This is a genomic window from Frankia sp. CgMI4, from assembly GCF_001756285.1.
In the GTDB taxonomy this organism is placed as follows: Bacteria; Actinomycetota; Actinomycetes; order Frankiales; family Frankiaceae; genus Frankia; species Frankia casuarinae.
Genome location: NZ_MAQZ01000050.1, coordinates 1 through 43,081 on the forward strand (window position 1 = coordinate 1; position 43,081 = coordinate 43,081).

At 67.9% G+C, this 43,081-nt stretch carries 40 protein-coding genes, 1 tRNA gene and 2 pseudogenes; 16 read left to right on the forward strand and 27 right to left on the reverse strand.

Going from position 1 to position 43,081, the window contains the following annotated elements:
* Positions 1 to 243: 243 nt before the first annotated feature.
* Positions 244 to 1,062, reverse strand: a complete 819-nt coding sequence (locus Manayef4_RS06575) for a hypothetical protein (protein WP_023842291.1) — start codon at positions 1,060 to 1,062, stop codon at positions 244 to 246.
* 870 nt (positions 1,063 to 1,932) lie between these two features.
* Between Manayef4_RS06575 and Manayef4_RS25730 the strand changes: the two are divergent.
* The 3 genes and pseudogenes from Manayef4_RS25730 to Manayef4_RS06585 form a co-directional block, all read left to right on the forward strand.
* Positions 1,933 to 2,357 (forward strand): annotated as a pseudogene (locus Manayef4_RS25730) (Tn3 family transposase); the annotation flags it as partial.
* Positions 2,358 to 2,388: 31 nt separating this feature from the next.
* The gene (locus tag Manayef4_RS23975; protein WP_070130998.1) at positions 2,389 to 3,255 is read left to right on the forward strand and encodes a hypothetical protein; all 867 of its coding nucleotides are present in this window, start codon (positions 2,389 to 2,391) and stop codon (positions 3,253 to 3,255) included.
* A 161-nt stretch (positions 3,256 to 3,416) separates the two neighbouring features.
* Positions 3,417 to 4,244, forward strand: coding sequence for a hypothetical protein (locus Manayef4_RS06585; protein ID WP_139140022.1), 828 nt, complete (start codon positions 3,417 to 3,419; stop codon positions 4,242 to 4,244).
* Between the two features lie 21 nt (positions 4,245 to 4,265).
* Here the strand turns inward: Manayef4_RS06585 and Manayef4_RS06590 are convergent, their stop codons facing one another.
* Positions 4,266 to 4,565, reverse strand: a complete 300-nt coding sequence (locus Manayef4_RS06590; RefSeq protein WP_139140023.1) for a hypothetical protein — start codon at positions 4,563 to 4,565, stop codon at positions 4,266 to 4,268.
* A 238-nt stretch (positions 4,566 to 4,803) separates the two neighbouring features.
* On the opposite strand from Manayef4_RS06590, the gene Manayef4_RS25325 reads away from it, so the two are divergent.
* The 3 genes from Manayef4_RS25325 to Manayef4_RS06605 all read left to right on the forward strand — a co-directional run bounded on the left by Manayef4_RS25325 (position 4,804) and on the right by Manayef4_RS06605 (position 6,454).
* A complete protein-coding gene (locus Manayef4_RS25325) occupies positions 4,804 to 4,986 on the forward strand; it encodes a hypothetical protein (RefSeq protein WP_023841632.1) in 183 nt (60 codons plus the stop codon).
* Positions 4,983 to 5,234 carry a hypothetical protein gene (locus Manayef4_RS06600; RefSeq protein WP_070131001.1) on the forward strand — a complete coding sequence of 84 codons (252 nt, stop codon included), beginning with the start codon at positions 4,983 to 4,985 and terminating at the stop codon, positions 5,232 to 5,234. The genes Manayef4_RS25325 and Manayef4_RS06600 overlap by 4 nt, the downstream gene beginning before the upstream one ends.
* Positions 5,235 to 5,368: 134 nt before the next feature.
* Entirely contained in the window at positions 5,369 to 6,454 is a 1,086-nt protein-coding gene (locus Manayef4_RS06605) for a hypothetical protein (protein WP_070131002.1), read from the forward strand.
* A 398-nt stretch (positions 6,455 to 6,852) separates the two neighbouring features.
* Here Manayef4_RS06605 and Manayef4_RS06610 read toward each other — a convergent pair whose 3' ends face one another.
* The 3 genes from Manayef4_RS06610 to Manayef4_RS06625 all read right to left on the reverse strand — a co-directional run bounded on the left by Manayef4_RS06610 (position 6,853) and on the right by Manayef4_RS06625 (position 10,720).
* The gene (locus Manayef4_RS06610) at positions 6,853 to 8,052 is read right to left on the reverse strand and encodes an ATP/GTP-binding protein (protein ID WP_254665493.1); all 1,200 of its coding nucleotides are present in this window, start codon (positions 8,050 to 8,052) and stop codon (positions 6,853 to 6,855) included.
* Positions 8,043 to 8,654, reverse strand: coding sequence for a hypothetical protein (locus tag Manayef4_RS06615; RefSeq protein ID WP_023841636.1), 612 nt, complete (start codon positions 8,652 to 8,654; stop codon positions 8,043 to 8,045). Before Manayef4_RS06615 ends, Manayef4_RS06610 begins: the two co-directional genes overlap by 10 nt.
* A 1,379-nt stretch (positions 8,655 to 10,033) precedes the next feature.
* Positions 10,034 to 10,720 (reverse strand): ATP-binding protein, encoded by a 687-nt coding sequence (locus Manayef4_RS06625; RefSeq protein WP_023841639.1) that lies wholly within the window; start codon positions 10,718 to 10,720, stop codon positions 10,034 to 10,036.
* A gap of 153 nt (positions 10,721 to 10,873) precedes the next feature.
* On the opposite strand from Manayef4_RS06625, the gene Manayef4_RS06630 reads away from it, so the two are divergent.
* Together Manayef4_RS06630 and Manayef4_RS06635 are read left to right on the forward strand one after the other, a co-directional pair.
* Positions 10,874 to 11,740 (forward strand): helix-turn-helix transcriptional regulator, encoded by an 867-nt coding sequence (locus Manayef4_RS06630; RefSeq protein WP_254665494.1) that lies wholly within the window; start codon positions 10,874 to 10,876, stop codon positions 11,738 to 11,740.
* A complete protein-coding gene (locus Manayef4_RS06635; RefSeq protein ID WP_070131004.1) occupies positions 11,737 to 11,952 on the forward strand; it encodes a DUF397 domain-containing protein in 216 nt (71 codons plus the stop codon). The genes Manayef4_RS06630 and Manayef4_RS06635 overlap by 4 nt, the downstream gene beginning before the upstream one ends.
* Before the next feature lie 1,579 nt (positions 11,953 to 13,531).
* Here the strand turns inward: Manayef4_RS06635 and Manayef4_RS06640 are convergent.
* The 8 genes from Manayef4_RS06640 to rfaE2 form a co-directional block, all read right to left on the reverse strand.
* Positions 13,532 to 14,929, reverse strand: coding sequence for a GDSL-type esterase/lipase family protein (locus tag Manayef4_RS06640; RefSeq protein ID WP_070131005.1), 1,398 nt, complete (start codon positions 14,927 to 14,929; stop codon positions 13,532 to 13,534).
* Between the two features lie 103 nt (positions 14,930 to 15,032).
* Positions 15,033 to 16,763, reverse strand: a complete 1,731-nt coding sequence (locus Manayef4_RS06645) for a carbamoyltransferase C-terminal domain-containing protein (protein ID WP_070131006.1) — start codon at positions 16,761 to 16,763, stop codon at positions 15,033 to 15,035.
* Positions 16,764 to 16,787: 24 nt separating this feature from the next.
* Entirely contained in the window at positions 16,788 to 17,984 is a 1,197-nt protein-coding gene (locus Manayef4_RS06650; protein ID WP_070131007.1) for a glycosyltransferase family 9 protein, read from the reverse strand.
* Positions 17,981 to 19,246 (reverse strand): hypothetical protein, encoded by a 1,266-nt coding sequence (locus Manayef4_RS06655; RefSeq protein ID WP_070131008.1) that lies wholly within the window; start codon positions 19,244 to 19,246, stop codon positions 17,981 to 17,983. Before Manayef4_RS06655 ends, Manayef4_RS06650 begins: the two co-directional genes overlap by 4 nt.
* A gap of 5 nt (positions 19,247 to 19,251) precedes the next feature.
* Entirely contained in the window at positions 19,252 to 20,541 is a 1,290-nt protein-coding gene (locus tag Manayef4_RS06660; protein WP_070131009.1) for a cytochrome P450, read from the reverse strand.
* Complete coding sequence (locus Manayef4_RS06665; protein ID WP_175443333.1) at positions 20,538 to 21,653, reverse strand: hypothetical protein; 1,116 nt, start codon at positions 21,651 to 21,653, stop codon at positions 20,538 to 20,540. The genes Manayef4_RS06660 and Manayef4_RS06665 overlap by 4 nt, the downstream gene beginning before the upstream one ends.
* Positions 21,565 to 22,677, reverse strand: coding sequence for an NAD-dependent epimerase/dehydratase family protein (locus tag Manayef4_RS22540; protein ID WP_083282311.1), 1,113 nt, complete (start codon positions 22,675 to 22,677; stop codon positions 21,565 to 21,567). The genes Manayef4_RS06665 and Manayef4_RS22540 overlap by 89 nt, the downstream gene beginning before the upstream one ends.
* Positions 22,674 to 24,719, reverse strand: coding sequence for a D-glycero-beta-D-manno-heptose 1-phosphate adenylyltransferase (gene rfaE2, locus Manayef4_RS22545; protein WP_254665495.1), 2,046 nt, complete (start codon positions 24,717 to 24,719; stop codon positions 22,674 to 22,676). The genes Manayef4_RS22540 and rfaE2 overlap by 4 nt, the downstream gene beginning before the upstream one ends.
* Positions 24,720 to 25,063: 344 nt before the next feature.
* On the opposite strand from rfaE2, the gene Manayef4_RS24795 reads away from it, so the two are divergent.
* Entirely contained in the window at positions 25,064 to 25,207 is a 144-nt protein-coding gene (locus tag Manayef4_RS24795; protein ID WP_157493462.1) for a hypothetical protein, read from the forward strand.
* 234 nt (positions 25,208 to 25,441) lie between these two features.
* On the opposite strand, the gene Manayef4_RS06670 is transcribed toward Manayef4_RS24795, so the two are convergent.
* From Manayef4_RS06670 to Manayef4_RS06685, 4 genes are all read right to left on the reverse strand, one after another.
* Positions 25,442 to 26,086: an alkaline phosphatase family protein gene (locus Manayef4_RS06670; protein ID WP_070131011.1), complete on the reverse strand. Its 645-nt coding sequence runs from the start codon at positions 26,084 to 26,086 to the stop codon at positions 25,442 to 25,444.
* A 53-nt stretch (positions 26,087 to 26,139) separates the two neighbouring features.
* On the reverse strand, positions 26,140 to 27,597 hold the full coding sequence (locus Manayef4_RS06675) for an NF041680 family putative transposase (protein WP_070131012.1): 1,458 nt from the start codon (positions 27,595 to 27,597) through the stop codon (positions 26,140 to 26,142).
* A 132-nt stretch (positions 27,598 to 27,729) separates the two neighbouring features.
* The gene (locus Manayef4_RS06680) at positions 27,730 to 28,146 is read right to left on the reverse strand and encodes an alkaline phosphatase family protein (RefSeq protein ID WP_254665496.1); all 417 of its coding nucleotides are present in this window, start codon (positions 28,144 to 28,146) and stop codon (positions 27,730 to 27,732) included.
* A gap of 166 nt (positions 28,147 to 28,312) precedes the next feature.
* Complete coding sequence (locus tag Manayef4_RS06685; protein WP_175443335.1) at positions 28,313 to 28,936, reverse strand: hypothetical protein; 624 nt, start codon at positions 28,934 to 28,936, stop codon at positions 28,313 to 28,315.
* Positions 28,937 to 30,613: 1,677 nt separating this feature from the next.
* Here Manayef4_RS06685 and Manayef4_RS06695 point away from each other — a divergent pair.
* The 3 genes and pseudogenes from Manayef4_RS06695 to Manayef4_RS25735 all read left to right on the forward strand — a co-directional run.
* Positions 30,614 to 30,829 (forward strand): hypothetical protein, encoded by a 216-nt coding sequence (locus Manayef4_RS06695; protein ID WP_023841657.1) that lies wholly within the window; start codon positions 30,614 to 30,616, stop codon positions 30,827 to 30,829.
* Between the two features lie 20 nt (positions 30,830 to 30,849).
* Positions 30,850 to 31,095, forward strand: a complete 246-nt coding sequence (locus Manayef4_RS06700) for a hypothetical protein (RefSeq protein ID WP_023841658.1) — start codon at positions 30,850 to 30,852, stop codon at positions 31,093 to 31,095.
* Positions 31,096 to 31,125: 30 nt separating this feature from the next.
* Positions 31,126 to 32,148 (forward strand): annotated as a pseudogene (locus tag Manayef4_RS25735) (recombinase family protein); the annotation flags it as partial.
* 144 nt (positions 32,149 to 32,292) lie between these two features.
* Here the strand turns inward: Manayef4_RS25735 and Manayef4_RS25740 are convergent.
* Positions 32,293 to 32,700 carry a hypothetical protein gene (locus tag Manayef4_RS25740; RefSeq protein ID WP_035941847.1) on the reverse strand — a complete coding sequence of 136 codons (408 nt, stop codon included), beginning with the start codon at positions 32,698 to 32,700 and terminating at the stop codon, positions 32,293 to 32,295.
* A 52-nt stretch (positions 32,701 to 32,752) separates the two neighbouring features.
* Positions 32,753 to 32,833: transfer RNA gene (locus Manayef4_RS06715), tRNA-Leu, on the reverse strand.
* A gap of 437 nt (positions 32,834 to 33,270) precedes the next feature.
* On the opposite strand from Manayef4_RS06715, the gene Manayef4_RS06720 reads away from it, so the two are divergent.
* On the forward strand, positions 33,271 to 33,783 hold the full coding sequence (locus tag Manayef4_RS06720; protein WP_011435363.1) for a hypothetical protein: 513 nt from the start codon (positions 33,271 to 33,273) through the stop codon (positions 33,781 to 33,783).
* A 71-nt stretch (positions 33,784 to 33,854) separates the two neighbouring features.
* On the opposite strand, the gene bcp is transcribed toward Manayef4_RS06720, so the two are convergent.
* The 4 genes from bcp to Manayef4_RS06740 form a co-directional block, all read right to left on the reverse strand.
* On the reverse strand, positions 33,855 to 34,346 hold the full coding sequence (bcp, locus tag Manayef4_RS06725) for a thioredoxin-dependent thiol peroxidase (RefSeq protein WP_023841032.1): 492 nt from the start codon (positions 34,344 to 34,346) through the stop codon (positions 33,855 to 33,857).
* A 154-nt stretch (positions 34,347 to 34,500) separates the two neighbouring features.
* The gene (locus Manayef4_RS06730) at positions 34,501 to 35,313 is read right to left on the reverse strand and encodes a thioredoxin domain-containing protein (RefSeq protein ID WP_070131015.1); all 813 of its coding nucleotides are present in this window, start codon (positions 35,311 to 35,313) and stop codon (positions 34,501 to 34,503) included.
* Positions 35,270 to 35,836, reverse strand: coding sequence for a MauE/DoxX family redox-associated membrane protein (locus Manayef4_RS06735; RefSeq protein WP_070131016.1), 567 nt, complete (start codon positions 35,834 to 35,836; stop codon positions 35,270 to 35,272). Before Manayef4_RS06735 ends, Manayef4_RS06730 begins: the two co-directional genes overlap by 44 nt.
* Positions 35,833 to 36,603, reverse strand: a complete 771-nt coding sequence (locus tag Manayef4_RS06740) for an SCO family protein (protein ID WP_011435367.1) — start codon at positions 36,601 to 36,603, stop codon at positions 35,833 to 35,835. The genes Manayef4_RS06735 and Manayef4_RS06740 overlap by 4 nt, the downstream gene beginning before the upstream one ends.
* Before the next feature lie 453 nt (positions 36,604 to 37,056).
* Here Manayef4_RS06740 and Manayef4_RS06745 point away from each other — a divergent pair, with 453 nt between their 5' ends.
* Positions 37,057 to 37,482, forward strand: coding sequence for a DUF3618 domain-containing protein (locus Manayef4_RS06745; protein ID WP_011435368.1), 426 nt, complete (start codon positions 37,057 to 37,059; stop codon positions 37,480 to 37,482).
* A gap of 60 nt (positions 37,483 to 37,542) precedes the next feature.
* Here the strand turns inward: Manayef4_RS06745 and Manayef4_RS06750 are convergent, their stop codons facing one another.
* The 3 genes from Manayef4_RS06750 to Manayef4_RS26350 all read right to left on the reverse strand — a co-directional run bounded on the left by Manayef4_RS06750 (position 37,543) and on the right by Manayef4_RS26350 (position 39,808).
* Positions 37,543 to 38,886 (reverse strand): lysylphosphatidylglycerol synthase transmembrane domain-containing protein, encoded by a 1,344-nt coding sequence (locus Manayef4_RS06750; RefSeq protein ID WP_070131017.1) that lies wholly within the window; start codon positions 38,884 to 38,886, stop codon positions 37,543 to 37,545.
* 63 nt (positions 38,887 to 38,949) lie between these two features.
* Complete coding sequence (locus tag Manayef4_RS06755; protein WP_011435370.1) at positions 38,950 to 39,378, reverse strand: ATP-binding protein; 429 nt, start codon at positions 39,376 to 39,378, stop codon at positions 38,950 to 38,952.
* A gap of 301 nt (positions 39,379 to 39,679) precedes the next feature.
* A complete protein-coding gene (locus Manayef4_RS26350; protein WP_023841030.1) occupies positions 39,680 to 39,808 on the reverse strand; it encodes a hypothetical protein in 129 nt (42 codons plus the stop codon).
* Positions 39,809 to 40,184: 376 nt separating this feature from the next.
* On the opposite strand from Manayef4_RS26350, the gene Manayef4_RS06760 reads away from it, so the two are divergent.
* Positions 40,185 to 40,442 carry a hypothetical protein gene (locus Manayef4_RS06760; RefSeq protein WP_023841029.1) on the forward strand — a complete coding sequence of 86 codons (258 nt, stop codon included), beginning with the start codon at positions 40,185 to 40,187 and terminating at the stop codon, positions 40,440 to 40,442.
* A gap of 933 nt (positions 40,443 to 41,375) precedes the next feature.
* Here the strand turns inward: Manayef4_RS06760 and Manayef4_RS06765 are convergent.
* Positions 41,376 to 42,041, reverse strand: a complete 666-nt coding sequence (locus Manayef4_RS06765) for a hypothetical protein (protein ID WP_070131018.1) — start codon at positions 42,039 to 42,041, stop codon at positions 41,376 to 41,378.
* A gap of 422 nt (positions 42,042 to 42,463) precedes the next feature.
* Here Manayef4_RS06765 and Manayef4_RS06770 point away from each other — a divergent pair, with 422 nt between their 5' ends.
* The gene (locus Manayef4_RS06770) at positions 42,464 to 42,853 is read left to right on the forward strand and encodes a co-chaperone GroES (RefSeq protein ID WP_035908101.1); all 390 of its coding nucleotides are present in this window, start codon (positions 42,464 to 42,466) and stop codon (positions 42,851 to 42,853) included.
* The last annotated feature ends 228 nt before the right edge of the window (positions 42,854 to 43,081 follow it).

The window sequence follows — 43,081 nt, forward strand, 5'->3', positions numbered from 1 at the left end:
CCGGCTCGACTACCGGCACGACCGGCACCACCCCGACGCGACCGGCGCCACCAGCGCCACCAGCACCACCCCGACGCGACCGGCGCCACCAGCGCCACCAGCACCACCAGCGCGGCCGGCGCGACCGGCACGACCAGCGCGGCCGGTGCGGCCGGCACGACCAGCGCGGCCGGTGCGGCCGGTGCGGCCGGAACGCGGTGGAGCCTCCGAGCTGGGTTGCTCGGAGGCTCCGGGCGGGTGGTCTCAGTCGTCGGTGTGGTGTTCGCGGTGGGGTCGGTCGCGGTGGGTGAGGTTGCGGCGGATGTCGTCGCAGCGGTTGGTGAGTTCGCGTGCTTCCGCGAGTGCGGCGTCACGGGTTTTGATCACGGCGCGGCGTGATCCGTACTTGCCGCCGTAGGTCTGCTGGGCGACGGTGGCGAGTAGTCCGGCGCGTCCAAGATCTTCGGCGTGGCCTGCCAGGTGGAGGAGCTGCCGCAGGGTGGGGAAGTCGCGTCCGTCTTCCCACGCCATCGCGAAGATCACGTTGGAGAGTCCGGCGAGATAGGTCACCGACGCCAGATGCTCGGCCTGCCGTCGGGCCGTGTCGGGGTTGTCGGCGTCGGGGGTGGTGCGATGGGGGCGGTAGCCGTTGCGCTGGGCGGCGTCGTGGACCGCCCAGCGGCGGATGACGGCACGGTTCACGACGGAGGTCTCGCCGTCCTGGGTCTGGTACTGCCACCCGTCGGGTTCCCGGGTGGTGACGTTCAGGGAGGCGACGGCGCAGTTCCGGATGATCGTCCCGAGYCGACGGGCGTAGATCAGTACCGCGTCCTGGGCGATGTCGTCGGACACGTCGTCGCTGCCGTAGGTGCCGAATCCGTCCCGGGCGATGGTGGCGCTGCCGTCGGCGCGCTTGCGGGAGCGGGATGCGTCGACCTTCCGGCAGTGGCGGTGTGCGTGGTCGACGATCGCGGCCCAGTCCGCTTCGGTGACACGCGCCATGTCCTCAGCCGTGGCGGACTGGGCGGGAACGATCGACGGAATGTCCCGGGAAAAGAATGAGGAAAAGAAGTCATGCGACATGGAGGACTCCATGTGAGTGGGGGATTTAGCGCCGCGCGCCGGGCGCAACGCGCCGATAACTAATAATCCCTCCACGCACCCAAGGGATCAATACCGTCGGGCGATTATTTCTAGGATTTTTGGGCAATCCGGCAATMATATTTCCGCAGATCGGAGACCAATCCCCGCAAGTCGACAAACGGCAGGGGTGTAAGTCGCAAAAAGAATGCAAGCACGAAAGAATAGGCCGAGCGAAATGCAAAGGAAGGGTCGCGTGGGGAATTCAGGTATTCGTGGAATTCTAGTTGAATGCGCCTATCTGAACGGCGGCTGTCGGGACCCGTGGGCCTGGAGCGGCCCGACTATCATCCAGGGCTCCTGGTAGCCAGTCGGGCTGTTCTTGGGCGGTGCCAGCGGGCCCCTGACCTGCGCCAGCACGCCGCAGGCGGGTATCCCATCAAGTGGGATACCCGCGTGCGCACCAGAGGGGATACCCCATGGGAAGGGGGTATGCCGATGTCGCGGCCGGCGTCCAGGCGGCGAACTGCCCTCACCGTTGAAGACGTGGCTGGCGGCTCGGCCTGGGTAACACATCCGCTGTTCACGGCCCTGTGGCCTCTCGCTGTGCGTTGCCGTGGCGGTGCCAGCGCCGCTGCTGGCCGGTCCGGTTCCCCGTGGGCGGCGTGGGGCTTGTGGCCGGCGGGGACACCGTTGCTGGCGCTCCGCTGGGTCGCCGCGGCGGTGGCTCACCTCGGCTACTGGGTCGCGCGCGGGGCCGCACGCGGTCGTTATCCCGTACCGGGGGGGCAGATCTAGACCACGGGGTGGCTGGGTTCGCCGATTTGCTCTCTGCCTGCGCGTCCGACGGTTACGTTCTGAGGTGTGCCGCTAGAATTCCTGCGGATGCTCGGCCGCGATGGCCACCCGACCCCGCTGGGGCAGGYCTTCGCCGAGTACGGCCGCATCGCGARGACTCTGGCTCTGCTGGCGATAATGGAACCYCTCGACGACACCCATCGCCGGGTGGTGAGGTGAACACCCAGACCACCGTGCAGGAATCCCGCCACAAACTCGCCCGCGTGATCTTCCACGGCCGCTGCGGGCAGATCTACCGGGAAGRGCAGGAKGACCAGCCCGGCGCCCTCGACCTGACCTCAACGCCGCCGTGCTGTGGAACACCCGCTACCTCGCTGTCCTACGCCAGACCCGACACCGACGTCGCCCGGCTCTCCCTGTCCGGGAATGCCCATCTTAACTTTCTGGGCTGCTACTCCTTTTCCCCCGCCCCAAGGCTTTGGCCTGTGGGCTCTGCGTAGCCCCGAGGACGATCCTGATGAGGAGACCGCTATGAGCCAGCAGGAGGARCCGTCCGGGTTCGCCGCGGTGACCGTGGTTCTGCTGACGGTCGAGGAGTTTCCTGGCGAGCTCGCCGATGACTATCCGGCTGCCTGCGCGGCCCTCGATCTGCCCGTCACATATGACGGGTACGCACTGCTTCTCGGTCAGGACACCACCGGGGCCCGATGGACCCAGGTCGGCACGGACACCGGCGCCGCCCGCAGCGCCTTGGCCCTGTGGGACACCGGCTTGCAGACCGGGATCTCCACCAACCCCAAGCGTCTGCTCGCCTACCGGCCGGGCTRGCCCATCGAATGCCACCTGGCCCTCGCGGATCGGACGGACCCGCATGATCCGACCGGGGTGGAGACACCGCTGCGACCACCRCAGAGGACCGCCTGGCCCGGTGCGGAACGCCRCCRCGCCGCCGACCGTCTCGCCGGCGGTCTGGAAKATCTGATCGTCGACGACGACACCGGCTTCGACGAGCCCCGCCTGCGCCTGCACGACATCCTGCCCAGGCTCGCCGACCTGGACCATCCCGCCGTCACACAGGCCCTCGACGCCGCTTGGCGGCTCGCCGCCGACTCGGCCCCCGCTCCAGGAAGCGTGCGGTCCCGCCGTGCCACGCCCGGCCCGGCGCGGCTTCTGCGCGCCAGCGCGGACGGATGGAGCCTGGTGGGCCGCACCGACAACCCGGTCCTGCTCCTGACAGACCAGCTCCCCGCCGTCGCAGCAGACCTCACCGGTACAGACCGACTCGCCGAACTCCTCGACGCCCTGGAGGCAGCCGCGACCCGGGCCGTCATCCCCTCGCCACCGCCCGCCTCGCCGAGGCGGCGGGGCCAGCCAGGACGCTCCAGATCACAGACGTGACTGTGAAGTGCACACGTCCTCGGCGCGACGGCCAACGCTGCCRGCGAGACGCCGCGGAATGGCCCGGACAACGCCAAGGCCTCGGACAACCGGATCTCGACTGGCCGGACCTACCCCGGTCGGTGGCCTDCTGGACACATCTGACCGACCCCGAACGGGAGATGTGTCTGCAAGCCCGCGCACGACGCGACGAGGCCAGCCGAGAACACCGCGCCCGCGAGGCCGCCGCCCGGGAAGCCGCCGGCATCCCCCCTCCACAACCGGTCACCATGGTGGAACGCGACCCACCGGTGTGTACCGGGGACTGCATCTCCGAAGCCGCCGCCTGGGACAGGGCTCATCCGGGACAGTTCCACGACCACAGCGACGGCGCGATGATGTCCTGCGCCACCTGCTATSGCTATGTGTGCTGTTCCTGCGGTCACGCACCGGTCCCGGGGACGCTGATGATCTGCGACCGGTGCGGTGAGGTGGAAGCGGCCGCACTTGCGGCTGACGCCGACTGGGAACCGCCATCCGACCCGCGCGACGACCTCAACCGGCTCATCGGCCGCATCGTGCACACCGGCAACCTGACCTACGCCACCGTTCACGCCCGGGYCAACAAAGCGATGGGCGTAGCGCGGCGCCGAGAAGCCGACCCTCAGGCAATCCAGGAAGGCATCGCCTTCGCCCACGCCTGGCTGGAGGCGCTGGCCTGCGACGAACCGGACCCGATCATTGCCACCCGGGACGATCCGGCCACCGGCATCGCAGCCCCGACCGGCAGGGCACCACGGCTTCGCATCATCCCCATGCCCGCCTCCGGCCCCAGATGGCAGGCGCAGCTCGACCTCATCCGCGCGAGCGGGGCGATCTACGATGCCCAGAGCCGACTCTGGTGGCTGTCGCTGAGCACAACCGAGCCGGGCTGGGCCGCGCTGCAGACGCTGTTCACCGCCGCCCGCGAACACCAGACTCAGATCATCGTGGAGATGTTCCCGCCCTGACGGAGAGCAGGCGGGCGCGGATCAGCCGGYGCTGGAGGGAACCACAGCCACGAACTCGGCCCCCTTGTGGTTGGCCACGATCAGCGCGAAACGATGYCCGACCGGGCATTGAAGATCGACCTGGACGTATCCGCCCCGTGTACCGATCGGGCTGTCGTAGTCGTCGCGGTCGGGGAACACCGTCACGGCCCTGTGATCTTCGGCGAAATCCGCCCGGTCCACAGTATCGGCTCCGCAGGAGGGACAGCGCAGCTGCCACTGCAGACCGTCCGCGGTGGTCCCGTCAGGGACGAGCACCTGCGGATGAGGGTTCATCAACATCGACAGCTCCCACCATGAGTGCACAACACCCGCATCGACTGGAAGCCGGCGCGAGATCCTGGTGCGTACAGAATCCTCCTGTGCCGCAGGGCCTTCGAAACCACCCCGGCGAACACAGAGTCGGCAAACGGTCGTCAGTCGACGCCCGCCAGCCGCACCCCTCGACCCGCATCACGACGTCGGCAGCCCCCGTCGACGGTCAAAGGTAGGAGACGTCCGTGTCGAGTATTTTGGGGCCGTGTTGATCGGATACGTGCAGGTCGCCACCGCCGACCAGAACCCCGACCACCAGATCGACGCCCTGGAACGCGCCAGCGTCGCCCGCCGCAACATCCACATCGACCTGGCCTCCGGCGTCAGCGGTCACCTCGACAAGGCCAGCGTCGACAAGCGGCCCGCCACCACAGGGAGCTCGGCATGAGCGGCCAGGAGATCTGGYGCACCACGACCAACCTCGACGTGACGACCGTCGTCGAACGCGGCGGGAGGGTCTCTGTCCGCCTCGCCGACCGCGAGGTCTACTGGGCGCAGCTGGTCCCCGGCCGCGACCCCGCAGAGAGCCGCTCCTCGCATGAGCTGGTGCTCGATGCTTTYGCGCAGATGCTCGTCGACCAGCTTCATCCTGGGTCTCACCCCGGCACTTTCCACCCGCGTCGAACTGGACCATGACGCACGGAAGGGGGTAGCCAGCCGCGAGGCTGGTCCAGGGTTGCTCGCTCCCATCAAAGATCACCAGTGCCGCTGCGTGGATCTTTCTCGTCCTCGACTCTCGCCGGCCGCTGACCCGGATTGGAACACGACTCATGTACGACGGAGGYGACTACGAACTCGTCTGGCCACGGCACCTGTTCGTCCACGAAGCGAGCAACCTGCTCAACCACCGCAGGATCCACCGTGACTGGGATGACCGCTGCCTACTACTTCTCGATCACGCGTTCGCAGGCCCTACTCCCCAGGACGACTTCCGTCAGGCAGCCGCGCAGTCCCCGCCTCCACGTGGCCTGAGTAACGGGCAGGCCTTCCTCCGCGACCTGATGTCCARCTCCGAACAGCTCCGCGAGACCACAACACCGCAGTACCGCCCGTACTGGTCCGAACGCCGGGCGGGTACCTCCCCTGACCGTGCCGGTCTGCGTGCCACAGCCCGCCAGTTCATCGACATCGTCAGCCATCTCAACAACCACGGATACTTCGAGCAGGCGTTCGGTAAGGACTGCGTCGACGACCCCAGCGAGATCGACCCCTCGGCCGTCATCGAGCGCGCCATCGGCGCCGCGGACCTGTGGCCRCTGACGCCGGACCGCCTCGCACAGAACATAGACGTGTTCTGCGACGTGGTCGAAGTGCTCCACGACCTGGTAGCGCGCCCCCGATCTCGCGGACTACACGACTACGACGGATGCGGCTGGCACTACCGCGATTTCTCTCCCGCCACAGGCCGCGTCGTCTACCGGTGGCGCGTCAACGGTCTGCTCGAACGAAGCGACCTCGGCATCCACCTCGCGGACGAAGGCGAGGATGTCGGTCGCCTGGTCACCAGCACCGATCCCGCCCGCTCGGACCTCCTGCGCAGCATGGCCCAGCAAGAAAGCCCGGCCGCTGACCGGCTCCGCCACGCCATCAGCCTGTACCGGGCACGGCACGCCGACGAACACACCAAGAGATCCGCGGTCGTCGTCCTCAGCGGCGTTCTCGAAGAACGTCGACAGCTGATCAAAGATGAGCTGCTCAGTAAGGACGAAGGCGACCTCTTCACGATCGCGAACAAGTTCGCGATCCGGCACCAGAACGAACAACAGAAAACCGACTACGGCGTCGACTTTCTCGACTGGATCTTCTGGTGGTACCTCGCGACGATCGAGCTCACCGACCAGCTCCTCGCACGCTAAACAGCGATCATCGCTGGCGCCAACGGCTGTAAGTTCCCTGCTCACAGCCGTCATCGCGACCTTGGCGGAGTCTCCCCGATGGCCAGCGCGCCAGGCTGGAGGCCGCGGGCGGTCTCACCAGCATCTACGAATCGGCGATCAAAGACGTGTGCGCCACGCTGGAGACGCTGCTCCGCGACGTCTTCCACCGCAATGTCCCGACCCCAGAGGCGGTCGGGAAGACTGCCAAGCAGACCGGGAGCGTCTTCCAATGCCTCGATGACGCCGCCGCCCTACCGGGACCACCTCAACCGTGACCTGCCTGCCGCTCTCGGGGACGGTTGGACGGCCCTGACCGAGGGCATGACTGTCCGACACGTCCAGACCCGCAACGCCCGGCCTCGTCGACGCCCGGTACCTCACGCGTGTCCCGCACGCCACCCAGACCGTTGGCCAGCGGGTCCATGTCGGTCTCCGCCAGGTTCTCGATCTCCTCGACGCGGCCACCGCTCTCGGCACTCTGCTCGCGCCGACGAACCCCTGACCACCATCACGTTCGTCGAGCCGGACACCGTGCGACGAATCGAGGCCGCGGGCGGGCAGCCGCCGCCAGTGCTGAGCGCGGGAATGGAGATCACGGCGACCGGGACGGTGGAAACGGTTATGAGCCCGTCGAACACCCCAGCCTGGYCACCACCGGCCCAGGTGACGTTCCAGGTGACCGTCGCGGTCACGGTGAACACACCGCCGGGCTGATCCTCGGAGACCGTCTGGTAGGTGTGCCCGCAGTCAGGCGACGACGCCTTCGGGTCACCGCCATCCGGGTAGGGGGTGCCGGGCCCGGTGCAGTGGACCTGGGCGCCGTCGCCCATCACCCAGTCAACCCCCGTCGGGGTCGCCGTGGCGGTGACCGACACGCCGCCGGCGGCGGCCGTAGCGGAGACCGGCCGCCAGCCGGCGGGGTCCAGCCACATCCAGGTCGGCAAGCGGATCAACTGCCGGCCGATCGGGCTCAACGCGATCGCCGGGCCTTGCAGCCGCAGCTGGCTGCGGGCCTGCTCCGCCAGCCCACCCACATCCGGCCCGCCCGCCGCCGGCCCGCCCTGGCCGTCGGGTATCCATACCGGCGGCCGGTACAACGCGTCCCGCACGCCGTCGGTCTGGCACTGGTAGACGTACCAGGCACCCGGCCGACCGTCCGGCCCCGTCGCGACCGGCCGCGCGAGGAGCGGGCCGGGCCGGTCGACCGCCGCGACCACCCGCAGACCGCCGTCGGGGGCCGGGCGGAACAGCACCGGCCGGATCGCCTCTGTGGTGGGCTGGAAGTCGCTGCGGACGTAGGAGCAGCGCGCGACGTCCGCCGGGTCGAGCGCCACGTCGCCCGGCGGACGGGACGACCCACCGCGACCCGAGCCACCGCTCCCGCCGTCCTGCGGTGGCGGCGCCTGCCCGCCAGGGGCTGCGGGTGTGAGGCCATCACCGCCCGCGACCAGGTCGCAGCCCGGGATCRGATTCTGCGCACAGTCCGTAGTCGCGTAGCTGTCAGCGAACGCCGGCGCGCCTGCGGCGAGGAACCCGAGCAGGCAGGTGCCGGTGAGGACGAGACGTGTCAACTGCATGATCCCACCGGCTCGACAGCGAACCGGGTCACCTTCCACGACCCGTCCTGATGCAGCCGCACCTCGGACGTCACCGCCCGCCGCCCACCCGGCTCGTCGGTGAACGGCGCCCCGTCCGCACGGTGGCGCAGCCAGTTCGTGCTGTCGGAACAGTCGAACACCATCACCGTCGTCGGCGCGTCGGCCGGCTCCACGGAGGTGACCTCCGGATGCAGCACGGGGGCGCCACGCGACACCAGCCCGTTGTAATGATCGGCGTACAGGCCGCCGGAGACTGCCTGCAACGCGTCCCCCGACGCGTACCGCGCCAGCTCGGGTGACTGCCAGTCCGAGGTATGACTCGCCTCGGCCATCGCCTCCCACAGACCGACATAGGCGGCCACCGCCCGCTGCCCGGCAGCATCAGCTGGTGACGTGGGCGACGGCGACACCGTCACCTGCGGCCCCGAGGATCGACCGAGCGACGTCGCCGGCCCAGGAGCCGGTTCGGCGCTGTCATCGGAGCTGCAGGAGACCACGAGCACGCCCGCGGCCAGCAACCCGACGGCCACCCCGCGGACCGGCCAGCGGCGACCGCGAGAGTCCGAACGAGGAGCCACCATGCCCACCTCGCAGACATCCGGCGCCGGTCCGTCACACCAATGCGACGGACTGTCCCCTTCAGCCTGCCTTGCCGGACACGCACCGGCCCGTTCCAACTTCCAAGTCGGAACGACACGCCAGCACAATTTGACACATTCAGGCCATAAAGCGGCTAGTCATTCGGAAGCACTACCTGGCCCGAAAGAACCACAAGATCGCTGGCAAGAACGGGGCGCTGGGGATCTGCACGTGGCCGCTGGCACAGCGCGACCGCAATCCCTCCCGCCCGACCACGTAGTAGCCCGCCTCTGGGTGCACCTGGCACAGGAAGCCGTAGCCGCCCAGGCACAGGTTCCGCCCACTGTGCAGGCCGACGATCATCRCACCCCCGCCGGATCGCCCGCCCCAGGACCGTCACCTTCTCGACCAGCTTCTGGGCGCTGCGTGCACGGCAGCGCGCTCCGCCGATCCGACTCGACGAAGCGGCGTCCGCCCTCACCTTCAAAACCGGCGGCCAGAGAGCCCAACCGTCCGCGACGACCGACAGAATCGACAGGATTCTGGCCTCAAGGTGGCTGAGCACCCGGAGTGGGTCACAGGGTGATGAGGGGTTTATCTGCTCCGGTGGGCCAGCAGACTATCAGAGGGAGCGCAGCCCATTCAGTGCTTCAATGAAGTCCAGCCGGAACTCGGCAACGCTGATCTCGCCGCCCCGTTGGGGACAGGATCGCTGCCCAGCAGATCGCTGGTGGGACCGGTGTCGTCATGAAGACCGTCGGCGGGAGATAACGCGGCTGTGGGTACTGCGGTTAAATAGATCGCGCAAATCGGGTAGATGTCGACACTTCAAGTGATGGTACCGGGACGCTCGGGAATGCGTCTCCGCGTCCCCTGCGGCGGCCACAGACGCAGGCTGTCGTTCCGTCGAAGCATTCCATAGCGTCGATAAGCAGCCGGTCGGCCGGCCGGAGGCGTTCGCGGTCGTAGACATCAAGTAGATTATGAACATCCGTACCGTACACAGTCGCGAGTAGCACGAGGATTTGCGGGGTAATGCGACGCCGCTCGGGAAATGGCCAATGCTCCAGCTCACAAAGGCGCGGAGCGGTCATGCCAGCCTTGCCCTCCGGGTMGATGTCGAGACGGGCAGCATGGTCGTTGATRTGGTCGGCAGCCCGTTGCAGTGTCMAGCCGTGGGCATGGCGAAACGCGGAGCGAGGGCGAAGCCGATAGCGACGGGTGAACTCGACAGCAATCTCGGCATGTGTCATCCCGGAGCCACGCATGCGGTCGCGCAGGGTACTCTGCTCGACCCTCATGCTCATCTTTCTCACCGCTTCCTCCTGTCGAGTTCCGGGACATGCTTCGCTCGCGCAGAAACATCAGATCCGACGGGGCCTCACAGTGCATGAAGGCGGTCGCGGACCCGTCGCAGTACCTCGACATCTGGCAGCGACTGGCCGGGAAGGGAATGGGCGTGGAGAGGGGCAGGAATACGTCGTGGTAGACCGGCGGATGTGACTGGAAGTCGCGCCTCGATTTCAGCCCACACAACTTTCCCGCCGTGGGTGCCGGGCCGATATCCCCACCGCTGGCTCAACGACTCCACGATCAGTAGACCTCGTCCGCTTTCCGCGTCATCCTCCGGCGCCTGGCGGACCGGCGGGCGGCTATCGGCATCCCACACATCGATAAACAGGCGGCCCTCTGCGCAGACCAGACGCGCTTGCACCACTGCCTGCCCATCGGCGATGCCTCTATCGGTAGTCATCACCGCATTGGTGACCATCTCACTGGCCACCAGCTCGACGACCTCGATCAGGGGCAACAGCCCCCACTCGCGCAGCACGGACCGGACGAACCATCGGAGCTGGGGAACCGCTACCGCCACTGCCGGAAGTGTGATCTTGCTTGCCCGCTGGCAGGTCACCACAGCGCACACGAGGTCATCTCCGCCCGTCGTCTCGATCTTCGCGCTGTCCCCGCCGGGCCTCGCCTTGCGGTGGTCATCCGGCGGGGACAGCTGACTGCGAGGAGGACGCCCCGGCACGACAAACCCCAGGCCGACGAGCGGCCCCGTCTGCACCGGAGCGCCCTCGAAGCGTGATGATGGACCTCTGTACCTTTAAATGCAACTGCATCTGTAGCCTTGCTTATGGTGGATGTGAGAGGCCAGCGAACCGGACCCAGACGCTGGCAGACTGCGATCAGATGTCGGGCGTCCGGTGGCGGAGGAAGCGTGGCGAAGTCATCAGCAGGGCCGACGGTGCGCAGCCGTCGGCTCGGGGTAGAGCTGCGCAGGTTGCGGGAGGCGGCCGGCCTGACCGCCGAGGAGGCGGGACAGGCCATCCGTGCGTCTGATGCCAAGATCAGTCGGATCGAGAACGGGCGGGTCGCCGTCCGCGCCGTCGATGTGGCCRATCTCCTGGCCGTCTACGGCGTACAGGACACCGAGCAGCGGGAGGCGATCCTCACGCTTGCCAAGGAGACACGTCGGCAAGGCTGGTGGCGCAGCTTCAGTGACGTCGTCCCGCGCTGGATGGAGGTCTACATCGGCTTGGAAGCCGACGCCTCGTCGATCAACACCTACCAGTCCTCACTCGTGGAAGGACTGCTCCAGACACCGGAGTACGCCGCCGCCGTGATCCGCYCGACGTGGCCGGAGCTGCCCGACGAGGAGGTACACCGCCGCGTGACTCTGCGAACAAGCCGCCAGGAACGCCTTCTCAACGGGCCGCAGCCACCGCGGCTGTGGGTCGTGCTCGACGAAGCCGCGCTCCGCCGGCCGATCGGCGGGCGCGACGTGCTGAACGCCCAGCTCAGGCACCTGGTGGACACCGGAGCCCAACCGAGCGTCACGATCCAGGTGCTACCGTTCGACGTCGGCGGGCATGCCGCACTCGGAACCTCCTTCACGCATCTGGGGTTCCCGGACCCTGATGATCCAGAAGTCGTCTACGTGGAGGTCTTGACGGGCAGCCTGTACGTGGAGAAGCCCGACGAGGTGCGGCAATATAGAGACAAGCTCGACCATCTACGAGCCCTTGCGCTCAACCCCAGCGCATCCGCCGAGATGATCGCGAGCTTGTCGAGGGAGCAGTCATGACCAGCAAGATCGAGTTTGACCGGGACGGCCTCTCCTGGCAGTTGTCCAGTTATACCAACGGTAGTGGCGCGTGCGTCGAGGTCGCTTCCMTGCCCGAGGGCGGACGCGCGGTCCGGGACTCCAAGGACCGCAGTGGCCCGATCCTTGTCTTCACCGCGGCCGAGTGGACCGCGTTCGTCGCGGGAGTGCGCGACGGCGAGTTCGGCTCCTGATGTACGTGTAGGTTCCGCCGTCGATCCTCTACTTCTCAGCGATCTTTGCCRCTGGCCCGCGATGGCAGCGGAGCCGGCAGGCTGTCCACTGTGCTGCCTGTCGCCCAACTTGCGCATCTGGGGCCGCCAGGCCGACGCGCCTCGCGCGGCTCCAGGGCAGGACCTACGGCGGACCCTCAGGAAGTCAGCGCTACGCCTACCGGCATCCGAGCTGCGGAACCCCTGGCAGCATGCATGCGACTGATTAGAAGATTGTGTGGGGCCCCTGTAACACGGCGAGCCGTGGCGCACGGCTCCCCGCCTTCGTTGACTTCCGTCCGACCGTTCTGGCGGACAGCGCCAGCAATGTTGCTGTTGCGTCGAGATCCATCAGTCACGGCGCTACTGTTCACGTATGGATGATCACGGAAGGCTTCTACGGTTGATCTCCTTGGTGGCCTGGACGGAGGAGGGTCCGGACGGCGGTGGATGTGGGCTGAGGTTTGCGGACGCTGAGGAAGAATGGTGGTGGAAGGCGACCCCGATGGCACGGCTCATTGGATCGGTGCAAGGAGCAGAATCTGGCTCGCCAGACGGTGCGACCTGGGTGGCGTTGTGGAACATGTGCACCTGGTATGCGGGTGCGGTCAAGCATCTCCATGATCCGCAAGCGGACGCGACGGACGCCAGACAGTTGCCCGAGTTTGCGTTGGAGGCGGTGAGCCGGCTGCCGGACGAGGTGCTCGCCAGACTGGGTGCGATGATCCGCCGTTCACTGGGGCTGGACGAAAGAGTCGATGAGTCCCAACTGGCCCGAATATGGGTCGACGATATGACGAGTACATGCTGGCGCCTACTTCTGGAATCCCGGCGGGAYCGATTCGGCCGATGAAAAAGCTCGGGTATAGGGTCAATTCTGAACGGAAATAGGATCCCTCAGAGCTGCGGAGCCATGGAGGCTGGATGAACGTCGGCGTACGGTTGCCTGCGGATTTTCGCGTAGAGCTCGTCGTGCTTGACCGAGACGGCGTCCTCAATCGTAATCTTGATCGTGGTGTTCGGCGGAATGCCGACTGGGCGTGGCTGCCGGGCTCCAGGGTGGCGGTSAATTTATTATGCGATCACGGTCTACGTCTCGCGGTGGCGACAAACCAGGCCAATATAGGGCGTGGCATTATCACTACCGAACAGCTTACGGCTATCCACGCGCGCATGGTGGACGAGTTGCGGCCGGCTCAGGTCGGGCTCGCGGACGTTCTGTACTGTCCACACCCGCCCGAGGACGGGTGCTTTTGCCGCAAGCCCGAACCCGGGCTCGTTCATGCTGCCATGCGGATGGGCGGTGTGAGCGCGGAGCAAACGCTCCTGATCGGCGATCAAGAGTCGGACATCGCTGCGGCCGGCGCGGCCGGTTGCTGGTCGCTGCACGTTCAATCCGGCCGGGGGAGCCCTCCGGCCGGTTCATGGCCTCGTTATCTTGGCAGCGTGGCAAGCCTGCTTGTAGCCGCTCGAATACTTATCGCTTCCGGGTGATCTGCCCTTTGACCCTTGCTCCGTATGGACGGGTAGTAGACAAGCTCGCAGGTGGTCGGGTGGGCGTCTACCGGCGTGGCGCTATGACATCCGTGCGCGAATGATCGGCGACCAGGTGGTTGTAGATGGTCCGGGCCTCGTCGCGTTCATACAGGTCATAGCGGGTCAGATCAGTGATCAGATCGGTCTCGTGTAGGTGCTGGTCGACGAGGCGGAGCAGGAGGGCGTCGCCTAGCTCGGACAGGTGGACCCCGTCAGACCAGAGGGTTTGGTCGGGGCGGGTTGCGGRCGACCAGCCTGCGAGGGCGTGCGCTGTGGTGGTGAAGGCTGGCCAGACGTCGAGGAACTGGGCTCCGGCGTCGGTCGCGGCGCGGGCCGCGAGGGTGTTGTAGCGGGCGAGTTCGTTGTTCATAGCGTCGATGTCCAGGCCGGTGTCGTCCCAGCCGAAGGGTGTCTCGCTGATGCAGATCACCCGGCGTGCGCCTGCGGTAAGAAGCCGAAGCATCTCCCGGTAGTTCGCGTCGAACTCGTCGGCGTCGACAGCCTCGTGGGCACGGCCCTGGAAGCCGCGCCAGACGTCATTGATGCCGCACCCGAGGAACGCCAAGTCGAAGACGCGCCCCTCGGGTGGGAGGGTGCCTCTGACGATGCCGAGGATGTCGCGGGAGGTCGCTCCGCCTTCGCCGTGGTTGTCGAAGGCGAACCCGAGGTGGGGCCAGGCGACCTGGAGGGCGAGATGCAGCCGTTGGACGTAGCCACGGTTGCGCCAGGCTTCGACGGTGACCGACGAGCCGACGGCGGGCAGGTTCGCCTGGGTTGCCATCTGGGCGTTGTAGCCCTYCAGGTGTTCCATGATGCTGGTGCCGAACCAGCCGATGCGGAGCGTCTGACGGTCCTCGGTGGTGGCCAGCGGGCCGTCGAAGGTGCGGATCGGCCGCGCGGGCGCGCCCGCGGCGACCGTGTTGGGACCTAGGGACCGGGTGACGGTCGAGTTGGCGCCGACGACGGTGTTCTGGCCGATGCGGACGCCGGCGGTGACGCTGACCTTGTTGGAGAGCACCGCTCCGGTCTCGACGATGACGGGCGCACCCGCGAAGCCGCTGGCCCATGGGGTGGGTTCGCCGTCGGGCACGTGGGGACGGGACCGCTCGCGATGGTTGTGGTCGTGGATGTCGACCATGTTGGAGATGCCCACGCCGTCACCGATGCGGATGCCGACCATGGCGGACAGGAACGTGTTCTCGCCGATGGCGACGTCGTTGCCGATGGCGACAGTTCCGCCGCGGTGGACCTGGATGGTGGCGCCTCGGCGAATGGACACGCGGTCACCGATAGTGAGGAATCCGCCGTCGTCGATCTCGACGCAGAGGTCGGACGCGAGGTCACAGCCCTGGCCGACGCGGAGGGCGGAGCCGAACCGCGATCGCAGTTGTTCGATGATCGGTGGAGTGTCAAGAACCGTCATGGGTCAGTGGCCTCGCGTCGTCGCGGGTGGACAGTCGGTCAGGTGATCTGGAGGCCAAGGCTAGCCGAGGTGGTGGATGACTGACCTTCCGGCGTCACGGCCGCTAGTGGCGATCATCACGCTTGGTGACGAGGAATCCGCCGAGCGCCAAGGCGTCGAGTTCGGTGGAGAAGAAGGTCCGCAGAGCGTCGGTGGGCGTGCAGACCACGGGCTCGGCGTCATGGTTGAACGAGGTGTTGAGGAGCGCCGGAACGCCGCTTTCCGCACCAAAGGCGCGTAGCAGGCGGGCGTAGCGGGGATTCGTCGCCTCATGCACGATCTGTGGTCGCATGCTGCCGTCGACGTGGACGGTGGCGGGGATCGTGGCGCGGGCATCGTCGGTGGCCTGGTAGGAGACGATCATAAAATCGGCTGGTCCGGGCTCGGCGACGAGCTTCTCGGCGGCCTCGGACAGGATGCTCGGGGCCAGGGGACGCCACATCTCCCGGCGTTTGACGTCGCGGTTGATCCGGTCACGGGTAACGGTCGTACGCGGATCGGCGAGGATGCTGCGGTGCCCGAGCGCACGGGGGCCGGCTTCGGCGGGGCCTTGGAACCATCCGACGACCGACCCGGCAACCAGGGCATGGGCGACGGGGTCGACGATGCCGTCGCCGTGGTAGCTGTAGGGAATCTGGACGCGGTCCAGAGTCTCGCGAATCTGGTCGTCGGTGAAGCTGGGGCCCAGCGCGGTGGTGACCATCGGGCTGCGGGGGACGGAGAGCCGCCCGGCGCGGTGGAGGCATTCCAGCGCCGCTCCGATGGCGCAGCCGGCGTCTCCCGGAGTGGGTGGCACGAACAGCTCCTCGGCGCCGCTGTGCCGCCGCAGGACACCATTGGCTGAGCAGTTGAGTCCCACGCCGCCGGCGACGCAGAGACGGGCGCTGCCCGTCTCGATGAGCGCGCTACTGGCCAGCTGGACGAGGCAGCGTTCGAGTGCGTGTTGCGCGGAAGCGGCAAGGTTCGCCTGCTCGGGCGTGAACCCGCTGTCCGCGATCATCCTGYCGGCCGCGGTGTCGTAGCTCACCGGTCGGCGATGAGCGGGGACCCCGAGGTCGGCGAAGGCGGCGGCGTAGGCACGCTTGAGCCGTTGGTAGTAGGCAAGGTTCGCGTAGTGCGCCGTTTCGTCGGCCGCAGGCAGGCCGTACCGGGACAGGTCCAGCAAGTAGCCGTTGTCCTTGCTGGTGCGGAGGAAGCCCAGCTCGTGGACAGGCTGCCCGTACGCGGCCAGGCCCATGAGCTTGCCGGAGCTGGTCCAGTCACCGAGGCCGAGATGCTCGGCGACGGTCTCGTAGAACCAGCCGAGGGACTGGGTGAACGGGTATTGGCGAAGCACATTCAGCCCGGCGGGGGTCCCATGGTAGACGGTCGTGGACATGCCGTCGCCGGACCCGTCGGCGACCAGCACCACCGAATCGGCGAAGCCGGAGAGGTAGAAGGCTGAGGCGCCGTGCGCCAGATGATGGTCAACAATCGTCAGCGATCGAGGGGTGTAGCCGTTGAAATAGCCGGGAGCGAGCAGTTCGCGAATCAGCTCGCCGTCGGTGATGCGGTCGGCCGGCTCGGGCCACTCGGGGTTCCATGCGACGGCGATCTCCTCCACGTCTTCCAGCCGGATACCGGCCTTTGCCAGGCAGTACGCGGCAGATCGGGAGCAGGACCGGGAATCTTTGTTGTGCTTACGGCGGGTGAAGCGTTCCTCCTCGACGAACGCGACGATTGTGCCGGTGTCGTCGGCGAGGCAGGCCGAGCTGTCGTGATAGTAGGGCCCGCCGAGCCCCAGCACATAGCCCATGACATGCCCTTCTCGGTCAGTTACCTACGGATGGCTGCGGTGGACGGCGCCTCGCCTGGCGAGGAGCCCTCCGACCGCGGTGAAAGCGTCATCGGGCTCGATGGTGTCCATGCAGCCTCCAACTCCACCGCAGGCCACCTGGTGGGCGCAGGGCGAGCAGGCCGACGACGAGCGCAGCGCCGTGACCGTGGTGACGTGTTTGGGGATGACCTCGGCTCCGCTACTCGGCCCGAGCAGGAGCACGCAGGGGYGCTCGTGGGCCAGGGCCAGATGGAAGCCGAAGGAGTCTCCCGAGACGATGACGTCGCAGTGGGCGGKAAGCGCCGCGAATTCCTCGATGGAAAGTTGCGCGTAACGGACGGAGCGGCTATGGGCGCCGTCGCCGGAGAGTTCCTGATGAAGACGCTCGCACACCGACCGGTCGGTGGGACCACCGGTGATCACGAGCTGGTATCCCTGTTCCCGCAGGGTGGTACCGAGGCTGAGCCAGTGGCGGACCGGCCAGATCTTGGTGGGCAGGGAGCCTCCGACGTTGAGGCATACCCGAGGCATGTCGGTCCCATCCGCGAGCAGTGCGCGGACACGGCCGTCGGCCGCCGGGGGTACTCGCAGGACGTAGGGCTCGCCGTCGTATCGGTATCCGGCAACCTCGAAGTAGAGTTCCGTCCAGGTCTTGGTGTTGCGGCGGGTGCGGTAGTCGTTCCAGGTGTTCATGAGAAAGAAATGCYGGGCCGCGGCGCCGATGGCATAAAGACTGTTGTGCGGTCCGCCGTAAGCCAGCCCCGCCTTGTGGGTGGCATGGATGCGATCGACGAGCMCTGCGGCCGAAGGCGCACGTTCAAAGCTGTAGACCGCGTCGAAGGTTTCCGAGGGAAGCTGGGCCGCGGCCTGCCAGTCGAATGGCAAGACGCGGTCGATGTATGGATTCATGCGCAGCACCGGAGCRCACGCTTCGTCGACCAGCCAGGTGATATGAGCKGCGGGCTTGTCCCGCTTGATGCGGGCGGGCAGCGGGGACGCTATCAGCATGTCACCGAGCAAACCCAGCATCACGATCAGTATCCGAGTGTCCACCGGGTCGTGATGGTCACAGTTCAGGCAGGGACGCCAGTACTTGCAGGGCAGACCGCCTACGAAGTGCCGGCAGTCAGCGTGCCAGAGGAAGCTTTCTTCGGTGAACTCCGGTCCGAGGAAGCTGGCGGATTCAGCACGCGGAATCAACCGTCCTCCCGTGCGAGGATTGACAGGACGAGGTCCCGCATCATCGGGTCGAATGCCTCGTCGTGTGCCCGGGTGTGGCGCCTGCGGAGGTCGTCGACGCCGGCAGCGACGAGGCTCGGCTCGTCACGCTTGATGAGAAGTCTCGCGAACAGGTGCGCGAGCTCGTACATCGCATCGGTGTCCATGCCGAGCCTCGTTACCTCCTGGACACCGAGCCGGAGCCCGGTACCGGGGGTCAGGTAGGGCACGTCGATCGCGTTGACGACGATCCCGGCCGCCAGCAGCGCCTGGCTGGCCTGGAAGGGGTCCATGAGCGGGGCGATGTCGATCCACAACTGGTGCGAGCGGGTGAAGCCCCGCTCGGCCGCGCACACCGCGAACCCCCGGTCGGCCAGCGCGCCACCCAGGTGCCGGGCATTACGCACCGTGCGTGCGGCGTACTCCCCGCCGCTCTCGCGTAGATCTGCGACGGTGACCGCAAGGGCGGCGACGTCGGCGACGTGATGGTGCGAGACCCAGTGACTGGCGTGCTCGTCGATCTTCTTGGCAAGATCGTCCGAGTTGGTGAGGATGACGCCCTTGTGCGGGCCGGGGAACGACTTGTGCGTGGACCCGCCAAGGCAGTCGGCGCCTTCGGCCAGTGGGTCTTGGAACTGCCCGCCGGCGATGAGTCCCATGACGTGGGAGCCGTCGTAATGGATCAGGGTTTCGGGTCCGACCGCTGCGCGCAGCGCTGGCAGGTCGTGGGGGAACAGACACATGAACTGGTCGAGATAGACCAGTTTCGGGCCCGGTGTCGCCGCGGCGAGCGTGGCCAGCTGGTCGGTGTCGACCTCGTAGCGGCGTCGGTCGTAGGGAAGCGCGACGGCGGCCAGCCCGAGTCGTTGGGCGAGGAAGCGAGTCGAGCCATGGCCGCCGTCGGCCTCGCCGATGCTKAACACGGTGCCGCCGTGGTCGGCCAGGGCGGAGACCGCGACCGCCATGCTGTTGATCCCGGATATCGGCTTGAGGTTGACGTAGTCGGCGCCGAACAGCTCGCGCAACCCCTCCGCCGCCGCCTGCTCGATCGCAGYCAGATCGTTGTTGCCGGGCCAGGCCCAGTTCTCCCCGTCAGCGGTGAAGCAGTAGCGGTGGATCACGTCGGTGAGGAACGGGAGCCGGGCCGCCAGGCTCATGGCGTTCTCGCTGGGCACCAGGTGCAGGCGACGAGCACTGGCCTGGTGGTAGCGGGTGACCAAGGACAGGACTTCGGCGACGTTCATGCTCGCTATCTACCCGCCGTCGTCAGGAGAGCGGGCAGCGGCGTGGTGGGCGCCTTGACCGGCAGGTGCCGCAGCACGGTGGGGACACCGCCAAGCACCGCCAGCCGGTGGTGAGCGTACGTCGCGGTCACCGTGGCCAGCACGACAAGTTCGGCGAACTGCTTTCCGGGACAGGCATGCAGGCCACGMCCGAAGGTCAGTAGGCTGCTCACCGAATGACCCCGCTTGCCAGCAAACCGGTCGGACCGGAATTGGTCCGGACTGTCGTAGAGCTGAGGCATGAGATGGTTTGCCGCTGGTGAGTAGGCCGCCCGCCAGCCCTTCGGGACCTCGTATCCGCCGATGGAGCAGTCGGCCACGACGATGCGCAGGCTGATCGTGTTCGGGGAGTGCAGCCGCTCCGCTTCCAGGACAGCCGCGCGCAGGCTGGGGGCKGCCTCGCGATCAACGAGCAGGTCCGGCTCGGCACACAGGGTTCGGGCCTCCGCCCCGATCGCCTCAGCCAGTGGGCTGTCGTGGGCGAGTTCCACCAGCAGCCAGGTGAGCAGACTCGCGGTGGTCTCACGGGTTGCGATCAGGAGCGCCAACAGGTGGTCCGGCAGACTGGCAGGATCCATACCGTGCTGGTCGACGTACTCGGCCAGGTGCGACAGCACGTCGCCGCGCGACGGGTCAGGGCCGGCACCGAGCCGCCGCTGGAACAGCGCACGCAGCTCGGCGGMGGCGCGGCGACCTCGCCAGTAGGCCGGCGAGGCGTACCGCCGGGCCGACGGCGCGTCCGTGCCGCGTACGAAGACATCGAACAGACGGTTCAGCGCCTGATGGTCACGCTCGTGCGGACGCACGCCGAGGATGACCTGAGCACACACGTCCATGGTCAGATCCCGGGCCGACTGGTAGAGGTCGAAGCCAGGGGCCGCGGACCAGCGCTCGGCGTGACTCTGCGCGAGTCGCAGCGCCCTTGTCGCATAGCGGCGCAGCGGCGGCCCGACCAAACCGGCCAGCAGCATCCTTCGGGCCTGGAGATGTTCCTCACCGCGAAGGTTGAACACTGCCCTCCGAAACAGATCGWGGACCAGACCGGTGTTGTAGATCTCCAAATGTCCGGGCTCGGCCTGGAACAGGGCGGCTGGTCCGCCAGCGCCGCCGCAGAACACAGTGGGCACGCCCGCCATGCGCATGGCGAACATGTCGCCGTGCTCGGTGTGCTGACRGATCAGATAGTCCAGCGGCTGGGCGGCGAAGCCGCGGGCCGAGTCCACCACCGGYAACCCACCCGTCCGCAGCGGCCTCACGCGATGACCCGCTCGTCTGAGCTGCTGCGGGCCAGCAATTCCAGGCTGCGTGCCACGATCGCGGCATGGTCCAGAGCGGTGGCCTCGATCATCGGTCGGCAGCCACAGTCGTCGGGGAGATCAGCCACGTCTCCGGTCTCGCTGTAGCGGATCAGGCTGTCGACGACGTGATCAGCGCACGCAGGGCAGCTGTCGGGGAAGACCGATTCAAAATCGCTGCCCCGCAKGTTGATGCAGGCAACCCGTACCTGCGTTGCGTCGTGGATGCGCCGAACCGTGTCGACGATTGTCCACAGGTTCGGAGGCTGATAGGCCCCGGACTCCCAGAGCCGCCATGCGACGGTGTTAGGGGATACCCGCGTCGGACACAGCGTCACACCCTGGATTCCGAGGGCGCGAACGTACTCCACGGAGGAGACAACATCGGTGATCGCTTCCGCGTCGGTCAGGAACGGCGGTTTGACCATCAGGTAGATCTTCGGATGGACACCAAGTTCGCTCATGGTCAACAGTGCACGCTCGAAGGCCGTCCGGGAGATCCGTGTGTTGACGAGAGTCTCCCGGACGAGATCGTCGGAGGACTGCAAGCCGATACCCACCTCCAGTTCGACCCCGCGAAGAGCATCGACGAACGGAGCCAGYACGGCAGGCGTGACGAACTGCGGCAGCGACTCGACCACGAGCCGGCGAACGCCGGYCTTTGCCACGTATTCAGCGATGACGAGCTGGGYGTCTCGCGGGATCTCACGCGGTGCAAAGAAAGACCCGTCGTTGTACAAGGCCAGGACATCATAGGCCGGTTCATCTGGGGAGCGGGTGAGAACGTGGGAGACCTGATGCAAGAGGCTCTGGGTTTCACTGCCGAGCCCATAGTTGTTCTCGTTGGTAAATGGGCACATGGTGCACGTCGGAACTGAACAGCCACCAGACATGAGGATGACCTTCTTGCGGCCGACGATCGCACCGTCGGGTTGACGCAGCTGGTCGTAGGAGACGAACCGCGGCTCGGCAGGCCGCGGCGCATCAGCCGTCCTTCGCAGCGACATCGACAGTGCCGACAGCGACCGGCGCAGTTGATTCTGGTCCCGGTCTCGGGCATGGCGGCTGTGCATGACAATTATCTCCCGGGAGTCGAGGGGCAGTTCCGCGCGGCAGCTTGCCTGAACGGTTCGGGTTTTCGTCAGATGCGGAGCCAGGCACGAACGATCGGTACAACTCACCAGCAGCATCGCGAATCTGATCCGAGGTGACCTCGGCGGCGCGTGGGAGAACGCYGCGCAGCGCTGTCATGTCGGCGCAGGTCCAGTACTGATACCGATCCGGGATCGGGTTGGGGACCAGCCGCAGATCCACCATGCCGCCGTCCCGTAGGCCGGCGCACCACCCGAGAATAGTGGCAAAGGAGATCGCGTGCCCGGCGCCGAGATTGTACACGCCTGAGGGAATGGATGAGCGTAGGAGGTGCAGCACGGTGTCAACGAGTGAGGCTACCGGCAGAAAATCCCGCTCCGCAAGCAAGGTGTCGCTAAATAGATCGATCCGGCGACCGCACGCTGTGGCATGCAGGAGCTGCCACAGAATCGACGCCATGGCGCCCTTGTGATCCTCGTTCGGGCCGAACACGTTGGTGTAGCGAAGCCCGGTCCACGACATCCGCCCGGTGAACCGCTGCATCCTCTGGTCCAACAGCAGTTTGGACCGGGCATAGAGATTCAGCGGCCCGGAAGTCAGTGCACGATCGTCGACGGCCTGCTCGGGAACGGGAACTCGACGAAAGACAGATCCGTACACGCTGCTCGATGAAGCGTATACGAAACGTGTCGCACTGACTTCGCACGCACCAGCAAGCTGTAACGGTACGTCCACGTTCACGTCTTGGAGGAGATCCCACCGGTCTGCGAGCGTATTACTTACCGCYGCCTGATGGAGCRCGGCGGCGAACTCTCCTGACCTAATCCTGATCAGGAGAGCCGGATCTGCGGCGTCGGCCTGAATGATCGGGACCGCGCCTTCGGCGAGGGGCCCAGCTGCTCTACGGTCGACCGCGGTCACCTCCCAACCGTCAGCATGACAAGCCGCAGCGAGGTGACCTCCTATGAAGCCTGCCGCACCGGTCACAAGTACCGCGCTTGTCATACAGCGCGCTCTGAGTCGTTGCGTCGGCGACCAGCCTGCTCGATCAGGGATGTCGTGGAACGGCCGTCCAGATAGGGCGCCAACACCACCTGTCCACCGGCCTGCTCGACTACCGCACGCTCAACGATGTCAGCGATCGCGTAGTCGCCACCCTTGACAAAGAAATGCGGCCGAAGCTGGCTGAGTATATCGGCGGGCGTGTCCTGATCGAAAAGAACGACCGCATCTACGCACGAAAGCGCCTGTAGAACACCAGCCCGGTCCTCCTCTGAGACCAGAGGGCGACCTTTTCCTTTCAACCGGGTCACGGAGGCATCGCTGTTAAGGCAGACAATAAGACAGTCCCCAAGCTGCCGGGCGTGCTGGAGCAGTGCGATGTGGCCGCGATGCAGTAAGTCAAAACAACCACCAGTCGCCACGACGGTCCCGCCACCAGCTCGTACACGGGCGGCAAGAGACCGAGCATCACCGACGCCGAGCCCTGTCGGCTGCCCCTTTGAGGCTGCACCGAGGTCGATCCCTCCCGTGACATATTCGGYTGCGACGGTAACCGCTCGTGTCGCAGCCGTCGAGGGCAGGACGCCAGCTCCGAGCAGTGCAGCGGTGGTGACCGCGAAACGGTCGCCGGCTCCGCGAGTGTCCCCGCCGGACACGAAGGGAGCAGGGATGACCAACGGCGGCGCGTCGTCGTCGTTGATCAGCACCACGCCGTCGCGACCCCGAGTGATCGCGACCTGGCCGACCCGCCACGTTCTCTGGAGGCGACGCGCTCGCTCGATGTCCCCTTCGATACCGGTCAGTGATACATCGGGATGGAAATGATCAGCTTCCCGGCTGTTCGGCGTCGCCAAAGCGATGCCGGYAACCGGCGCCGGTCCCAGYGGGTGCGGATMCCACACCACCGGAGTCCGACCGACAAGTTCTGACAGGGCCTGACGAACGTCCTCGGCCGCCGCCACGCCGCGCCCGTAGTCRCAGACCAGCACGGCCGCAGCAGAGTGAATCGCCCTACTTCCATCCGCAGGGAGGGGCCCGAGAGAACCGGGCGGATTCGCACGGTCGAGCATCAAGATAGTCTGTTGCCCAGCGCGTACCCGTGTCTTTACTGCCGTCGCGGACGACGTCCCGAGATTGACAATCGACACTCCCGCATTTGTCAGCATTTCCGTGACCACATCGGCCGCATTGTCGGAACCAAGTGCCGTAATCAAAGTGACCCGATGTCCATCCATTGCTGCCAGGAGGGCTGCGAGCCCCGCGCCACCCGGGCGGGCCTCGTCTTTCGGTGAACTGACTACCGGTACGGGAGCTTCTGGAGAGACTCTATTAACTTCACCCGTGATGTCTATGTCGAGCAAGACGTCACCCAGGACAACCAAATCGACCTTCTTGTCTACTGAAGGTCGTCGCGGCGGCACCACCTGCTCTTCCATTGATATCTCTGCAACAGTCGATGAAGGCGCCCCTTTCTCCTCTACTGTCCGGGTCTGGTCGAGTACACCGTCAACGGCGACACATAGCATATGGATCGCGACAAGATGGCACTCCTGCACATGTGCTGCGGATTCGGAGAAGACATCGACGTACTCATGAGAAGCCTCGGCGATCGAATTCGGCGCCGGCCCCGTCAATGCCCATGTCATCATGCCCAGGTCTCGTGCTACTGCTACTGCGCGTAGGAGGTTCGGACTGCGCCCAGACGTCGACATGGTGATCAGTACATCGCCCGGTCGGCCATGCGCTTGCACCTGCCGCGCGAAGACCTCTCCGAAGCCGAAGTCATTTCCTATCGCAGTCAGTGTCGACGCATCGGCGGTGAGGGCAAGTGCGGACAAAGGTATACGGTCGACTTTGAAGCGGCCGACAAGTTCAGCAGCAAGGTGCTGCGCATGCGCTGCCGAACCACCATTGCCCGCTACCAGCAGCCGGCCACCCGACGGAAGGTCCACAGCAATCGCACGCCCCCACGCCGACAGTCGAGCATCATTCATGGTAGCCAGCGCTTTAACCAGACCAGCAGTATAATCGCTGCTCTGCCGCAAAGCTGAACCTCCGTATGCCGCAGTACGTTCCGCTATGCCGTACTCTGAATACTGAAATTCGTGATCTTACGCATCGTCGCGCAGGGCTCCATTGCTGACGACCATTTTCGGCTCGGCCGCCACCTCCACTGCGGATCGCGTTCGGTCACTGACTATCTGTGTATAGCACCTTCGGGCCGTCGCCCGCAGGCGATCCGRCCAATCTCGGGCCCGTTAACGTGGGCTTCTCGCGTACCGGGTCGGGTTGGGCCGGTTGCTCGATCAGGGGAGGCCGCTAGCTTGGGGCCCATTGCAAGCACCCTCGTCATCCTGTCGCACCGGTCATCTGGAACTTCGGAAGCTCTGTGAAGACCGGGCTGGCCCGCGCGGTGATCTGGGCGCACTCGCCACTTGCCGTCATCAAGGTGTCCCTCGTCTCGGTGCTCCCGGCAGGCAAGGAAGCGGGAGAGATCCCTTCCTGCGCCGGATTCAGGATCATGTCGTGGTGAGGAGCCTTGCTTCATGGACGATGCTCCGGCTCCGGGGTACGAGTCATTCCCTTCACTGCGAACATCTGCCCTCACGCTCACATGGACGGCTGAGCTGCGGAAACGGTGACAGCGGCGGGCCCCAGTTCGGCCAGTCCGCCGGGGACGGACGCCGAATCGCTCGCGCAGTATGGCCCCCGGCCCAGGACCYCTCCTTGCGTGTCCGCGAAGGGGGCGGCGCAGGGGGCCAAGGCGCTACTTCGTGTTCGAGGCGTGCAGGAGCGGGATGAGTAGCTCGTCAGAGGTGAGTGAGCCGTGGTGGYCGATGAATCGGCTCGACGTGGGTTCGACTTCCGATCGCACCATGACGAGGTTGTCCAGGGCGGCGACGACGAGATCGCCGATGCGTGGGCGGACGTCGGCGGCGATCTGCGGACCGAACCATCCCCTATCGATGGCCTCATCTCGGTGGGACACCAGGGCTCGCGTGCCGAGAACGTCGTGCCAGGTGMACCAGACATCATCGGTTGCGCCACGTTCGGTGTAGACGTGTCGGACGCGCGCCTCGCCACCGAGCATCCGTACGCCGTCTCGCAGCATCGGCTCGGTGTCGAGGTCGATCTGGTCGCCGTCAGTGACGGAGACCATGCCGTGGTCTGYTGTGATCACGAGCATGCTGTCCGTTGGGAGCCCCGTGGTGATCCGGGCCGCCAGGTGGTCGATGAGGGCCAGCTGCTGCCGCCAGGGCTCGCTGCCTGGCCCGTAAATGTGGCCGAGTGTGTCGAGATCACCGTGGYAGGCGTAGCAGAAGACCCGGTCGTGACTGTGCAGCGCTTCCAGGGCATGGCTGGCGAGGTCGCCGAGAGCGTGGACTCCACGGAACCGTCCACCGCGCAGCACGGCGCGGGTGAAGCCGCTGCCGTCCTGCGCATGCGGTGCGACTAGCTTGATCTTTAACCTGTGCGGCGTGGTCGTGGGGTCGTGGACTTCTTCGTCCGCCGCTGGGTGAGGTCCGCTTTGCCGACTATGTGCACGTCATGGCGTGGAGTGGGCTGGGTGTTCTTGCGGCCGGGTGGCCGGCCGGGGCCGGGTCGGGAGGGTTTCGGTGCTGCCGCGGGGCAGGTGGTCTTCGTGCGCAGGTGCCGAAAATCGCGGCGGATGCGTGCGGGTGTCAGACGGTCGGGTGGGCTGGGTCTCTCCCATGGTCGGCGTCGGTCGGCGGCCAGCGGGCGGGCCAGACGCAGCTGTGTGTAGGCGGCGAGGATCAGCCAGGTCCAGCGATCGGCCGCCTCGGGGGTGCGGACCTTCGGTGCCGTCCATCCGAGGGTCTGCTTGAACAGTCGAAAGGTGTGCTCGATATCGAAACGCCGCAGGAAGACCTGCCAGAGCAGGTCGACCTGAGCGGCGGTGGCGCCGGTGCCTGACCACCACAACCAGACAGGCTTGGGGTTGGCCCCGCTGGGCAGGCGCTCGACCTGCAGAAGGATCACGGTGCCCTCGATGACCGGCAGCACACCCAGGTCGGCGGCCCATGCCGAGCGGTGGGTCAGCCGCGGGTGGAGMCGGTCCCAGGCCCGTGCACTCGCCGTGCCGTAGAGACGGGTGTCGGTCACGGTCGCCTGGTCGGGGGTGGTCCAGGTGTCGGGGTCACCGAAGACGAACTCGCCACCGTGGCGGGGCGGGCGGCCGTAGGTGCCGGGGGTGCGGGGCTGTGCCGCGCGGCGCAGGACGCGGTCGGAGCGCATCCGGCCCAGCACCTGGACCGGCAGATCGCGGAGCAGGAAGGCCAGGCGGGGCACGTCGTAGCYGGCGTCCACCACGATGAGCATGTCCGGGTCGTGGTCTTTCCACTGCCCGGCTGCCCTCAGCCGCTCGACCAGCTCGCGTATCTGCCGGGCAGTGACCGCGGCGGCGTCGTCTCCGGGTGCCAGCCGCAGGGCGTCCAGCGGCGCGGTCCACGAGCTACRGCCTGTCTCCAGCGCGCAGATCACCGAGTACGGCCAGCCGGGGACGGGGATGTGCTGGTCCTTGCCACGTCCGTAGGTGTGGCACAGGATCCGCTGCGGTGACGTGTGCGCGTCGGGCCGCAGCCAGCAGGTGACATCGGCGGCTAGGACCAGCCGGCCGTCGGCCGCCCGTGGCAACGACACCCCGGCCACGGCCCGCTGTAGCCGGGCGATGTCCACCCGTCCGGCCGCCACCGCATCGTAGAGGCCACCGTGCCCGCGCCGGTGTTCGCCCACCAGCGACAGCTCCACCAGCGAGCRCACAGGGCCGTCCGCGCACAGGACGGCGTCAGCCAGCTCGAACAACGCATCGGCTCGCCGGGTCAGGCAGGAGTAGAACTCGTACCGGAAACGAGACAGTTCCGCGAACGGCTCCTGCCGGGCAGCATCATGCAGCAGACTCATCCTCACAGCTTTCGTGCCGAGCGTGTGCGCCTTGGTCGGAACACATGATCAGCCGAAGGCTGCCTACATGAACAGTGGCCTCCGAGCCGAGTGATCACAGACGACGGCTCGTTCGACGCCCAAGGTTAAAGATCAAGCTAGACGCACCTCCACACCGGCGTCGATGGCACGCTCGAAGACGGTTCGACGTGGCTGCACCTGCTCGGGAACGATCCGCGCCCGCAGGTCGATGGGTGGTCCTTGCCCGTGTCGTTGCCATCGCAGCGCGTTGAGCAGCTCGTCGGCGTCGGCGTCGGCGTCGGCGCCGACGCCGACGGCGAAGGTGTAGCCCACGATTCCGTGCTCGCCGGAGGGAACGCCGGTGCCGAGCGCGGCGATGCTCGTTGCCGTCGTCGTCGGGAATCCTGAGATGATTGGTTCGCGGTCCGTAGCCAGCGCGGATAGAAATGGCGCCTCGGTGTCGTACGATTGCAGCAGCCGCCATCCCAAGCCATCTACCAAGAGCAGACACACCCTGGACGCTCCGGGTAGCCCCAGAACGTTTGTCATGCCCGGAACCCCCAGCCCTGCCAGCAACGACGGCATGACGTCAGCGAGAGTGCCCCTCGGACAGGCCGGCACCGGTGATCTCATGATTTGCGGCTTTCGCTTAAAACGGATGGATACTTGTCTTTTCGCCCAGCTGCGATCACAGATCATCTCAGGCTGGCGGGTGCTATCGGCTGGCTTTGCCRACGGCGTCTGCCCAGGCCAGGAGAAGTTCGGGGCCGTGGCGTTTCATGAGCCGAGCGATGATCGTGTCCACGATCAGGTCCAGCAGGTAGTGCTGGGGATGATCGAAAGTAGCGGACATGGCATCGTCGGCGTTGAGGTCGACTTCACTGCCGGGCGCGTCGGGGTCGAACTCCTCCTCACGGATGTGCCACAGCTCCAGCAGGAGCGCGCTCACCTGCGGGTCGGGAAGCTGGGTGACGGTCTGCGAGAGCAGGCCGGTCAGATAGTCGTCGACGTCCCAGACCAGTGCGCCGACGTTCGCGGTGATCTCTTTGCCGACGCCGTGTAGGGCGGGGTCGCCTATTGCCTGCTCCAGGATTTTCTCGTCGGATTCGAAAGGGGCTTGCCCACGCCTGAGGTTGTACAGCCGTGGTACGGCCATGGTGACGAGGGAGCTGAGTTGCAGGTAGCTGTTCGCGCCTGCTGAGGCGATCGTTTTGGACGCGAGCATCTCACCCATGGTCATCCCTTGGGGCAGGCCGGTCCCCACCATCTCCGGATGGGTGATGTTGCGCAGGTAATCGGCTCTGGYGGTCTCGGTGAGACGGTCCAGAGCGGGCGTCACACGTGCCATATCCCGGAAGGATAACGGACACCGGTATCGCTGTGCGTAGCGGTTTCGTCTTTGTTGGGTGAGAATTGCGCGTGCGGACCCGCGGTCGTACGCGTCATGGCCAGATAGACCGGCTGGTAGTGCCCCGCTGAGCAGGGAAGACGGCAGGCGGCTGGTGGTACGGCGGTTGGCCGGCGCGGGCATGCCAGCGTCCGCACAGCGAGAGGGCTGCGGGGCCGTGACCAGCGGATGGGCCACGTAGGCCGAGCCGCCAGCCGCGCCGCGGTCCGTCACCGAGAGGCCGGCTTCTTCGACGACGCACGGTCCCGCGGGTGCCCCCGTTCTGGCCGGTCCCCGCCGGTCGTGCTGGGCGAGCTGGTTCCGTCCAATCCCGGCGGTGGCGCTGGTTCCTGGTTCCTGGTTCCGCCGGTCGTCTCGGCCGGCTCCGCCGCCGGTGGTGTCGATCCTTCGGGTCTTGCTGTCGCGTCGGCGACGCCGTTCTGGCCGGGCCGGGCGTTCCGTGTCGCTTCGGGTCCGGTCGGGCGGGGCCGCGGTTGACGGCTGCGGGTGGGTCTGTGGTCGGCCTAGCCGGTCGGGATACGGCCCAGTCTGTCGACCGACCCCGGGGTCCGGGTCCGGACCCGGACCCCGGGGTCGGCGTGCGGACGACGGAGGGTGGTGCTGATCCGGTTGGTGCTCCCCCGGACGGTCGGGGCGGTGCGCGGGTCGTCTTGGGGTAAGGGCCTCGACCGGCATGCCGGTCGAGGTCGCCAGCATGTGGCAGGCCGGCGGGCGCCGGACACCGGTTCCTCGTGGGTGATGGCCTCTGGAAGGCACCCGACGGCAGGGCGTGGCGTGCGGTCTGCAGCTTGCGGAGGGAGTCGGTCCGTGCCTGCTGTTGGGACATGACAGCGATCTTCGCGGGCATGATCGCTGTGCCCAGCGATCATGGTTCGGGTGAACTAGTTCATGCAGACTAGAAATCGCTGTGAATGCACGTCGCGGCACATGTCGATCTTTACCTCTGGTGRTCCGGTGGGTGGTCGCCATTCTTGACTAATCAGCAGCGAAAATCGGCGATGCACAGCGGCCCGCTGGGCATGCACAGCGGGACCGTGCACGCGACCCATAAAAAAGATCTATCAATAAAGTTGGAGGGTGAATGGCAAAAACAGGCCCAGAAACCGGTCTCCTCTACGACGGCAATTTTCGGCCCGTGGAGGAGACCGCCTCGTGCCCGACCCGGCCCACCCCGATCCCGGCCGCACCGGCCCACCCGACCCGCACCCACCGCGGGCCCTGCGGCCCGCATCACCTGCAGCACAGGAGGCCAGCGGCACGCAGCCGCAGCCCGAGCCGCCTGCGGGGCCGCCGCCGGCAGCGGTCGACCCGCCGCCGCGGTCGGATTCCCCACGAACACCCCGGGGTGAGTCGGGGTCCGGACCCGGACCCGTTCCCGGTCCGACCCCCGGCTTTCCCGGCGAGGGGAATCCGCACCCGGCTCCGGTGTTCCTCTGTCCACGATCCGATCCCGAATCGGGTTTCTTTCCCTGCTTTCCTGGGCATCATCCGGCCCGGCATGGCGTTACTCTTTCCAGAACCACCCCGGACACCGCTCCGTGCCCCGCCGGCAGCGGCTGTTCACCCCTGCCCTGCGCACCCCTCGTTTTCCCGACGCCTGGAGGCGATATGACGGCTGGCACCACCCCTGGTCACCCCCACGACTCCGACGACGACAGCGGCGTGGTGCCGCTGCGGGACACCCGCCACGTGGAGATCGAACGGATCGAGACCGAACCGATGACCGACGACCAGGAACGTGCCGCCATCCGCGCGCTCGCCGCGCTCATCACCTACTGGCAGCAGCAGCGGCCCGCCCCACCTGCCAAGGACGACGCCGCCTAATACCCCGGGGGGGTAACGCCATGCCCATCACCCGCCAACGCCTGCCCTGGCGGCGCCGACCCGCCGCCAGCCCACCCGGTTTGCTGCGGGTCGCCGTCTACCAGCGGCACCGGCCCGACGCCGCCGGCCCGGGTTCCCTCGACGCCCAGCACGACCGGATCCGCGCGTTCCTCGACGCCCACCTCGGGCGGGATCTCATCCCCGACCAGCCCGCCACCGGCCCCCACCGGCACGACGTCCACACCCCGCCCCGGCGACACGTCTGACCCCCGTCTGAACCCTGGAGCCGCCCGGCCATGCCCCGTTCCAACGCCCGCCGCGTCACCAGCCCCCGCACCCGCGACGCCTTCGCCAGCACCCTGCCCGCCACCGTCCGCGTCGGGATCTACCTACGCCGCTCCACCGACGACGACCACCAGCGCTACACCCTCGACGCCCAGGAAGACCGGCTCCGCTCCTACGTCGACTCCCAACCCGGCTGGGAGATCACGCTGCGGTTCTCCGACGACGCCTCCGGCGCCAGCACCGACCGCAAAGATCTCCACCGCGCACTGGCCGCCGCCCGCAACGGACTCATCGACGTCCTGCTCGTCTACCGGGTCGACCGGCTCTCCCGCAACCTGCGCGACACCGTCCAACTGTTGGAAGACCTCGACGAGGCAGGCGTCGTGTTCCGGTCCGCCACGGAGCCGTTCGACACCTCCACCCCGATGGGCCGCATGCTCCTGCAGATGCTGGCCATGTTCGCCCAGTTCGAACGCGACACCATCATCGACCGCGTCGTCGCCGGGATGGAACGTAAAGCCCGCGAAGGCCGCTGGATGAGCACCCAAGCCCCCTACGGCTACCACGTCGACAAGCCCACCTGGACCCTCATCCCCTACGAACCCGAAGCCGCGATCATCCGGGCGATCTTCGAGCTCTACACCCGCCGCCGGCTCGGCGCCCGCGCGATCGCGACCACCCTCAACGACCGCGGACACCGCACCYGCAGCGGTAACCAGTGGACCGGTCACCAGGTCCTGCGCTACCTCGACAACCGCGTCTACCTCGGCGAAGCATCGTTCCGGGACATCGTCGTCGTCGACACCCACCAGCCGATCATCGACCGGGCCATCTTCGACGACGCCCAGCGGCTGCTCACCGCCCGCAGCGAAGCCCACTCCCGCCGGRCCTCCAACGCCTCCGACTACCACCTCACCGGCCGGATGCGCTGCCCCCGCTGCGGCAAAACCATGCTCGGGACCCGCGCCACCGGCCGCCATGGCCGCAAATACCGCTACTACACCTGCTTCACCCGCAACCGCTACGGCTCCGACCGCTGCGACGCCCCCCGACTGGACGCCGACGCCATCGACCACGCCGTCCTCGAAGCCCTCGCCGACTTCTACCGCGAGCAGCACACCCTCATCGCCGACGCCGTCAAAAGGGCCCAGCAGGCCCACCGCAACGCCCGCGGTGACCTACGCACCGAACTCACCACCGTCGACACCGAACTCACCCAGACCAACCGGGCGATCGACCGCTACCTCACCGCATTCGAACATGGCACCATCGACGAAGAAACCATCGGGGAACGCCTCGCGAAACTCCGCACCCAACAGAAACAGCTCCGCAACCGCCACAGCGAACTGACCGATCAGATCGCCCGCGAACCCGTCACACCCGCCCCCGCCGCCCTCGACACCATCGCCGCGAACATCACGATCGTCATCAAGACCGGCACCAACCAGCAACGCAAAGCACTCATCGAAGCACTCATCGCCGAAGTCAAGATCAGCGGACCCGACCGGCTCATACCCGTCTTCCGCATCCCACAACCCGACCCCGACGACGACCAGCCACCCACCCTGACCGCCGTCGCAGCCCACCCACCAGCCACAACAGCCCCGAAGGGACCGGTTCGCGCAATGAATACCCGGGTGCGGGAGGGGGGACTTGAACCCCCACGCCCGAAGGCGGCAGATCCTAAGTCTGCTGCGTCTGCCATTCCGCCACTCCCGCGTCACCTCCAGAGTAGCGATCGCCTCACCTGGGGGGCGCTCCGCCTCCCGCCGGGTTATGCCCCGCATCCTCACCAGGACCGCGGACAACCGCGGACAACCGCGGACAACCGCGGACAACCGCGGACAACCGTGGACAACCGTGGACGACCGTGGGCAGCCGCGGGTAGCCATGGAGGCTGCCCCAGTCCGGCCACGAACCTTCGTAGTGAGCCATTCACGAGGTTTACCGGTATCGGCCGGGTTTGGTGGACGCCAGGGCGGACAGATATCGACAGTCCAGAGGGCTCACGCCGCCGGTCGCCGAGGCTCGTCCCGCGGTCGTCGGGACGACAACCGTGAGAGGGCCGTTGTCGTCAGCCTGACTCGCACGGCTATCCGACCGGCGGCAGGGTTGTTTCGCGCCGGTTTGGCCAGGACGACTGGGAGACGATTCATATGACCCTCACCGAGGTCCCGCGCTCCGCCCCCGCCGATGTTCCGCCCACCGGCGAGGCACCGGCACAGGTCGAGAGCCCGCCGGCCAAGATCAGGGCCAAGATCAGGGCCGAGGCCAACGTCAGGGCCGGGAACGAGACCGGGAACGAGGCCCAACGGCTGGTCGGCCCCGGCCCCCGCCACGCCGCCCAGCGTGCCCTCCTCGAACGGAACCGGGCGTTGAAGCTCATCGACACCGGTCGGGCGACGACCGCGGCCGTCTGCGCGGTCCGTGACACGGGCCTGCGGGTGAACGGCAGGCCGGTCGCCGAGGTTCATCTGCTCATCGAACGCCCCGGCGCGTGGGGCAACGTGTATCCGGTGGTGCGCAGCACGGTCCTTCCCGACCCGGACGTCGACCTGAGCGAGGCGGCGACGGCTTCGTCGGGCCGCCCGCGTCGTATCCCCGTGCTGGTCGATCCGCACCGTCCGGAGAACGTGCTGCTGGGCTGGGATCTGCGGCCGGCGAGCTGACGAAGCCGTCAACGAAGCGGCCGACGAAGCCTGCGGGATGGGTCGGCCAGGCGCCTCAGGGACGGTCCCGGTCAGGCGGCTGCGAGGCCCAGGTCGCGCAGCAGCTTGGCGACATGACCGGTCGCGCGGACGTTGTACTGCGCCACCTCGATCGTGCCGTCCGTGCCGATCACGAACGTCGAGCGGATCACGCCGATGGTCTTCTTCCCGTACATTGTCTTCTCGCCGAAGGCGCCGTACGCGGCGAGCACCTTCCGCTCCGGGTCGGAAAGCAGCGGGAACGTCAGGGCTTCCGTGTCGCGGAACTTCACCAGCTTGGCGGGCTTGTCGGGAGAGATCCCGAGCACGTCGATGCCGGCGTTGTCGAGCTGGGCGAGGCTGTCCCGGAAGTCGCAGGCCTGCTTCGTGCACCCCGGGGTCGACGCGGCCGGATAGAAGTAGACGACGACCCGCCGTCCCCGGTAGGACGCCAGGGACACCTCGTTCCCCTCGGAGTCGGGCAGGGTGAAGTCGGGTGCGATGTCGCCGGGGACCAGACGGGCGGCGTTGGCGGTCTCAGTCATGGCCCGAAAAGTAGCCGTGGCCCGCGCGGGACGGCAAACCCCCGGCGGACAGATCCCCAACGTGGCGAGGTTCGGGGGACCTGGGCACGGTCTGTGCACCGTGGACCGTGCCCAGGTCCCCCATCTGCTCAGGCTGCCCTGCTCAGGAGCCCGGTCAGGCTGCCGCGTCGACCGCCGCGCGGAAGCCCTCCGGGGTGAGCTGCTCCCCGGACAGCCGCTTGCCGTTGACGAAGACGGTCGGCGTGCCGGTGACGCCGGCCTTCGATGCGTCCTCGTCAACCTTGGCGACGTACCCGTCGTAGGTCCCCTCGTTGACCGCTTTCCGGTACGCCTGCGAGGTCAGCCCCGCTTTCGCTCMGAGCGTGATGAGCGTGTCGTTGGTGAAGCCGCCGGTGCGCTCCTCGGGCTGGTTCGCGTACAGCACATCGTGCAACTGCCGGAACCTGCCCTCGTTGGCGGCTGCCGCCGCCGCGTTCGCTGCCCGCTTCGACTCCGGCCCGATGAACGACATCATGTGGTAATCGATCTTGATTTTGCCGTCGTCAAGGAGCTTGCCGATGGTCGGCCCGGTTGTCTTCTCCAGCGTCCCGCAGATGGGGCACTGGAAATCCTCGTACAGGTCGACGGTGACCGGCGCGGACGCCTTGCCGACGACGATGCCGTGATCGGTGCCGGTGGCGCTCGCTGGCAGGACCACCGGCTTCGACTCCTCGCGGGAGTTCTGGACGGCGAAGCCAATCACGCCGACCAGGACGAGAACGGCCAGCACCACGCCGGTGATGATGCCGCGCCGCCGTCGCCGTTCCCGCGCTGCCGCCGCGGCCCGCGCCGCCGCGGCCTTGGCCCGTCGCTCCTGTCCGCTGACCGTCTTGCCTCCACTTGCCGGGGGGGTCGCGTCGGGCCTTGCGCCGCCGCCAGGGGCCCTACCGCCGGTTGTCAACGGTGCCTTCTTCGACTTCGCAGCCATCAGCGGTACTCCCGGAAAGATCGTTCACTGGTTGGTCGAGGAGACGGTCCACCGCCAGGTAGCCGCTCGGCCGCCAGGCCAGCAGCCCGGCGGCGGCGAGCAGCAGGCTGTCGCGGATCAGCTCGGAGGTGTAGTGCGTCGGGGCGTCGGCAGTGAGATCACCCCCAGAGGAGAAGCAGCCGCAGTCGATCCGCAGCCCCCGGGTGGCGGCCGACGCGATCGCTGCGATGTAGACGGCGAACATCACCGCGGACACGACGGCGGACAGCCGCACGGCGAGCCCCACGACGAGCAGCATCCCCAAGGCGATCTCCAGGAACGGGACGCCGTACGCGATCGGCTGCACGAGGGCATCGGGCAGGATGCGGAACACCCGCACGGAGCGCACCATCCCGTCCGGGTCGTTGACCTTCAACAGCCCGGCGACCAGCCAGACCACGCCGAGGCCGAGGCGCAACACTGTGGAGACGGCGCGACTGGCCGGCTGCATGGGGGTGACAAGGCTGTAGGTGATCGGATTCAAGACCGTGCTTCTTCTGATCCGGACCGCTCGGCGGTCAGTTTGGGCAGGTCGTCGATGTATTCCTGGACGCTGGTCCCCGCCAGGTACAGCGCGCGGATCCTGTCATCCCGAGAGAAGACGATGACCTGGGCGCCATGGGTGACCAGAACGGAGCCGTCGGCCTGGACCTCCGGTTTCTCCAGGGGAACGCCCAAGGCCTCGGCCTCGGTACGGATCCGGTCGAACGGGCCGCGGACGCCGATGAAGGTTGCGTTGAACTGTTTAAGCCAACGGCTGAGGACCGCCCCCGTATCCCGATCAGGGTCGGTCGTCACGAAGACGACCGTCACCTGGTCACGCACGTCCGGTTTCACCTCGCCGAGTGCCGACGCGAGGTCCGCCATCGTGGTCGGGCAGACGTCCGGACAGTGGGTGTAGCCGAAGAACAGCATAGTGATCTTCCCCTGCGTGCGTGTGCGCAGGTCGAAGGGACGGCCGTCGGCGTCGGTGAGGTTGAGGGCCGGCTTGGCCAGCCGCCTGGCCGGGACGGTGCCGTGCAGGCTGCCGTCGCCGCCRTTGCCCACATCGACGATCTTCACTCCGGTGTCGGTTCCCGAGCCGGCGCAGGCGGTGAGCAGCGCCATCGAGGAAGCGACCAGGACCGTGGCAATGGTTCCGGCCAGCGCCGGACGGCGCCGCCGGGAGCGCGACGGGGGGAACTGTCCAGGCGGGGAACCGGCGTCGTGACGGGAACCCGTGTCGTGACGAGGATGGTGGACTGGGGACATGACGCTCCAGGGCAGGGCCGGGCAGGACGGATCGGGGCCACGGAAAACGTGTCCGCCTGACTGCGGCAGGTGCTGACGGTGGGAGTCGCCCGGGGCGACTCCCACCCGGGCCAGAGCACCGCTGGCCGTCGCGCACAGCGTTCAGCGTAATGTCCCGCCGGACGGATTCCGGTGTGCGGTTGCTTCCGCCTGTGGCGCCAGCTGCGCGGTGTCTGCGGCGCCAGCTGCGCGGTACGGAGACCGGGACCGGACGGGGCGAGACGCCGCGCGTCAGGGCGCCCGCGTGACGTGTCGCGCCACTGGCGGTTTGGTCTCGCCGGGCGGTGATGTGTCTGGCACGATCGTTGCAGGCCGGTCGCACCCGACGGAGATGTCMGTGGCGTCCATCGACGCCGATCGACGCCAGCCGCGGGAGCGCGTCCGCCATTCGCAACGGACGAGAGGGCGACATCGGTGCCGCAGGACCCGGCCGTGATCCAGCAACAGATCGAAGAGACCCGCGCCGAACTGGCGGAGACGATCGATTCCATCACGGAGATCGTCAGCCCGCGCCGCGTCGCCGAGCGGGCCCAGATGCAGCTGCGGGTGAAGACCGCCGAACTGCGCCACAGGTACGGTCCGGCCCTCGGGATCGGCCCGGGGCCGGCGCTTCCCGAACTGGAAGCCGGCGTCGGAGCCGATGGCGTGGACCGGCGGGGGGATGCGGGCACGCTGACCGGGGGTGCGCTGGACGGCAGGGCGGTGCCCGGCCCCTCTGGCGGCGCCACCGTGGTCCGGGTGGTGCGCTGGGAGCGGGTCGTTCTCGTGGGTGGAGGTGTGCTGCTCCTGGTGGGTGGGATCCGTCATCGCCGTCGTCGCCGGTCGTCCCGGCGCGGGTGAGCGGCCCGCCCGCCCGCCTGGGCCGCTCCCGGGCCGGTCGCGCCGACTCCCTGCCCCCGCCTACAGGTCGCCGGTGCGGCGCAGCCAGGCCAGCATGAGGATCCCCGGCAGCACCGGCAGCCAGAAGCTGATCAGGCGGTAGACGAGGACCGCGGTGAACATGGACGCCGCCGTACCGCCCGCGGCCGCGAGCCCGAAGGCCAGTGCCGGTTCGATCGCGCCGATGCCGCCGGCTGTCGGCGCCGCGCCGGCTACCATCGAGCCGATGAGGTAGACCGCGGCAACGGACAGCAACGTCATGCTGGTGCCGAATGCCCAGACCGTGCAGGCGAGCGCGAGGATCTGGAAGAAGCGTGTCCCTGTTTGGGACAGCAGCAGCAGCAGAGCCCGGCACGGGGAACGGGCGAGGATCTTCAGATGGGTGTCGAAGGCCCGCACCGCCGGCCGGGCCTTCGACCGGATCCGTGGATGGGCCACGGTGCCCGTCACGAGCGCGCAGACCGCCCCACAGCCGAGCACGAACGGCCCCGGCCCGAGCCCCTGGACAGTGGACCGCAGCGGGTTGGCCACGGCAGCCCCGATGCCCGAGTCGCTGAGGGTGCCGGCGACCAGGACGATGCCCCCGAGGTGCGCCACCCCGCCGGCCACCTTGATCGACGTGATGGCCGCCAGGGCCGCGGGACGCGTCATCCCGCGCCGTTCCAGGAAACGCAGATGGATCGCGATGGCCCCGAGACCCGCGGGCACGATCCGGTTCGCCRCCGCTGCCGCGACCTGCAGGCCGGTCACGGTGCGTAGCTCGATCCGCAGGCCGCTGGCCGCCCGCGTGGACAGGCCGTTGGCGAAGTAGAACAGGACCGAGGAGAGCGCGCAGATGACGAGCCAGTGCCAGCGGGGCGTGGGAACGCCGGCCAGCCGTGAGGCCATGTCGCCGCGGAAGCGCACGGCCAGGATGGTGAGGGGCACGGCGAGCACGCCGGCGAGCAGGACGTTGCGCCGCCGGGACCGGGACGATCGAACCGGTCCGAGACGGAGCGCGAGCGGTTCGGCGAAGACGTGGACGTCACCGGCCGGGGATGCGACGAGCTCGCCCCTCGGTGTCGTTGTAGAGCTCGGTTTCGTTGTAGAGCTCGGTGTCGTTGCAGCCACGTCGTCGGAGTTGTCGTCCGGGTGGGCACCGGGGCGTCGTAGTAGCTGCCGGGTCAGCACCACCGGCGGTGGAAGCGGGGGCGCGGGCGCGGCGGCGCTCTCGGCGCTGACAGCGCCGAGCAGGACCGGAGTCTCGATGACTACCCCCGTAGGATCGACAGGCGCGATCACGGTCGTGATGCAGAGGAGACGTACGTCACGGTACGCGGCTTGACGGTATGCGGCTTGGCTGAACAGCAGCTGAAGCAGTCTCATTGCCAACCTGGCCACCGGAAGTCGCGCGACGACGCTTCGGGAGGAATCGGTCGGCGGCCCTGGTCAGGAGCCGCAGACCGCCTCGATCGGATCCTGTTGGCGTGGCAGGTCGAACCAGACCTGCTTGCCTGACCCCCGGGTGTCCGGTACCTCGACGACACCCCACTGCATTGCCAGCGCGGCGACCAGATGCAGGCCCCGGCCCGACTCGTCGTCGTCGTGGGCGGGCTTCAGCACCGGCCACAGCGAGCTTCCGTCGTCGACCGCGATGCGGATCCGGTCGTCGCGCAGGGACAGTGTGAGGCACAGGGCGGCGCGGGCGCCGACGAAGCGCACCGCGTTCGTCACGACCTCACTGACGAGTAGCTGCGCGACCTCGACGGTCTCCGGGCGGCCCCAAGCGGCGAGCAGCTCGGTGACCAGCCGGCGGGCTCGGCTGGCGGCGCGGGGATCGGCGGGCAGGTCGAAGCGTGCGCTGAGAGCTTCGGCCACGCCTCACCTTCCGGGGGGTTGTCAGTCACGGTCGTCGTTCCGGTGCGGGGGTCTGCCGCGTCGCGTTACTGCCACCATGACCGCCCCCCCAAACCTGACCCTCTGTGGTCGTCGAGCCGGGCAACGGCCACGCGACGCATCTGGATACCGCGACCGGGACGTCCGGGCGACGCGACGCGCCGAGGACGGCATCGGCGCTTCCCCCGCCGGGGTGCCGGGCCGGGGTGGCAGGCCGTCCCAGCGGGGCGGGTCGGCCTGCCCCGCTGGGACGGCCGGGCGGGTGACCACGTCGGGGATGGCGTCAGATGACGTCGATGCCGTCCAGCACCGACTCGCGGCGAGCCATCCAGGCCCGCGTGACCTCGTCGACCGCGGTCTGGTCGATGCGGGCCGCCGCCGCCGACAGATCGCTGCGGGGGGACGGCACCATGTCCGCATCCGCATCCGCTCGCGCGGCTGTTCGCGGCATGGCAGCCCGACCGGGGTGTGACGAGTTCGGCGGGTCGATCCCAGGTTGCGCGTACCGGCTACCGTAGCCATGCGGTACACCACCGGTTCCGTCCGGGGCGCGCCCGTCGGGCGGGGTCGGGTTCCGATCGAAGGCCGGCCCGGGGTGGTCGGGACGGCCGATGGGCCGTGGGCCGGGCTGGTCCCTCGTCGGCTGCCCACCCGGTTCCGCGCGCCGCTGCGGTGCTCGGGGACGGTCTGCCCAGGCTCTCGCCCCGTTCCCCGCGGGGCGTCCCGGGGACTCGGCCGGGCCCGGCCGTCCGCGGTCGGGCTGTCCGCGGTGTGTGGATCCCGGCTGCATGGATCCCGACCGGGTGGATTCCGGCGGCGTCGGCCCCGGCTGGGGTGATGGCCGGCCCTGGTGGCGTCCGGGCCCCGGCAGCGCGGGACCGGGGTCCGACGGGCCGCCTGGCCCGGTTCCGGTGCCGGTCATCGAGCGCGGCGTCTCGACCCTGGCCGTGGCCATCTCGACCGGACCGGAGATCGAGGGAGCGGGCCGGGATGACGGCACGACGACATCGTCCCGGGCCACCGACGGGTTTACGGCCGGCGGGTAGCCGTCCGCGGCGGACCGGTCCCGGTCCGTGGGGTACCCGCCCGTCGGATACCGGTCCGAGGAGTATCCGTTGGGAGCATGTTGCCGCCCGCCGGGCAGTCGTGGCCGGGCACCGGTTGGCCGCGGAGCACCCCGCTGGGCGGGATGGGCAGCCGGGGGCGGGTAGCCCGAACGGTCGGAGTATCCGCCGGACGGCGGGTGGTCGGAGTCTGCCGGGGACCCCATGGGCAGGTGGGCAGCCGCCCCGGGCATCGGCTCGGGGAACTGTCCAGGAACCGGGACAGGCGGCCTGACCGGTGACTGTGGTGGCGGGGGTGACTGTGGTGGCGGGGGTGACTGTGGTGGCGGGGGTGACTGTGGTGGCGGGGGTGACTGTGGTGGCGGGGGTGACTGCGGTGCGGGCGGTCTGGCCGCGGGGCGAGCCGGAGGGAACATCCTGGCCTCGTCAACCGCCCGGCTGTCCGGTGCGGCGCCCGGCGACATGCCGGTGATCGCGATGATCGACGCGCAGGGCCAGAGACGGTCGCAGCTCAGGCAGAGGTCGAACTCATTCGGCTGATGAAGGTCGATGAGGGTGATCAGCGAGTGAATATGCTCGACGATCTTCGGGCCGACCAGGACCGGCCCACGGGCGATGACGTCGAGCTCCGAGCGCAGTCGCCCGTGATACTGCTCGACGTCAGCAAGGCGCGGATCCTCCATCACCGGCAGCATGCACCATAGCGGGCCAGCGGGCACGAAGGGTGTAGCCCGTTCGGGTTCACCGTCACCGCTGACTCACGTTCCGTTTCTGACTCGCGGTGCCAGACGCCGCTGATGGTTCCCTCTCCCTTACGTGCGGTGAGGGCGGGAAGTGGGTTCGCCGGGACGGGCCGCATGGTCATGCCGAGCCGGAGTCCGGACGGCGTGGCCGCGGGGAGGCGCTGATCGCAGATCAGGACCGGTCCGGCCGGACCTCGTCCGTGCGGCGGACCTGCCGCATCAGACCCTCCTGAAGCCTGGCGAACTCCTCGATGTAGGGACTTTCGACCTGCCCGGGGGCACCTCCGGGCTCCTTGCCCGGCGCGGACCGGTCGAACGGCTCGAAACCCGCGAACTGCCCGCCGGCACCCGGCGGCATGCGGTCGGGCTGGCCGTCGAACGCGGGATAGTGCCCACCCCCCGCCGCCTGAGCGCCCCGCTCGGCGGGTCCGTCGTACCCGGGTCCGTAGGAGGACGGCAGGCCGTTGCTGCTCTGCGGGACCGCACGGTCCGCGGCGTTGTCGAACGCCGGGTAGTGGGCACCGTTGGCCGAGGCCGCGCGGTCGGTGGGACCGTCGTAGGCGAACCCCGAGCCGTTGGGACTGCCGGCCCCGGGGCTGATCGAGAGCGGGGCGCCGCGCATGCTGTCGCCGGAGGTGTCCGGCTGCTCCGTGGAGAGGAACCCCTCGGATGCCGGGTAGATGCGGRCCGACAGGCTGACCGACATCGGGTCACTGCCGTAGGTGATGACGTCAACCTGGTCCTCCGCGCTGATGCCGCCGCTGCGGGCGAGATCGACGAAGCGGAACAGATCGGCCCACCGTAGCCCATCGAGGTCGACGCTGATACGCAGTGCCATGATCGTGCCCCATCCCTGAGGTTCGTTACGTGCCGACGGTTACCTGGGCGCCAACGGACGATCGAGGGGTGACCGGCTCGCCCCCGTCAGCGCCAGCCCGGGCGGCGATGGGCGGCAGCTTATACCGCGTTGGGRGACCATTCCCCATCCGGGGAGGTTCGGCTGGCTCTGCTCCGATAAGGCGAAGTGGGGGTATCGCGTTCTTCGTCGCGTCCCGTCACCCGAGGGCATTCCCGGGCGGAACGTTGGCGGGGAATCAGGACGGCCGGGCTGGCCCCTCCGGTGAGGAGGTGTGGGGTGCGTGGATGCCGGCCGGGAGGCGTGGAAAGTCTCGGCCGGCGGACGTGGTCGGTCGATCGGGCGGTCGTGAAATGCCGCCTGGGGTGTCACCGGTGATTGGAAGGCGGGTAGTGTCCGACCCTGTGAACGTTGTGTCCGGCGGTGTCAACGGGGTCGGCGCGGCTGGGGTGGGCACGCAATCGGGTGTCATGCAGTCCGGCGCGCTGCCAATCAGGCTCCTGCACGACCGCGTGCTGGTCGAGCCGCGTGAGGATTCCGTGGACCGGCGGTCGAAGGCGGGCATCGTCATCCCCCCGACCGCGCATATGGGGAAGCGCCTGTCCTGGGCGGACGTCGTCGCGGTGGGGACGGCCGTGCGGACCATCCAGGTTGGCGATCGGGTGTTGTTCGACCCCGAGGACCGGGCCGAGGTGGAGCTGCACTCGACCACCTACGTTCTGCTGCGGGAGCGGGACGTGCACGCCGTCGCGGCGGAGCGGTTGGACGACGGCCTGACGGGTCTGTATCTCTAGATCCGGCCGGTCGGCCCCCAGGCTTGCGTGGCCCTTTCCGACCATCCGATGACGGCGCGGCGTCCAGGTGGTGTACGGTGCCGCATCGATCGAGATGCGGGCGGTCCACCGGAGTCGTGATGTTTGATCATGGCTGTGGCGGGAGTGACACCGCGCCAGCCAGGCGCTGCCTGGCCTGACGCGGTTCCGCCCCGTATCCTTCGCTCGGCTCTGGAGATCCGCGTTCCG

Coding starts and splice junctions, on each gene's coding strand:
- Manayef4_RS06615 (WP_023841636.1), bottom strand. CDS start 8,654: ATGGTGGCTCCTCGTTCGGACTCTCGCGGTCGCCGCTGGCCGGTCCGC.
- Manayef4_RS06680 (WP_254665496.1), bottom strand. CDS start 28,146: ATGACAAACGTTCTGGGGCTACCCGGAGCGTCCAGGGTGTGTCTGCTC.
- Manayef4_RS06695 (WP_023841657.1), top strand. CDS start 30,614: ATGACGGCTGGCACCACCCCTGGTCACCCCCACGACTCCGACGACGAC.
- Manayef4_RS06700 (WP_023841658.1), top strand. CDS start 30,850: ATGCCCATCACCCGCCAACGCCTGCCCTGGCGGCGCCGACCCGCCGCC.
- Manayef4_RS06720 (WP_011435363.1), top strand. CDS start 33,271: ATGACCCTCACCGAGGTCCCGCGCTCCGCCCCCGCCGATGTTCCGCCC.
- bcp (WP_023841032.1), bottom strand. CDS start 34,346: ATGACTGAGACCGCCAACGCCGCCCGTCTGGTCCCCGGCGACATCGCA.
- Manayef4_RS26350 (WP_023841030.1), bottom strand. CDS start 39,808: ATGGTGCCGTCCCCCCGCAGCGATCTGTCGGCGGCGGCGGCCCGCATC.
- Manayef4_RS06760 (WP_023841029.1), top strand. CDS start 40,185: ATGGATCCCGACCGGGTGGATTCCGGCGGCGTCGGCCCCGGCTGGGGT.